This is a genomic window from Bacillus sp. CECT 9360 (genome assembly GCF_918741275.1).
GTDB lineage: Bacteria > Bacillota > Bacilli > Bacillales > DSM-1321 > Peribacillus.
Genome location: NZ_CAKKNA010000022.1, coordinates 1 through 55,442, shown reverse-complemented (window position 1 = coordinate 55,442; position 55,442 = coordinate 1). Strand labels below are relative to the sequence as shown.

Annotated in this window: 55 protein-coding genes, 1 rRNA gene, 2 pseudogenes and 1 riboswitch; of the genes and pseudogenes, 40 read left to right on the top strand and 18 right to left on the bottom strand. The window is 41.3% G+C overall.

Annotation, left to right across the window (positions count from 1 at the left end; translation table 11 throughout):
* Nucleotides 1-142: 142 nt before the first annotated feature.
* On the bottom strand, nt 143-394 hold the full coding sequence (locus LQ216_RS19555) for a hypothetical protein (protein ID WP_230131288.1): 252 nt from the start codon (nt 392-394) through the stop codon (nt 143-145).
* A gap of 1,473 nt (nt 395-1,867) precedes the next feature.
* Here LQ216_RS19555 and LQ216_RS19550 point away from each other — a divergent pair.
* Nucleotides 1,868-2,839, top strand: a pseudogene (locus tag LQ216_RS19550) (tRNA-dihydrouridine synthase); the annotation flags it as partial.
* Between the two features lie 83 nt (nt 2,840-2,922).
* Here LQ216_RS19550 and LQ216_RS20570 read toward each other — a convergent pair.
* Complete coding sequence (locus tag LQ216_RS20570) at nt 2,923-3,015, bottom strand: IS3 family transposase (RefSeq protein ID WP_354959415.1); 93 nt, start codon at nt 3,013-3,015, stop codon at nt 2,923-2,925.
* Nucleotides 3,016-3,323: 308 nt separating this feature from the next.
* Between LQ216_RS20570 and LQ216_RS19545 the strand changes: the two genes are divergently transcribed.
* From LQ216_RS19545 to LQ216_RS20565, 3 genes are all read left to right on the top strand, one after another.
* Nucleotides 3,324-3,476 carry a helix-turn-helix domain-containing protein gene (locus tag LQ216_RS19545; protein ID WP_230131291.1) on the top strand — a complete coding sequence of 51 codons (153 nt, stop codon included), beginning with the start codon at nt 3,324-3,326 and terminating at the stop codon, nt 3,474-3,476.
* Nucleotides 3,477-3,781: 305 nt separating this feature from the next.
* Nucleotides 3,782-4,141, top strand: a complete 360-nt coding sequence (locus LQ216_RS19540) for a hypothetical protein (protein ID WP_230131287.1) — start codon at nt 3,782-3,784, stop codon at nt 4,139-4,141.
* A 16-nt stretch (nt 4,142-4,157) separates the two neighbouring features.
* The gene (locus LQ216_RS20565; RefSeq protein ID WP_354959413.1) at nt 4,158-4,421 is read left to right on the top strand and encodes a lipase family protein; all 264 of its coding nucleotides are present in this window, start codon (nt 4,158-4,160) and stop codon (nt 4,419-4,421) included.
* Between the two features lie 34 nt (nt 4,422-4,455).
* On the opposite strand, the gene LQ216_RS19535 is transcribed toward LQ216_RS20565, so the two are convergent.
* The 4 genes from LQ216_RS19535 to LQ216_RS19520 all read right to left on the bottom strand — a co-directional run bounded on the left by LQ216_RS19535 (nt 4,456) and on the right by LQ216_RS19520 (nt 8,767).
* A complete protein-coding gene (locus LQ216_RS19535; RefSeq protein ID WP_230131286.1) occupies nt 4,456-5,598 on the bottom strand; it encodes a glycosyltransferase family 1 protein in 1,143 nt (380 codons plus the stop codon).
* A gap of 27 nt (nt 5,599-5,625) precedes the next feature.
* The gene (locus tag LQ216_RS19530) at nt 5,626-6,159 is read right to left on the bottom strand and encodes a phosphatase PAP2 family protein (RefSeq protein WP_230131290.1); all 534 of its coding nucleotides are present in this window, start codon (nt 6,157-6,159) and stop codon (nt 5,626-5,628) included.
* 29 nt (nt 6,160-6,188) lie between these two features.
* Nucleotides 6,189-7,517: a UDP-glucose/GDP-mannose dehydrogenase family protein gene (locus LQ216_RS19525; RefSeq protein WP_230131285.1), complete on the bottom strand. Its 1,329-nt coding sequence runs from the start codon at nt 7,515-7,517 to the stop codon at nt 6,189-6,191.
* Nucleotides 7,518-7,651: 134 nt separating this feature from the next.
* Entirely contained in the window at nt 7,652-8,767 is a 1,116-nt protein-coding gene (locus LQ216_RS19520) for a metallophosphoesterase (protein WP_230131284.1), read from the bottom strand.
* Between the two features lie 363 nt (nt 8,768-9,130).
* Between LQ216_RS19520 and LQ216_RS19515 the strand changes: the two genes are divergently transcribed.
* Nucleotides 9,131-9,433, top strand: coding sequence for a transporter suffix domain-containing protein (locus LQ216_RS19515; RefSeq protein WP_230131283.1), 303 nt, complete (start codon nt 9,131-9,133; stop codon nt 9,431-9,433).
* 47 nt (nt 9,434-9,480) lie between these two features.
* Complete coding sequence (locus LQ216_RS19510; protein WP_230131282.1) at nt 9,481-10,575, top strand: NAD(P)-dependent alcohol dehydrogenase; 1,095 nt, start codon at nt 9,481-9,483, stop codon at nt 10,573-10,575.
* A 167-nt stretch (nt 10,576-10,742) separates the two neighbouring features.
* Here the strand turns inward: LQ216_RS19510 and LQ216_RS19505 are convergent, their stop codons facing one another.
* Nucleotides 10,743-11,174 carry a VOC family protein gene (locus LQ216_RS19505; protein WP_230131280.1) on the bottom strand — a complete coding sequence of 144 codons (432 nt, stop codon included), beginning with the start codon at nt 11,172-11,174 and terminating at the stop codon, nt 10,743-10,745.
* 186 nt (nt 11,175-11,360) lie between these two features.
* Between LQ216_RS19505 and LQ216_RS19500 the strand changes: the two genes are divergently transcribed.
* The 13 genes from LQ216_RS19500 to LQ216_RS19440 all read left to right on the top strand — a co-directional run bounded on the left by LQ216_RS19500 (nt 11,361) and on the right by LQ216_RS19440 (nt 26,326).
* Nucleotides 11,361-13,037, top strand: a complete 1,677-nt coding sequence (locus LQ216_RS19500) for a hypothetical protein (RefSeq protein ID WP_230131279.1) — start codon at nt 11,361-11,363, stop codon at nt 13,035-13,037.
* A 325-nt stretch (nt 13,038-13,362) separates the two neighbouring features.
* Nucleotides 13,363-13,971: a protein kinase family protein gene (locus LQ216_RS19495; RefSeq protein ID WP_230131277.1), complete on the top strand. Its 609-nt coding sequence runs from the start codon at nt 13,363-13,365 to the stop codon at nt 13,969-13,971.
* Nucleotides 13,972-14,018: 47 nt separating this feature from the next.
* Nucleotides 14,019-14,465, top strand: coding sequence for a DUF6376 family protein (locus tag LQ216_RS19490; protein WP_230131275.1), 447 nt, complete (start codon nt 14,019-14,021; stop codon nt 14,463-14,465).
* 148 nt (nt 14,466-14,613) lie between these two features.
* Complete coding sequence (locus LQ216_RS19485) at nt 14,614-14,997, top strand: MerR family DNA-binding transcriptional regulator (protein WP_230131273.1); 384 nt, start codon at nt 14,614-14,616, stop codon at nt 14,995-14,997.
* Entirely contained in the window at nt 14,994-16,508 is a 1,515-nt protein-coding gene (locus tag LQ216_RS19480) for a long-chain-fatty-acid--CoA ligase (protein WP_230131271.1), read from the top strand. Before LQ216_RS19485 ends, LQ216_RS19480 begins: the two co-directional genes overlap by 4 nt.
* Nucleotides 16,509-16,512: 4 nt before the next feature.
* A complete protein-coding gene (locus LQ216_RS19475; protein WP_230131270.1) occupies nt 16,513-18,189 on the top strand; it encodes an acyl-CoA dehydrogenase family protein in 1,677 nt (558 codons plus the stop codon).
* 255 nt (nt 18,190-18,444) lie between these two features.
* On the top strand, nt 18,445-18,996 hold the full coding sequence (locus LQ216_RS19470) for a hypothetical protein (RefSeq protein WP_230131268.1): 552 nt from the start codon (nt 18,445-18,447) through the stop codon (nt 18,994-18,996).
* Nucleotides 18,997-19,085: 89 nt separating this feature from the next.
* Nucleotides 19,086-19,994 (top strand): HD domain-containing phosphohydrolase, encoded by a 909-nt coding sequence (locus LQ216_RS19465; RefSeq protein ID WP_230131266.1) that lies wholly within the window; start codon nt 19,086-19,088, stop codon nt 19,992-19,994.
* Between the two features lie 213 nt (nt 19,995-20,207).
* Nucleotides 20,208-20,975, top strand: a complete 768-nt coding sequence (locus LQ216_RS19460; RefSeq protein ID WP_230131264.1) for a 3-hydroxyacyl-CoA dehydrogenase — start codon at nt 20,208-20,210, stop codon at nt 20,973-20,975.
* Between the two features lie 38 nt (nt 20,976-21,013).
* Nucleotides 21,014-22,159: an acyl-CoA dehydrogenase family protein gene (locus LQ216_RS19455; RefSeq protein ID WP_230131262.1), complete on the top strand. Its 1,146-nt coding sequence runs from the start codon at nt 21,014-21,016 to the stop codon at nt 22,157-22,159.
* Nucleotides 22,160-22,385: 226 nt separating this feature from the next.
* Nucleotides 22,386-23,534: a thiolase family protein gene (locus LQ216_RS19450; RefSeq protein WP_230131260.1), complete on the top strand. Its 1,149-nt coding sequence runs from the start codon at nt 22,386-22,388 to the stop codon at nt 23,532-23,534.
* A gap of 30 nt (nt 23,535-23,564) precedes the next feature.
* A complete protein-coding gene (locus LQ216_RS19445; protein ID WP_230131258.1) occupies nt 23,565-25,124 on the top strand; it encodes a fatty acid--CoA ligase in 1,560 nt (519 codons plus the stop codon).
* A 683-nt stretch (nt 25,125-25,807) separates the two neighbouring features.
* Complete coding sequence (locus tag LQ216_RS19440; RefSeq protein WP_230131256.1) at nt 25,808-26,326, top strand: DoxX family protein; 519 nt, start codon at nt 25,808-25,810, stop codon at nt 26,324-26,326.
* A 61-nt stretch (nt 26,327-26,387) separates the two neighbouring features.
* Here the strand turns inward: LQ216_RS19440 and LQ216_RS19435 are convergent, their stop codons facing one another.
* From LQ216_RS19435 to LQ216_RS19425, 3 genes are all read right to left on the bottom strand, one after another.
* Entirely contained in the window at nt 26,388-26,564 is a 177-nt protein-coding gene (locus LQ216_RS19435) for a YfhD family protein (protein WP_230131254.1), read from the bottom strand.
* Nucleotides 26,565-26,672: 108 nt separating this feature from the next.
* Entirely contained in the window at nt 26,673-26,798 is a 126-nt protein-coding gene (locus LQ216_RS19430) for a YfhE family protein (protein ID WP_230131252.1), read from the bottom strand.
* An 81-nt stretch (nt 26,799-26,879) separates the two neighbouring features.
* Nucleotides 26,880-27,794, bottom strand: a complete 915-nt coding sequence (locus tag LQ216_RS19425; RefSeq protein ID WP_230131250.1) for a TIGR01777 family oxidoreductase — start codon at nt 27,792-27,794, stop codon at nt 26,880-26,882.
* Nucleotides 27,795-27,881: 87 nt separating this feature from the next.
* On the opposite strand from LQ216_RS19425, the gene recX reads away from it, so the two are divergent.
* Both recX and LQ216_RS19415 read left to right on the top strand, forming a co-directional pair.
* The gene (gene recX, locus LQ216_RS19420; RefSeq protein WP_230131249.1) at nt 27,882-28,682 is read left to right on the top strand and encodes a recombination regulator RecX; all 801 of its coding nucleotides are present in this window, start codon (nt 27,882-27,884) and stop codon (nt 28,680-28,682) included.
* A 59-nt stretch (nt 28,683-28,741) separates the two neighbouring features.
* Nucleotides 28,742-29,065, top strand: coding sequence for a YfhH family protein (locus LQ216_RS19415; protein ID WP_230131247.1), 324 nt, complete (start codon nt 28,742-28,744; stop codon nt 29,063-29,065).
* 102 nt (nt 29,066-29,167) lie between these two features.
* On the opposite strand, the gene LQ216_RS19410 is transcribed toward LQ216_RS19415, so the two are convergent.
* Nucleotides 29,168-29,332 carry a small, acid-soluble spore protein K gene (locus tag LQ216_RS19410; protein WP_230131245.1) on the bottom strand — a complete coding sequence of 55 codons (165 nt, stop codon included), beginning with the start codon at nt 29,330-29,332 and terminating at the stop codon, nt 29,168-29,170.
* Between the two features lie 108 nt (nt 29,333-29,440).
* Between LQ216_RS19410 and LQ216_RS19405 the strand changes: the two genes are divergently transcribed.
* A complete protein-coding gene (locus tag LQ216_RS19405; protein ID WP_230131243.1) occupies nt 29,441-29,707 on the top strand; it encodes a YfhJ family protein in 267 nt (88 codons plus the stop codon).
* Nucleotides 29,708-29,777: 70 nt separating this feature from the next.
* On the opposite strand, the gene LQ216_RS19400 is transcribed toward LQ216_RS19405, so the two are convergent.
* Nucleotides 29,778-30,758, bottom strand: coding sequence for a metal-dependent hydrolase (locus tag LQ216_RS19400; protein ID WP_230131241.1), 981 nt, complete (start codon nt 30,756-30,758; stop codon nt 29,778-29,780).
* Nucleotides 30,759-31,062: 304 nt separating this feature from the next.
* On the opposite strand from LQ216_RS19400, the gene mutY reads away from it, so the two are divergent.
* On the top strand, nt 31,063-32,178 hold the full coding sequence (gene mutY, locus LQ216_RS19395; protein ID WP_230131239.1) for an A/G-specific adenine glycosylase: 1,116 nt from the start codon (nt 31,063-31,065) through the stop codon (nt 32,176-32,178).
* A 228-nt stretch (nt 32,179-32,406) separates the two neighbouring features.
* Here mutY and LQ216_RS19390 read toward each other — a convergent pair whose 3' ends face one another.
* On the bottom strand, nt 32,407-32,631 hold the full coding sequence (locus LQ216_RS19390) for a hypothetical protein (protein WP_230131236.1): 225 nt from the start codon (nt 32,629-32,631) through the stop codon (nt 32,407-32,409).
* Nucleotides 32,632-32,718: 87 nt separating this feature from the next.
* Here LQ216_RS19390 and fabL point away from each other — a divergent pair, with 87 nt between their 5' ends.
* The 4 genes from fabL to LQ216_RS19370 all read left to right on the top strand — a co-directional run bounded on the left by fabL (nt 32,719) and on the right by LQ216_RS19370 (nt 36,795).
* Nucleotides 32,719-33,468 (top strand): enoyl-[acyl-carrier-protein] reductase FabL, encoded by a 750-nt coding sequence (fabL, locus tag LQ216_RS19385; RefSeq protein WP_230131234.1) that lies wholly within the window; start codon nt 32,719-32,721, stop codon nt 33,466-33,468.
* Between the two features lie 254 nt (nt 33,469-33,722).
* Nucleotides 33,723-33,977: a YgaB family protein gene (locus LQ216_RS19380; protein WP_230131233.1), complete on the top strand. Its 255-nt coding sequence runs from the start codon at nt 33,723-33,725 to the stop codon at nt 33,975-33,977.
* 448 nt (nt 33,978-34,425) lie between these two features.
* A complete protein-coding gene (locus tag LQ216_RS19375; RefSeq protein WP_117304717.1) occupies nt 34,426-34,953 on the top strand; it encodes a DUF402 domain-containing protein in 528 nt (175 codons plus the stop codon).
* 93 nt (nt 34,954-35,046) lie between these two features.
* Nucleotides 35,047-36,795 (top strand): ABC transporter ATP-binding protein, encoded by a 1,749-nt coding sequence (locus tag LQ216_RS19370; protein ID WP_290369294.1) that lies wholly within the window; start codon nt 35,047-35,049, stop codon nt 36,793-36,795.
* Nucleotides 36,796-36,900: 105 nt separating this feature from the next.
* Here the strand turns inward: LQ216_RS19370 and LQ216_RS19365 are convergent, their stop codons facing one another.
* The 3 genes from LQ216_RS19365 to LQ216_RS19355 all read right to left on the bottom strand — a co-directional run bounded on the left by LQ216_RS19365 (nt 36,901) and on the right by LQ216_RS19355 (nt 44,446).
* Nucleotides 36,901-38,001: an aromatic acid exporter family protein gene (locus tag LQ216_RS19365; protein WP_230131231.1), complete on the bottom strand. Its 1,101-nt coding sequence runs from the start codon at nt 37,999-38,001 to the stop codon at nt 36,901-36,903.
* A 306-nt stretch (nt 38,002-38,307) separates the two neighbouring features.
* Complete coding sequence (locus LQ216_RS19360) at nt 38,308-42,780, bottom strand: glutamate synthase-related protein (protein WP_230131229.1); 4,473 nt, start codon at nt 42,778-42,780, stop codon at nt 38,308-38,310.
* A 370-nt stretch (nt 42,781-43,150) separates the two neighbouring features.
* Nucleotides 43,151-44,446, bottom strand: coding sequence for a glutamate-1-semialdehyde 2,1-aminomutase (locus tag LQ216_RS19355; protein ID WP_230131227.1), 1,296 nt, complete (start codon nt 44,444-44,446; stop codon nt 43,151-43,153).
* 192 nt (nt 44,447-44,638) lie between these two features.
* Here LQ216_RS19355 and LQ216_RS19350 point away from each other — a divergent pair, with 192 nt between their 5' ends.
* The 5 genes from LQ216_RS19350 (at nt 44,639) to LQ216_RS19330 (ending at nt 48,190) form a co-directional block, all read left to right on the top strand.
* Nucleotides 44,639-45,658 (top strand): ATP-binding cassette domain-containing protein, encoded by a 1,020-nt coding sequence (locus tag LQ216_RS19350; RefSeq protein ID WP_230131226.1) that lies wholly within the window; start codon nt 44,639-44,641, stop codon nt 45,656-45,658.
* A 49-nt stretch (nt 45,659-45,707) separates the two neighbouring features.
* Complete coding sequence (locus LQ216_RS19345; RefSeq protein WP_230131224.1) at nt 45,708-46,499, top strand: ABC-2 family transporter protein; 792 nt, start codon at nt 45,708-45,710, stop codon at nt 46,497-46,499.
* 4 nt (nt 46,500-46,503) lie between these two features.
* Nucleotides 46,504-47,289: an ABC-2 family transporter protein gene (locus LQ216_RS19340; RefSeq protein WP_230131221.1), complete on the top strand. Its 786-nt coding sequence runs from the start codon at nt 46,504-46,506 to the stop codon at nt 47,287-47,289.
* A gap of 71 nt (nt 47,290-47,360) precedes the next feature.
* A riboswitch (guanidine-I (ykkC/yxkD leader) is annotated at nt 47,361-47,458 on the top strand.
* 75 nt (nt 47,459-47,533) lie between these two features.
* Nucleotides 47,534-47,875, top strand: coding sequence for a multidrug efflux SMR transporter (locus tag LQ216_RS19335; RefSeq protein WP_230131219.1), 342 nt, complete (start codon nt 47,534-47,536; stop codon nt 47,873-47,875).
* The gene (locus LQ216_RS19330; protein ID WP_230131218.1) at nt 47,876-48,190 is read left to right on the top strand and encodes a multidrug efflux SMR transporter; all 315 of its coding nucleotides are present in this window, start codon (nt 47,876-47,878) and stop codon (nt 48,188-48,190) included.
* Nucleotides 48,191-48,406: 216 nt separating this feature from the next.
* On the opposite strand, the gene tatA is transcribed toward LQ216_RS19330, so the two are convergent.
* The gene (gene tatA, locus LQ216_RS19325) at nt 48,407-48,619 is read right to left on the bottom strand and encodes a twin-arginine translocase TatA/TatE family subunit (protein ID WP_230131216.1); all 213 of its coding nucleotides are present in this window, start codon (nt 48,617-48,619) and stop codon (nt 48,407-48,409) included.
* A 199-nt stretch (nt 48,620-48,818) separates the two neighbouring features.
* On the opposite strand from tatA, the gene LQ216_RS19320 reads away from it, so the two are divergent.
* From LQ216_RS19320 to perR, 6 genes and pseudogenes are all read left to right on the top strand, one after another.
* Nucleotides 48,819-49,238, top strand: coding sequence for a potassium channel family protein (locus LQ216_RS19320; protein ID WP_230131215.1), 420 nt, complete (start codon nt 48,819-48,821; stop codon nt 49,236-49,238).
* A gap of 65 nt (nt 49,239-49,303) precedes the next feature.
* A complete protein-coding gene (gene bcp, locus LQ216_RS19315) occupies nt 49,304-49,771 on the top strand; it encodes a thioredoxin-dependent thiol peroxidase (protein WP_230131213.1) in 468 nt (155 codons plus the stop codon).
* A gap of 11 nt (nt 49,772-49,782) precedes the next feature.
* Nucleotides 49,783-50,892, top strand: coding sequence for an aminopeptidase (locus tag LQ216_RS19310; protein WP_230131211.1), 1,110 nt, complete (start codon nt 49,783-49,785; stop codon nt 50,890-50,892).
* 545 nt (nt 50,893-51,437) lie between these two features.
* Nucleotides 51,438-52,391: a D-2-hydroxyacid dehydrogenase gene (locus tag LQ216_RS19305; RefSeq protein WP_230131208.1), complete on the top strand. Its 954-nt coding sequence runs from the start codon at nt 51,438-51,440 to the stop codon at nt 52,389-52,391.
* A 3-nt stretch (nt 52,392-52,394) separates the two neighbouring features.
* Nucleotides 52,395-52,947, top strand: a pseudogene (locus tag LQ216_RS19300) (cob(I)yrinic acid a,c-diamide adenosyltransferase).
* Between the two features lie 132 nt (nt 52,948-53,079).
* Nucleotides 53,080-53,517: a peroxide-responsive transcriptional repressor PerR gene (perR, locus tag LQ216_RS19295; RefSeq protein WP_230131206.1), complete on the top strand. Its 438-nt coding sequence runs from the start codon at nt 53,080-53,082 to the stop codon at nt 53,515-53,517.
* Nucleotides 53,518-53,584: 67 nt separating this feature from the next.
* Here perR and LQ216_RS19290 read toward each other — a convergent pair whose 3' ends face one another.
* Nucleotides 53,585-53,932 (bottom strand): YgzB family protein, encoded by a 348-nt coding sequence (locus LQ216_RS19290; protein ID WP_230131204.1) that lies wholly within the window; start codon nt 53,930-53,932, stop codon nt 53,585-53,587.
* Between the two features lie 153 nt (nt 53,933-54,085).
* Between LQ216_RS19290 and LQ216_RS19285 the strand changes: the two genes are divergently transcribed.
* The gene (locus tag LQ216_RS19285; RefSeq protein WP_230131202.1) at nt 54,086-54,961 is read left to right on the top strand and encodes a nucleotidyltransferase-like protein; all 876 of its coding nucleotides are present in this window, start codon (nt 54,086-54,088) and stop codon (nt 54,959-54,961) included.
* Between the two features lie 261 nt (nt 54,962-55,222).
* Nucleotides 55,223-55,442, top strand: a 16S ribosomal RNA gene (locus LQ216_RS19280); the annotation flags it as partial.

The following is a 55,442-nucleotide window of genomic DNA, read 5'->3' as shown; positions in this document are numbered from 1 at the left end:
CAGCGAGTAGAAGTAATCAGATTAAATGGGGATAGTTATAGAATTAAACACAGAACTACCATTTTTGGAGAGAAAAGTGTTCAAAATTAATTAGCAAAAAGTGTTCAAAACAACTTGACGGTTACACACCTTCATAGTATTCTTAAATTTCAACTTCCTCAGCTGTATTTATTCGTTGGGCTATTGCTAACTCTTGTGCTATTCTTGCCTGTGATTCCGACATTTGATTGTATATTTCCTGTTTTGATGCTTCTTCTTCTAATTCTTTAATAGTTCCACTTTCTCTAAGAGACTGTGCTTTGATTATTAATGCTTCAGTACCTTTTTGAACCAAGTAACCAGTAGGATTTAGCCCGAATTTTAATGCTTCAATATATGGGTTGTTTTTGCTCAATTTAGTTCCCTCCTAATATGTATAAATTTGAAAACTATGTTAATATTACAAATTGCTCTCTTTCTTAGTTCTTGAAGACTTGATAATAAAATACTTTAATTATATCGGCTTAATTTTATGTAAATTTAAACATAATATAATTGATTATAAAGTTCAGTTATCGGATTTAAAGATTTTTAAGCTTGCAAAACATAGATTTTCCTGCCAATAGTATTCCTACAAAATTGAAATCATTTAGTACATGATAGTTCCAGTACAATTGAGGAGAAATCCCAAATTTTTAAATCTGTATATTCTTTGGGAATACTTACCTTGATTACCCTGTTCACAGATGAAGTAAATCAAATTGAGTAGTTTACTTAGAATTAACCGAAGCTTTTTATTTGGATTTCATTAAGCAGAGTCTTTTAAATATAGTCTTGTAATCTACATAACTAAAACTAATATGAGTTTGAAAAGTTTTTCCTTATCCCTAGTTATCCTTTTTCCTGCCCTACTATGTAACCCCCAAATAAAGCCGTGCTTTTTAAAATAAAGTCGAAGCAAAATTAAAATAAAGTTGTGCATAAGGTGTGGAAAAAGGTGTGTGAAAAAAGGAGAAATCCTTATTCAACAAGCCTTTAACCCAATTCTTATGCACGACTTTTTTTTATTCAAAAAATAAAGGTGTGGTAAAAAAGCGAATCAAAAAATGGAGAAAAAGAGGGGGGAGTGAACGACTTTATTTTAAATGGGAAAAAATGCGAACGTAAGAATGCGGGTTGGAGGAGGGTGTTTTGAACGACTTTATTTGGTGGTAACAGAATTTGTAACCCCCAAATAAACCCTTGCTTTTTAAAATAAAGTCGAAGCAAAATTAAAATAAAGTTGTGCATAAGGTGTGGAAAAACGCGTGAGAAATCCTTATTCCTCATGCCTTTACCCCTGTTCTTACGCACGACTTTTTTTTATTCAAAAAATAAAGGTGTGGTAAAAAAGCGAATCAAAAAATGGAGAAAAAGAGGGGGGAGTGAATGACTTTATTTTAAATGGAAAAAAATGTGAACGTAAGAATGCGGGTTGGAGGAGGGCATTGTGAACGACTTTATTTGGTGGTAACAGAATTGTAACCCTATAATAAACTCTTGCCAAACAAAATAAACTTATAATAATCCGACCCTGATTTTTGCGATTTCGGGGTCTTTTTCCTGTTAAACCCTTGTCAATCCAGTGTTTTTCCAATTTTCTTTTCAGTCTTTTTTAGCAAAAATTTATTTTAACTGGAACAATGGAATGCTGATTGATGGGGTGGATTTTAGCAGGAGATTAATTTGGTTGTACAGAGATTGTGAAGTGAAGTAAACATTTCCGATCAGTTTGATAAAAAGTGCTTAAGCATGGTATAAGTGTAAAAGAAGCAGGGACATTTTGCTTTTTAATTTTGGGATAAGGGTTTGGCCTCGGATCCCATAATGAAAGGGTTTGAATTTGAATATGATAGATAATTTTTGGCGTGATTTACCACGACCTTTTTTTATACTGGCACCAATGGAAGAAGTGACGGATGTTGTTTTTCGCCATGTAGTGAGTGAAGCAGCCAGACCTGATGTGTTTTTTACAGAGTTTACAAACAGTGAGAGTTATTGTCACCCAGAGGGGAACAAAAGTGTACGTGGGCGTTTGGCTTTTACAGAGGATGAACAGCCAATTGTAGCCCATATATGGGGGGATAAGCCTGAATATTTTCGGCAAATGAGTATTGGTATGGCGAAACTTGGGTTTAGGGGAGTGGATATCAATATGGGCTGTCCTGTACCTAATGTGACGCAACACGGAAAGGGAAGCGGTCTTATCCGTCGTCCAGAAGTTGCAGCAGATTTAATACAAGCAGCAAAAGCAGGAGGATTGCCCGTAAGTGTAAAGACAAGGCTTGGATTCACGGAGGTAGACGAATGGCACGACTGGCTGGCACACATATTGAAACAAGACATTGTGAATCTGTCCATTCATCTGCGTACAAGAGAGGAAATGAGCAAAGTGGATGCTCATTGGGAACTAATCCCGGAGATTAAGAAACTTCGTGACCAGGTGGCCCCAGATACACTCTTGACGATTAATGGGGATATCCCAGACCGTCAAACTGGCTTAAAGCTCGCTCATCAATACGGTATTGATGGGATTATGATTGGGCGTGGTATTTTCAATAATCCATTTGCCTTTGAAAAGCAGCCGAAAGATCATAGTAGTAAGGAATTGCTTGATCTCTTAAGGCTGCATCTGGATCTCCATGATAAATATTCAGCACTAGAGCTGCGTCCGTTCAAGGCTCTTCATCGCTTTTTTAAGATATATGTCCGTGGGTTTCGAGGGGCAAGTGAATTAAGAAATCAATTAATGAGCACAGAGTCAACAGATGAAGTGCGTGCATTGCTCGATAACTTTGGGTCAAAGAATCTTGATGGTATGGGGGACAGTAGAAGTGTCCCATTTCAAGATAAAAGCGAAGTAGGACGTTACACTGGTGTGCCTCCAAAAAGTTAGAGTTTATACTAAGCAGTTAATTGGCTGGTGTGAAGGCGGTATTGAACCCGACTGATTCCCGCCAATTTTTGCTTTATTTGTTTGTAATTATAGTAATCTATATTAGGGTATGAATTTGCAAATTAAAAGTACGCAAATGGGGAAGATCATTATTTTCTTCAATATTTAACCTTTAATGAAGCAGAAAGATAGCGTGAAATGTCAGTAGTGAGAAAAGAAATCAAAAAAATTCATCTGGAGATTTTAAGGTATTATAATGAGCCCTTGGAAACTTATAGCTTTGCTTCACTCGATTCTGAGAATGGTGGGTATTGGCTACTGGAACTGTGCTAAAAATAAATGGACAGGTTATATTACTAAATCAATTGAGTTAGATGAATTTATTGATAAATGGCTTACGGAATGAGTTCTGAGGGAATTAGCAATAAAATGCAATGTATCACGTCAAACTATTAATGCAATCGAAAATGACAAGTATGACCCTACTTTACAGTTAGCCTTTGAATTAGCCTTAAATCTAAATTCTACTGTGGATAAGCTATTCCTATATAAAGAAGGATAATGACTATAGCTCTTTTTCGTAAACAAGGAGTGACATGGAGTTTCTAACATACTTACTGTTATTTTGATCTGGATACTAATAGTGGGATGGTTCACTGGTGCAAAGTTATCCAACAAACTAGAATTATACGTATTCGCGGGAATTCGCTAGCGTAATTATCCAGGCTTTCAAAATCCAAAATAATTTAGAAAATGCAGCAACTAGATTCAAAGATTCTCTTGACCGGGCTCATAGTGACGCTTTAGATACTAGGGGTGATTGATAGCTGTAGGGCGGGAATAAATAAGCAGAAAAGGAGTTTTTAAATGGAGGAGAAAGTCAGGGACCATGTTTTTCATCGACTGAGCAAGGTAGCCTATTCAGACAATCCCCCTAAACAGCTAGATTTACATTTCGATGACGGGAAGCAATCGTGGAAAATCGAAAAGATACCAGGTGCCAAGACCCGTGACCACGTAACAAGTTTTGATTCATTTGTCTTCAAAAAAGAAAATGATATTGTCATTGCATTTCGTGGTTCTCAAGAGTTCAACGACTTTGTAACTGACGTACAGTATATTGTCGGAAAGAAAAATGTAAATGAAGAGTTACCAGCGTATCGTAATTTGGGTAAAGAAAAAAAGAGTATGTACCCAATCAATTCAGGCAGGCTGACAAGCTGGTAGCTAAAGCAAAAGAGAAATATCCAATGCCCGGATACATCTCACCGGTCATTCCCTGGGAGGGGCCTTAGCTTCCTATGCAGGGGCAGTCCATTCAGTGGAAGCAGTCACCTTCAGCTCACCAAGTGTAGTCAATTTGCTTCCAGAAGAGCTCCAAAAAATGCAGAGTACAGATTTAACATTCCTTACCGCTTTGGCGATACCTTCAAAAGAAAGGCATCGCCCGGCTCAGAGCCTATCATGCCCGCCACTCGATATAAAGCCTTTACATATAATAGAGTGAAACCCCATTTACATAAAAAGATTTAGACTCCCTGTTACGCGTATTTTTTCTCGCGAATCTTACGAATCACCCCAATATAAGAGCCTAACAAATTATCAAAAATAACATCCCATCTTTGAGTAAGGGCAAAATTCCTTCCTGATGTCCCCATCTGTTTAAGTAAATTTTCGTTAGTTAAAAGCTCAACAATGGCGTTCGTGAATTCATGGATATTGCCAGGCTCACATAAGCGTCCTGTTTTTCCTTCTTGAATAATATTTTTCACTCCTCCCGAATTGGCTCCGATAACAGGTGTCCCACTCGCCAATGCCTCAAGTACGACATTTCCGAACGTTTCAGTGGGCGAAGGAAAAACGAATAAATCGGATGAGGAGTAAACCTTCGCCAATTCTTCTCCTTTTAGATACCCGGTTAAGAGCATGTTTTTTGGAGCGTCATTTTGAATCTCTTCACGCAAAGGACCGTCCCCGATGATTAACCATTGTACCTTCTCGTTTATTTCGGCTGGAAGAGATTTAGCAACAGCCAGAAGTGTCTTCACATCCTTCTCGGGTGCTAACCGGCCTACGTAGGTAAGTAGGTACTTCTTTTTTATTCCATAATGCTCGCGAACACTTTCTTTATCATATTGGGGATGGAAAAGGCGGCAATCTACGCCTCTGCTCCAAATTTCGAGATTGGTGAAACCGCGGCGGTTTAGTTGAGATAATGTTTCATTGGAGGGAACAAAAATTTTTTGGAATGGACTATGAAACCAACTCATGTATTTCCAAAGAACTTTGGAGAGAAATTCGAGGCTGTAAAATTGCAAGTATTTATCGAAGTCCGTATGGTAAGAGCCAACTAGTGGTATGTTCAATTTTTTTGCAAAATAAGCGCCGGAAAGGCCAATGTTAAACGGCGTAGCCACATGTATCAGATCCGGAGCGAAACTCTCCAATTCTGACTTAATATGAAAGAGATTTGGAAAAGCCAATCGGCATTCAGGATATAAGAAAAAAGAGAGACTTTTAAAACGGTGGATATGGGTAGATACATACTCATTCGAGTGAGACTTAGGCGCAAAAATTTTGTAAGTTATCTTTTGTTCAGTTAAATAATCAGTAAATCGTTTCAGAGTTCTTGCAACCCCATTGATGTCCGGATCATAGGTATCTGTGAAAATGGCAATTTTCATACAAATCGCTCCCTCAAAATGGATTCATTAACCATTATTTAATAAATAAAAGCACAGACTACCAAACGTTGAACCAAGAATCATTCCGGCTATGACATCTGTGGGATAATGGAGTCCTAAATATATTCTGGATATGCCAACAAAGAGCGCTAATGGAATCAGTACGAATGAAAGGGTTGGTACGAGAATAATAAATGGAATAATGACAGAAAAAATGGCTGTCGTATGTCCTGATGGAAACGAATGATCCTGCAAGGGATTCGATGGAACTTTTGTTTTATCTATGATTAAGTAAGGCCTTTTTCGTGGATACAGCTTTTTGGCGATAGATACTGGTATATGGCTTATTGTTAAGGCAATCGCACTTGAAATGGCAGTCAATCTAGTTTGATTAGACGAAAAGATAATAAGTAAAAGCACTGTCACGATTGTGAATGTAGCTCCACCGATATGTGTGATATTTCGGAAAAAGAGATTTAAATATTTTTTATCAAAATGGCGGTTTACCCCCTGAAATAAACGGCATTCGAAGTCATAACAGGTTTGCAACAGTCTTGTCATCATCAAGTCTCCTTTACATTTCAAACTATTCAGCTGGTCTCCATGCTATATTTGTTTGTAATAGCAGCTCTTCCTACTGATACGTAAGTAATCGGGTACTTTTGTACCTCATGAAGCGGATAACAATTTCGCCCATCAATGATAACGGGTTCCTTCATATATGACCGATATAAATCAAGATGTATATGCTTAATTTGATCCCATTCTGTTGCAATGATCGCTAACTCGGCATTAGCCAGAGCGGCCCGAATATCCACTGTATACTCTATCGTGTTTCCTAAAACCTTTTGTGCATTGGGAATAGCTACAGGATCATAGGCTGTGACAACCGCGCCTTCATCGAGCAATTCCTTAATTATCGTTAAGGAGGCAGCCTCGCGAACATCATCTGTTTCTGGTTTAAATGCCAGTCCGAGCAATGCGACCTTTATTCCTTTTAAAGATCCTAGCGTTTCCTTCGCTTTCATGACGGGAAGAGATTGCTGGCGATTGTTCACGTTGATCACGGCCTTTAAGAGATCAAATGGGTGCTGAATATTCCCGGCCAGCTGAACAAGCGCTTTCGTATCTTTCGGAAAACAGGAGCCTCCATACCCAATTCCCGCTTGCAGAAAATCGCCGCCAATCCGTCGGTCTTTTCCAACGCCATAGGCTACCTCTTCAATATTTGCCCCGACTTTTTCACAAATTGTTGCAATCTCATTAATAAAGCTTATTTTCGTTGCAAGAAATGCATTGGAAACGTATTTAATCATTTCTGCACTTTTCCTATCTGTTTTCATGATAGGAATTTTCAGTGGAAGATAGATCTGTTCGATAATCGATGCTGCTTCAGGACTATCACTGCCTATCACGATGCGGTCTGCATGAAAGAAGTCAAAAATGGCAGAACCTTCTCGGAGAAATTCAGGGTTTGAGACCACTTCAGCATGGATGTCGGGAGGTTTATTGCAATGAATAATATCTTTGATGCCGTCATTTGTACCGACGGGAACAGTGCTTTTCGTGCATACAATAACATCTTTCTTGATATGTTGGGCAATAGTATAGGCGGCTGTTTGTATGTATTCCAGATTCGCTGCACCATCTTGTTGTTCCGGCGTTCCGACCGCTAAAAAAATGATGTCCGCATTTTTGTAGGCAATTTGTGGATCGGTTGTAAAATCCAGTCGTCCGCTACTTAGGTTATTTTGTAAGAGAGGTTCTAGTCCAGGCTCGTAAATTGGAGAACGGCCGGCTCGAAGCACTTTAATCTTTTCTTCTTGAATATCTATACATGTCACCTGATGACCCAACTCAGCTAAACAAACACCTGTAACCAATCCTACATATCCTGTTCCAGCTACGGTAATATTCATCCTATCCCTCCACTTAGACAAATAAAATTTGTTCTACTTCATTTTATTAAAATAATCTGAATTTCTTCTTAACCTGGAGTTAAAAGAATGTAAAATATTTGTATATTAAAAAAACACAAACATCGCTGTTTGTGTCAGTTCGAAAATGTAATATTAATCTCGACGATCTCGGCCTGGCTTCCCAACCGCAGCGGTGGACCCCAAAAGCCAAATCCGGAAGAAACAATGGAATGCATATCTTCTTTCTGTAGATATCCCCAGTCATTTTCATAAATAAATTTAGTGATTAAATGGTTAGGAGCCAATTGTCCGCGATGGGTATGGCCTGATACCACTAAATCAATTCCGTTTTTCTCAGCTGTTCCTAATTCGTAAGGCTGATGATCCAGCAAGAACAAAGCATTGTTTTGATTAACATTTGAAACCAATTCCTCTACAGGTTGACGATCTGTATCTGTCTTATCTTTTCTGCCGATAATGGAAATGCCGTTATCCAGTTCGACCACTTCATCCCGCAAAACATGAATATCGATATCTTCTAACTTCTCGACGAACTCAGGAATTTTCCCGCCATAATATTCATGATTTCCTAAAACCGCAAAAGTACCTAATGGAGCCTTAACTTGCGCAAGGTCACTATCGATTTTTTTATCAATAAAAGGTGTTGGATCGTCGTCTATGATATCTCCCACATATAGAACCATATCCGGCTCCAGTTGCTTGATTTCTTTGACCATCCGTTTTGCATGACTCTTCCCGGACATAATGCCAAAATGCATATCTGATGCCATGACAACACGAAGATCATCAGCTCCTTTTACCTGCTTGTCCACCTTAATGTCATAGCTGCGGACAACGGGTGTATAGGCATTATAGGTTCCGTACGCGAAAATCACGACAAAGCATAAGAGCAGGGTGTATCCCGCCAAGGTAACGATCGAGCTTTTAGCTAAAGAAGAGAATTTCTTCACTAAGAAAACCACAAGATTGGCGATCGGAAACAACAGGAGGGAATACTGTATAACTCCCATCCAATAGGAGCCTATGATATTTATGATTGCCACTTCTCCGGTAAAACGTCCAAGGACAAACGAATATCCCAAAAATAGCATGGCGAGTATAATTGGCCATTTTTTTTGAAACCCAAACGTGTTACGCAACCAAACCCTGATATTCCATCCGATGTAAAAAAGAAGAAGATTATATAGTAAAAACACAGCAATTATCATTAAAATATTACCAAGAGACACGTCGATCTACCTCATTTCTTTATCTCAAGTATTATAAGGAAAAACCGAAAGAATTAAAATTTTTTTGAACTTTTTTGAGAATAGTCACGTTCAATAAGCTTTATAAGGGTTAATGCACTTCGACAGCTACTTCTGTCTATTTAAGCGATAATAACGATGATTTAAGCGAAAATGGCAGTCATTTATGCGAAAACACCACTCATTTAAGCGAAAACAAGCGGCATTTAAGCGAAAACCCATGTGATTTAAGCGAAAGCCTAAATTCGCATCTTTATGTCATATAGAAAACTGTATTTCAATGAAACCTGAGCCGTTTTTGCTATAATGAATGAAATGAGTATTTAAACGAATTGGGAGGACGAAATGAATCAACCCTTACAAAAGAAAAAGAAACCGCTTCTGTATAGAATCGGGATCTGCTTGATTATCGGTTCCTTTTCACTTTGGCTTGCCCCGCTCATTGTTCCGTTCCTGAACATTACCGCATCACTAAAAATAACCCTTGTGACCGTAGCTTTAGTTGCCGCAGAGATTATTTTCTGGATTGGTGTAGCTATAGTCGGCAAGGAAGTCGCGAGTAAATATAGAGGATACTTTAATCCTCGTAACTGGAGAAGAAAACCAAATAATTCTTCCGAAAAGGGAAAGGATAATTACGAAGAGTAATAATCCGGATGGTGCCAAGCGCCTGCCCAATTACAGGAGGAATAAGTATGGAAACAAAAGCAGCAGTTACCTTCGGAAGTGGAGAACCGTTTGAAATCACCGATATTACTATCGATGATCCGCAAGCAGGCGAAGTGTTAGTTCGAATTGTTGGAACGGGAATTTGCCACACGGATATTCTTGCGCAAACTCAAGCGTATCCGGTCCCTTTGCCCGCCGTATTAGGGCATGAAGGTGCGGGTGTTGTCGAGAAGGTAGGTGTGGGAATAACGCACATCCAGCCGGGCGACCATGTTGTATTATCATACAGTTCATGTGGAACATGTGCGAATTGTTTAAGCGGAAAAGCATATGCTTGCGAAAACTTTTATGATCTGAATTTTGCCGGCAGAATGATAGACGGGTCGAGCCGATTGCATAAGGAGACCCAAGACCTATCTAACTTTTTTGGACAGTCAAGTTTCGCTTATTATGCCGTAGCATCAGCACGTAACGTGATCAAGGTTCCAACAGATGTACCGCTTGAAATGCTGGGCCCGCTTGGTTGTGGTGTTATGACAGGAAGTGGTTCTGTACTAAATAAGCTAAAACCTGAGCATGGCTCAAGCATTGTTATTTTCGGTTGCGGAACGGTTGGTTTAAGTGCGATCATGGGTGCAAATGTAGCTAACTGTGGGATTATCATTGCAGTCGACGTCCAGGAAAACCGGCTGGAATTAGCAAAGGAATTGGGTGCCACCCACACCATCAACGCAAAAGATGGAAATGTTTTGGAGGCAATTAAGGACATTACAGGGCGAGGTGTCAATTACGCGATCGAATCCAGCGGCCGGCCTGACAATACACGTTTAGCTGTTGATTCCCTCGCTGTGTTAGGAACAGCCGTACAAGTAGCCGGCGGGCCAGTGGGTTCTGAAGTAAGCATAGATATTAATACCATCCTATTTGAAAGAAACCTCAACGGCTTCTTAATGGGTGAAGGTGTCCCGCAGTTGTATATCCCTAAGCTGATTGAACTATACAAAAAAGGGAAGTTCCCTTTTGATAAGTTAATTAAATACTACTCATTAGATCAAATAAATGAAGCAATCGAGGATACAAAAAAAGGTACTACCATTAAACCGATTATCAAGTTTGGTTAACCAAAGTGTGTGGAGTACATGAAAGAATAAATCCGATTAACAATCCAGTTGATTTTATTCTAGATATTTCAAATAGCGATAACACCGTTCGAAACGCTCGAACGGTGTTAAAATTGAGGGTTGAAAATGGATATTAGCGATAATGTTGTTTCATAGCTGCCTCTCCATTAATCTTGAATATTTACAACCCAATCAACTATATCATCTATAGTTTTTTCTTTATCAATCTGCATCGAAAGTATTATAACATAACCATCAGGGTCTTTTAGGACAAGTTCACGAGCATTCCAAGGACGATCAATAGGTCCCTCCAAAATATTAGCATAGGCTTTATTCGCCTTGTCAGCAAAACTATCAACATCTTCAACTGTAAAGTTTAAAACAACACCTATCCCATTAGAATTCGTGTCATATTGTTCTGACACTAGCATCATGTCTTGATACTTTTGCCCCCGAATATGAGCCATTACAATTTCACCGGCCTGGTCAGGCAACACAAATATAGATTCAAAATTAAGAACATGTTTGTACCAGTTAAGTGAGCTTTCCATATTCCTTACTGCAAGTTTTACGAACAACGGCATAGCATAAAATTCCATCCCTCATCCTCCTTTTCATAAGATACTTTTAAAATAAACGATCACGTAGCGAGAGGGTCAAGGGTGTTATTTCAAGTAAATAAATTTTCATTATGATTTAGTTTCAAAAATACATAGAGAACAGCCTGCATTAACTATCAAGAAAAGGTGGTAGGTGTTGATCAGCTATGTAGGGAGGATCTTGCTATGAATCTATCAAATTTTGAAGAGTATATTGATGAAAAAATCATTGAACGTGGTCTGGATTATTTTTATGAAGGCCGTGTTGGGAAGATAGAGATTGTAGAAGGAGATATATATACTGCCCAGGTGGAAGGGTCTGAAGATTACAGCGTTGAAATCCAACTTGATAGTCAAAAACAAATTGTACAATCAAACTGTGAATGTCCGTTTGATTGGGGCGATTTCTGTAAGCATGAGATTGCGATGCTCTATGCGTTAAGAGAGGAGACTAGCAATTTTACACAAAAGCCTAAAAAGAAGTCTATAGCAAAAAAGAAAAATCTAAAGGACGTCCTCTCAGGTCAAAGCAAGGAGGAACTTATCAGCATCATTCTCGATTTGGCGAAGGATTATAAAGATATTGAAAATCGGATTACTCTTCAATACGCAGCAGATAAAGACGAGATTTCTATTGCTGATAAACTAATCAAAGATTATATCAAAAAAGCAACGCACAGAGGTTTCATAGAATGGAACCAAGTGGGTCTCGCCGTAAAGGGCGCGGAAATAACGCTTCAAAACGTACGAAGTAAACTGGATACCGGGAATATTGAAAGTGCAGTGTCATTATCCACTGCCGTTTTATCGAATGTTGTAGATATGCTGCAATATTGTGATGATTCGAGTGGAACAGTTGGAAGTGTTATACATGAAAGCATCTATTTAATTAATACAGCAGTAAGCAGAGGAAAAGACAATCTAAGTGATTTTGAACAACAACAGTTATTTTTCTTAATAATGAAAGAAGCTAATCATAAACGATACGAGGGCTGGACTGATTGGCGCTTTGATCTTTTGCAATCGTGCATAGAATTTTGTGCTAATCAAGAACTTCGTACAATACTTGAACTACAGCTTGACGTGATGATAGAGGAAATGAATAAGGACGAATGGAGCGGAAAATATTACGAAACACAAATAAAAAAGCTGCAGCTTGAGTTGATCGAACGATTTGATGGAAAGAATAAGGCCGATGCTTTTATAGAAAAGAATATTAAACACAGTGATTTTCGCAAGAAGGCTATTCTCATAGCGTTTGATAAAGCTGATTATCATAGAGTCATAAAACTCAGCTTAGATGGCGAAAAGACGAATCAGGACTATCCAGGATTAATTAATCAATGGAAGGAATACAGATATCAAGCCTATGAAAAGCTTGGTGAACGCGATCAGCAACGGCAATTGGCATTAGAGCTTCTATACGAAAATAAATCCCACTATTATTTGGAATTAAGAAAGCTCTATCAACCTGAAGAATGGGAAGATATTTTGGAAGTAATCCTCAATCAATTTGAACAACAAGCCTATCGCCCATCCGTTGTTTATGAAGAAATTCTAATTAAAGAGCAATTAACTAGCCGATTGCTTGAATATTGTAAAGGCCAAGTCCATTATATAACTCATTTTTACCAGCACCTTATCGAAGACTTTCCAAAAGAAGTCGACGAGCTTTTCGTGACTTATGTTAAAGGAGCCGCAAATAGCGCTTCGAATAGGCGGGAATATAAAAAAGCATGCAAAATAATTAAAAACTATAAGAAAGCCTGTGGCAGTACAAATACTGAGAGGCTAATCGATGAATTAAAAGAAAAGCATAAGAACCGACCGGCCTTTTTGGATGAACTTGAAAAGGTAAGGTAGTCTTTGCCGCTATAAAATCGAAAAAGATAGCTGGTCTAACAATAATGTACAGGCATACACTTAAAAGGACAAAGCACTTCTTTTGACCTTCACCTTTTTTCACCATATAATATAACTACAATAATTAAATAATCATCTTCCATTAAGGGGAGTAGCTATACAGCAAAGTCGTCAATACAGGACCTGAGTCCTCGGCTTTGTTGGCAACCTAGGTTGTTTGCGAGACCTTGCCGTTTATTTGGTAAAGTCTCTTATTCGTTTAACAGACGTTATAACCAGATATTCGGTTATAACGTCTTTTGTTTTCATGAAAGGAGGTCGTATTTTGAACAGATATAACAGACTTGCTGAAAGTGTAAAAATAAAATCGAAAAAAGATAAAGTAATACTAGTCGCATACGATGAATCTTTACAGTTTATTGGAGAAGGCAGAAGCGCGTTTGTTTTCCGAATCAAAGCTACCGATAAAGCCATTAAAGTGTTTTTCCCCAACCATATCCATATTGCCAAGGAAGAAGCTGAAATTTACAAAGAATTGCAGGGTATTTCATATTATCCTACTCTTTATGATGCCGGTTCGAATTATTTAGTCATCGATTATATAGAAGGGCATACGCTTTTCGAATGCTTGGCGCAAGGAATTCCGGTTACCACCGAAAAAATCAAGGAAGTGGATGAAGCGTTATTGCTAGCGAAGAAGAAGGGTTTAAATCCATCCGATATCCATTTACGAAACATCTTTATCACTTCCGCAAAAGAAATCAAAGTGATTGATGTGGCCAGATTCCGGCAAACGAAAAATTGTACTCAATGGAGCGACCTGAAGGATGCTTTTTATCGAGTCTATCTTAAACCTTTCTTCCCTAAAAAAATCCCGGCTTTCATTTTGAATCTGATAGCTGCCTTGTATAAGAGAAAGCTTATTCCTATGTAATCTTGAGTTGCGTTATTAATCATATAACTATAGAGAGGATGTTTCATATGAAAAGAATCTTTACGGTTTTTGCTATAGTATCAATGGTCGTGTTAAGCGGATGCTCCCTTCTCGGGGAAGTAAACAACTCTATCGACTATGCGAATGAAGCAAAGGACTATTTGGATAAGGCCAGCCAGTTTGCTGAAGATGTGCCACAGCTTGCCCAGGATGCCGTAACCAATCAGGAAGCGCGTGAAAACCTGGAAACCGAATTGAAAACGATGAAAGAGGAAATACAGACCTTTAATGAAACAAAAGCCCCTTCCATAGCAGAAGACATTCATACCCAAATTGAAGAATACAATGCAAAATTAAGTGAAGGCATCGATACCTATTTAAAGAATATTGAAAATGGCAACTATGACCTCGCCCAATTAGAAAACTCAGAGATCATGCAGACGATCAATGATTTAACGAGCCTTATGAACAAGATTGAAAACTTAGGCTCCTAATATAATCACCTCCTTGTATTCAATCTGGGAGGTGATTTTTTTATGGATTTTAAAATTAAAAACGAATGAAGCTGAAAACATCTTGAGGTTTACGTTAACGTCAATGCTATTATATAAATACTATCCCTCAGTAAAGAAGGTTTTTGGCATGTATACTATCTCTGATTTGTCACAAGAGTTTAACCTTACCACCCGGACAATCCGTTATTACGAAGAGCTTGGGCTTCTAAAACCGCAGCGGACCGAAAGCGGAAATCGTTTGTATACAAAAAAGCATTACGCCCAGCTGAAGCTGGTTTTGCGCGGTAAGCGGTTTGGGTTTTCACTAGAGGAAATCAAGGAAATGGTCTTGCTATTCGATTATGACCGTACCGGTGAGAGACAGCTTGAGCGGACGATTGAGTATGGGAGCCAGAAATTAGAGGAGGTGAATCAGCGCTTAAAAGAACTAAATGAAATGAGAGTAGAAATTGAAAATCTGTTAGGTGATTTTACAGAAAAACTTGATTCAATAAGGAGTGAGAAAGAATGAATATTTCTGAATTGTTATCCAGGAATGCAAGGAAATATCCACTTCAAGAAGCAGTTGTTACCGATACAGAACGCGTATCCTATCAAAAGTTGAATGAACTCGTAAATCGATTTGCATCATCGCTTCAATCACTTGGAATCAATGCTTCGGATAAAGTGGTTTTATTTATGCCTAATACCCTCGAATTCGTCATCAGCTATTTTGCTGTCCAGCGACTCGGGGCCATCATTGTGCCTATCAATGCCAAGCTGACACAGTCGGAATTGGAATACATCATCGATCACTGTGATGCCAAGGCACTCATCGTCCATGAACAATTATATGAAACCGCCCAGTCTTTTTCAACTCCATCGTTGCTTTGCATGAAAACAGGACCTGCATCTGACGGCTGGCGTTCTTTCCAATCATGTATCGACTCAGGAATAAATCTAGAAATCGAATGCCCTCTTACAGAGGAAGACGAATCTACTATTCTATATACTTCGGGCACAACTGGGAAACCAAAGGGCGTGCTCTTTACAAACCGGAATGTCTTAACTGTTGCGATCATGATGGGTGTCGAAATGTCGATGAAACCAGAAAGCAGAATGCTACATATGATGCCACTAAGCCATTCGGCCCCGCTCCATTTGTTCCTCGTTGCCGGAACCTATGTTGGAGCAACTCATGTCCTTGCACCGATGTTTACTCCCGAACGACTGCTGCAACTCGTACATAACGAAAAAACAACCCACTTCTTTGGTGCGCCTGTTGCTTACTTATTCACGGCTAAACAGCCGAATCTATCATCCTATGATTTATCCTCAATGAAATACTGGGTTTACGGAGGTGCGCCACTTTCAAAAGGGGAAGTGCAGTTCATCCAAACCAGTTTCCAAACAAAGAATCTCTATTGTGTATATGGGTTAACAGAGTCAGGACCGAGCGGAACACTGCTGCTACCTGAGGACCATGAAGAAAAATCCGGCAGCATAGGCAAACGCGGGGCTCTGGGAACAGAGCTGCGGATAGTCGACAGCGATGGGAAAGATTGCGCCTCGAATGAAATAGGTGAAATCCTATTATACGGAGAAGGCAACATGAAAGGCTATTACAAGAATCTGGTGGAGACGGAAGAAGCTTACCTTGACGGATGGATCCGTACCGGAGATCTTGGAAAAAAAGACGAAGACGGATTTATCTGGGTAGTCGACCGTAAAAAGGATTTAATAATCTCCGGAGGCGTGAACGTCTATCCAAAAGAGATCGAAGAAGAATTAATTAAACACCCGGCAATCTCTGAAGTAGCCGTCATAGGTGTTCCCCACCCGGAATGGGGGGAAACCGTTAAGGCATTTATTGTGACAACAGAGAACGGGAATGAACTCGAAGCCGAATGTAAAAAATTTCTGGCTGGAAAGCTTGCTGATTTTAAAATTCCGAAGCTTTATGAAAAAGTCGATGCCCTGCCGCGGAATGCAACGGGTAAAATTTTGAAACAAGTGTTGAGAAAAACCCAACAGGAGGTGTAAATAGATGAATTTTTATAAAGAGGATGAACAACTGCAAGAACTTCTAAAGGAGCTATTGGACGCTGAATTTTTCGAGTATGCAGACAGGGAGCTAACAAAATTCGGCGGAAAATGCGCAGGTGAAATTGATGAGCGGGCACGATTTACGGACAGGGAAGGGCAGCCAAAGCTAATCAAATATGATGCTTACGGGGAGGATGTTTCCGAGGTTTGGGTAAACGCGGGGTATCGGAAAACGGTTGAAGAAACCTACAATACCGGAATTGTCGGCTATGTACACAAAGAGATTCCCGAACTGAATAAAAAGGGAAATTATATATACTCCTATGCACAGGGCTATTTGTTATCCCAGACCGAACCTGGTTTTTATTGTCCTGTTACATTGACGATGGCTACTGCCTATCTGCTCGATCAGTATGCAGATGATGAATTGAAAAAACGTTTCCTTCCTTTCGTCGCTTCAACAGGAGAAAGGCCACTTTATGAAGGGGCGACTTTCTTGACAGAGCGGCAGGGCGGCTCAGATGTAGGTGCCAATGAAACGAAGGCCGTTTTCAATGGATCCCATTATGAGTTATTTGGAGAAAAGTACTTTGCTTCTAATGCCGGGATGTGTGGAGTGGCAATGGTTTTGGCGAGAAGAGAGGGTGCACCTCCAGGAACGAAGGGGTTAACATTGTTTGCCGTTCCGTGGAGAAAAGAGGATGGCAAGCTGAATGGAATAAAAATCCGACGCTTAAAGGATAAGCTGGGAGTCCGTGCCGTGCCGTCAGCGGAGGTAGAGTTTGAAGGGGCAGAGGCGTATGTTGTAGGCGATCCATCAAAGGGTTTCTATTATATGATGGAAGCTCTTAATCTTTCGCGTGTTTGCAATACGGTGGCATCACTGGGCATTATGCGACGGGCTTTGCAGGAAGCAAAAAATTATGCAACAAACCGCAATGCATTCGGCAGCAGGCTGACCGATTTTCCAATGGTGAAGGATACACTGACAAGGCTTGCGGTCAAGCATGAAATTGAAACACGCACTGTATTTACGTACCTGCCGCTATTTGACGAGGTCATGAAGAAAAATGAACGGATACCCAAGGAAGATGAAGTGTTAAATCGCCTCTACATTGCGCTTTTGAAAAAAGAAACAGCGGAGCAGGCGATTGCCTTTTCACATGAAGCAATTGAAATGCACGGAGGCAACGGCTTTATTGAAGATTTCGTGACTCCCCGTTTACTTCGAGATGCACAGGTACTGACAGTATGGGAAGGAACTGCAAATATTCTGGGCCTCGAAGTATTAAGGCTCATTCAAAAATTTAATGCCCATGAATTATTTTTACATGAGATGACAAAACGCCTTAAGGCAGTAGGGCATCTTTCAGAAGCCTGCGCTACTCCCGTTGAAGATGGCTTACATGAACTAAAGGTATTGCTATCCTTCCTAAGTAAAGCATCTGCGGATCATCAAAGCTTTCATTCGAAGAAAGTGGCTAAATTAATGAGCGATATTCTGGAAAGCGTCGTCGCTCTTGAATATGCGGCAAAGGGTGACAGTCGGGCACGAAAGGTGATGGAGGTATTCATAGAAAACACTTGGGGCGGACCGCACACCTTTAATGAAAAGATGCGTACCGTCGAATATTTTGATGCAATAGTCGAAAGCAACAAAACTATGAATATAAAATAATTTTATAGACTATTTTGGAAATAAAAAGTCTTCCCTTTCACCAGAAAATGACATTAATATCTGATGAAAGGGTTTTTTACTGGTAATCTCTTAAAAAAATGTAGAATAAAAGGTAAAGACATAATATAATGGTAAAAAATACAATAAATAGGCCACTATTATTTATGCAGATGTCAGTTAATTTATACATACATGATTTCTTTCACGAGGTTCTGATGTATAAAGATAGTTTAGCCAAAAAATGGGGGAGAAAAAATGAGAAAAAGTTTTGTTTTATTGTTTTCCATCTTACTAACACTGACATTTGGTTCCGGGGCATTCGCAGCAGAAAGCAAGGATGCCAGCAAAGGACTAAGGCTTATTGAATTAACTAATAAAGCGATTGACTTAGCCATTGATAAGGCTGTAGCAAAAGGAGAAAAGCTGCAGAATGACTATCACGCAGATATTAAATCGGTTGAGGGCGCAGAAGTGATCATCTCATTAAGAGAAGAACAATCCCTCCTGGAAACAGATACAGCTAAAGCTGCTGAAACAGAAGAAAGATTAGCAGCCATCGAGGCAGAGATTCTTTTGATAGAGAACAAATTGAAACAGGAATCTGACTATTTTGCTAAACGTACTGCGCAATACAATGCTGAATTAGATTTACTTATTAACAATCTAGTGAATGTGACCAATGAAATGACAGCCCGTACGATTAACACTGTTGCTAAAATGGGTATCAACGCTGTTTGTGAATGGGAATATGTAAAGATTGGTCATAAATGGGTTTGGGTTGATCCTGTCGCAGTTGTGGGTGCATAACAACTTAACTTACCTTAAACTTAACTTGGGTAATAAACGTATTCTTATTAATTGAATCCGTTTTTATTTACCAATAAGGAGATAAAAAAGTGGAAGGTTTAATGATTTCAAAAAAGGGTGCTAACTTAGAAATAGTACACCAATATTCTAACGAGTTAAGTTTGTTATCACGTGATAATGGTGTGGATATAATGCTGCAAACAGTTTATAAGGATAAACTGTTTTATGTGTATCCCAGTGAAAATCCCGAGGTCTTAGAATTTTTTTATATCTTAAGCGGTGAGATGGAATGTGATCAGGATGGTGATAAAGTAACTCTCGGCGCACATGATTACATTACTTTTAAAGGGATAAAAGAGTCCGTCCATTTTGTGGCCAAGACCGACGTTACTTATCTTTGGATAATTACCGAGCCGACCTTTAAACAGGTTAGTGAAGACTATCGAAACTTAACAGAAATTGCAAAAAAAGTTGAAAAGAAAGATCATTATACATTTAATCATAGCGAAAGGGTTACTACCTTTTCAGTCAAGATTGCTAAATATCTAAAACTTCCTGCAGAGACAATGCGAAAACTACACCAAGCGGCTATTTTGCATGACATCGGCAAAATCAATATTCCAGTTGAAGTTTTAAACAAGCCGGGAAAGCTTACAAAGAAAGAATTTGACTTAGTAAAAAAGCATGCTGGTGATGGTGCCGACATGGCCAGAAAAACGAGCTACAAGCATTTGGCAGACATCATCGAACAGCATCATGAAAGATTAGACGGTTCCGGATATCCTCATGGGCTTAAAGGGGATGACATTCTCCTGGAAGCAAAAATAATCGCGGTGAGCGATTCTTTCGACGCCATGACAGAGGACCGCGCCTATCGTAAGGCATTCACTGCACAATACGCGATGGATGAATTGAAGGGGTTAGCGGGAAAACAATATGATAAAAAAGTTGTTCATGCACTTGAGAGCATTCTTAAAGAAGAAGGAATAATAAAATAAAAGCCTCATCAATACATGAAATAAACTGCAGAACCGCAAAACGGGTTCTGTTTTTTATTATATTTTTAACAGAAGTTCTTCAACGTATCTATCAAAAATATAATCAGCATTGAAGTATTTAGCGCTGTTAATTTCTGTTATAATAATTATATTCTGAAAGTTTAGAAATTGAAGTCTATCTAGAAAAAGAGAGAAAGCCATAGGAGGGTTAACATGGAAATTTCAAAAGCAATTGCCGTCGTTACAGGAGGAGCTTCTGGTTTAGGGGAAGCCACTGTCAAAAACCTCGTTGCCGGGGGGGCCAAAGCACTTATCCTGGATACTTCTGCAGAAAAAGGTAAGCGCTTGCAAAATGAATTAGGAGAATCCACATTATTTGTACAGACTGATGTTACAAACGAGGATGACGTCAACAATGCATTAGATCAGGCGATTCAATCATTTGGTTTCGTTAACACGGTTGTGAATTGCGCGGGGATTGCTATCGCAAAGAAAGTATTAAGCAAAAAAGGGCCGCATGAATTGGAGGCTTTCTCGAAAGTCATTTCAATAAACTTGATTGGTAGTTTTAATGTAATTCGTCTCGCGAGTGAAAGAATGATACATAATCAAGAAAATGAAGCTGGTGAAAGAGGGGTCATTATCAATACGGCGTCTGTGGCAGCTTATGAGGGACAAATCGGTCAGGCGGCATACAGTGCTTCTAAGGGAGGAATTGTTGGAATGACGTTGCCGATTGCCAGAGAACTGGCTTTCAGCGGAATCAGAGTTATGTCCATCGCGCCGGGATTATTTCATACACCAATGTTCGATACCTTGCCTGAAGAAGCAAGAATATCGCTTGGGAAAACAGTCCCATTCCCATCAAGGCTTGGATTCCCTGAAGAGTATGCCAAATTGGTAGAAAGCATTATTGAAAATCCGATGCTGAATGGAGAAACGATCCGCTTGGATGGGGCGATCAGGATGCAGCCTAAATAAACCGGTCCGTACATTCATTAATGGAAGGAGAGTCAGCAATGAAACATCTATATTTAAATGAAGACCATGAAATATTTCGAAAGTCACTTAGGAAATTCCTCGAAAAAGAAGCATATCCTTATTATGAGCAATGGGAAAAAGAGCGGATGATTCCGCGCTCGTTCTGGGAAAAGCTTGGCGAGCAAGGGTTTTTATGCCCGGATCTTGATGAACAATACGGCGGCATTGGAGTCGATTGGGGATTTTCAGCCGTCATTAATGAAGAGCTGGAACGTGTAGGTTCAGGCCTTGTTGGTGTAGGGCTTCACAGTGATATTGTCGTTCCTTACATAAGCGCCTATGGTACGGAGGAGCAAAAACAAAGGTGGCTGCCTAAGTGTGTTACCGGCGAAACCATTACCGCGATTGCTATGACAGAGCCTGGTACAGGTTCAGACCTCGCCAATATCAAGACAACCGCAATCCTTGATGGAGACCATTATATTTTAAACGGGCAAAAAACCTTCATCACAAATGGAATTCATTCTGACTTAATAGTAGTCGCATGTAAAACCGATCTCAATGCCCAACCAAAGCATAAGGGTGTAAGCTTGCTAGTTGTCGAAAGGGATACACCTGGGTTTTCGAGGGGGCGAAAGCTGGATAAAGTCGGCTTGCATTGTCAGGACACAGCCGAATTGATATTCGAGGACTGCCGTGTGCCGAAAGAAAATTTACTTGGCGAAGCAGGGAAAGGTTTTTCATATCTGATGGATAAGCTCCAGCAGGAACGGTTGGTTGTCGCGATTGCCGCACAGGTAGCCGCTGAGGATATGCTGAAAATGACACTCGATTATATAAAAACAAGAGAGGCATTCGGCAAGCCGATTGGAAAATTCCAAAATACCCAGTTCAAAATCGCCGAGATGGCAACCGAAATCGAAATGGGAAGGGCATTTCTCGACCAGTTAGTAGCGAGCCATATCGCCGGTGAAAGTATCGTGACAAAGGTTTCGATGGCCAAATGGAAGCTGACTGAAATGGCAAAGCAGATTGCGGCGGAATGCATGCAACTGCATGGCGGCTACGGCTATATGGAAGAATACAAGATTGCGAGAAGGTATCGCGATATTCCGGTAGCAAGCATTTATGCGGGCACAAATGAAATTATGAAAACAATCATTGCGAAAAACATGGGATTATAATTTCAAATAATCGAGCACAAATTCAAATAATCGAGCACAAATTCAAATAATCGAGCACAAATCCGGATAATCGAGCACAAATCCAGATAATCGAGCACAAACTCAGATAATCGAGCACAAACTCAGATAATCGAGCACAAACTCAGGTAATTAAGCACAAATTCAAATAATCAAGCACAAATCCGGATAATCAAGCACAAATTTTTTCAATAGAGAGGGAGATTCTATGCGTGAGGTAGTCATTGTTGAAGGAATCCGTACACCGGTTGGGAGAAAGAACGGGGTGTTAAAAGACATCCGTCCTGATGATATGGCCGCGGAAGTTTTAAAGGAATTAGTGAACCGGACCGGTATCAAGCCCGAAATCATTGATGACGTCATTCTAGGCTGCGTCAGCCAGGTGGGTGAGCAGGCTGGTGACATTGCGAGGGTAGCTGCTTTAATAGCCGGATATCCGATTGAGGTTCCGGGTACAACGGTTGATCGTCAATGCGGTTCAAGTCAGCAAGCCGTGCATTTCGCAGCTCAGGCGATTCTTTCAGGAGATATGGATGTAGTGGTCGCCGGCGGAGTAGAAAACATGACCCGTGTTCCGATCGGTTCCAGCTATCAGGGAGCAGGCTTGAGCGAGAAATTAACAGGCCGCTATGAAATGATCCATCAGGGTCTTTCGGCTGAACGAATTGCCGAGAAATACGGCATCACCCGCGAAGAGTGTGACCAATTTGCTTTGGAAAGCCACCAAAAAGCTTTGTGCGCTCAGGAAGAGGGGCGTTTCGAACGTGAAATTATTCCGATAACAGGTAACCTGGATGGGGAAACGGTTGAAATCCGTCAAGACTCCGGTCCGCGTAAGGAGACTTCCCTGGAAGTGCTGGGTGGGCTTAAAACGGTATTTAAAGAAGATGGTCTGATCCATGCCGGAAATTCAAGTCAAATCAGCGATGGTGCAGCAGCCCTATTATTGATGGAACGAAGCAAGGCAGAGAAGCTTGGCTTAAAGCCGCGTTTTCGGGTGCATACGAGAGTGGTGGTCGGTTCTGATCCAACCTTGATGCTTACAGGGCCGATTCCGGCTACGAAAAAAGCGCTTGAGAAATCAGGTCTGTCCATTGATGATATTGACATTTTTGAGGTGAATGAGGCGTTTGCTCCAGTTGCCCTTGCCTGGTTGAAAGAGACCGGAGCAGACCGGGAAAAGCTGAATCCAAATGGCGGTGCGATTGCGCTTGGCCATCCACTGGGAGGAAGCGGTGCCAGGTTGATGGTAACCATGATGCACGAACTGGAGCGAACAGGTGGACGCTACGGTCTGCAAACAATGTGTGAGGGCCACGGAATGGCCAATGCCACGATCATTGAACGTATACAGTAATCAGGACCATTGAAGGAGGGAACCCCGAACATGTCAACAACAATTGGAAAGATTTTTGATCTGACGGTAAAAAAATTCCCTAACAAAGAAGCGCTTTATGATGAGCGAAGAAATGTCCGCTATACGTATCAGGAATGGAATGAGAGAGTAACATCTCTTGCAAATGCCCTGTTGGCTGATGGCGTTAAAAAGGGCGACCGCGTTTCCACATATTTATACAACAATGAAGAGCTTGCCACTGCTTTTTTTGCTTGTGCGAAGATCGGTGTCGTATTCAACCCGATCAACTTTCGCCTGATGGCAGAAGAGCTCTCCTATATTTTAAGTGATGCCGAGCCTAGTGTCGTTCTTTTCGAACAAGCTCTCGAATCTACAGTAGCTGATGTAGAAAGCCGCTTTCCTGAGATCGCCTTTTGGTTTATAGATAATGATACGCCTTCTTATGCGGCCAATTATCATGAAAAAACAGCTGCCGCACCTCTGCAAGAATTGACAGATGACATTAAAGAAACCGATCTTTATGCGATCATGTATACGAGCGGGACAACGGGCAGGCCAAAGGGTGTTCTGCATTTACACCGGGACATGGTTGAGCAAAGCATGATTTTGATTAATGGCTGCAAAAACAATAGTACTGATGTCGGATTGATTACCGCTCCGATGTTCCATTGCGCTGAACTGCATTGTGCTTTTCTCCCGCGTGTTCATGTCGGTGCAAAAAACGTCATTCTTCACCAGTTTAACCCGAGAAAAGTATTGGAATTAATTGAAGAAGAAGAGATTACTAAGTTTTTTGCAGCTCCGACCATGTGGAATATGCTCCTGCAAGAAAATCTGGAGGAATACAACCTTAAGAGTCTTACACTCGGTTTATACGGGGCAGCCCCCATGGCACCTGTTTTAGTGAAAGCATGTAAGGAAAAAGTGGGTATTGACCTGGTTCAGGCATACGGAATGACTGAAATGGGACCGGCGATAACGATTCTTTCCGAAAAGGATCAAATCAGAAAGGCAGGCTCAGCAGGCCAGGCTTGTCTGAACCATGAAATCATCATCGCTCGGCCGAGGGAGGATGGACCATCAGATCCGGATGATGTAATGCCTTCAGGGGAAAACGGAGAAATTCTCGTAAAGGGACCTTGTTTGATGAGTGGCTATTTCGGGCGTGAAGAAGCAAGTGAAAATGCCCTTTATAAAGGTTGGTACCATTCAGGCGATATTGGTTATCTTGATGAAGATGGATACCTTTGGGTGAAGGATCGTGTAGATGATATGATTATCAGCGGCGGAGAAAATGTTTATCCTAGAGAGGTGGAAGATACTCTTTATGAGCATGCAGGAGTTTTGGATTGTGCTGTCCTCGGTCAGCCCGACGACCATTGGGGCGAAACCGTCACTGCTTTCATTGTGGCTAAAGATGCATCTTTAACTGAAGCAGAACTTGAAGAGTGGTGTAAAAACAGCAAGACACTTGCAAATTATAAACGTCCGAGAAAGTATATTTTCTGTAATGAGCTACCAAGAAATGCAAGCGGCAAGATTCAAAAATTCATTCTGCGAAAGCAGTTGGAAGACATGTTTTCTGTGTAAATCAGGAATAACAATCCGGTCGAAAGCAGCCATCATGGAAGAGGGGCTGCTTTTTTGCTTATCTTGTTCCACAAGGCTGGTCCTATCGTAATATTCCGGTAGGGACAATAATAATCATCCGGGGTATTTGATTTAAACGAAAAATCTTATGATTCAAACGAAAGTCGAGTCGATTCAAACGAAAATCCAGGTGATTTAAACGAAAACTGAATCCATTTAAACGAAAGTCAATTTAGCCATCCCCCCCTCAAGAATTCAAATCTTCTAATTCGTGAATATCTTGAAAATTAATCTATCCACAATTGTAACCAATGAATAAGAAGGATAAAAGCCACTTATCCACATAATCCACATAGTTATCCATATTCTCTTGTGGATAAAGAGAAATAATAAATAGCTAAATGACGAGCCTTTCACAAAATAATCCACATTATTCACATGCCTGTGGATAATGTGTGAATAGAAAAAACTAAGGAATTATTTAAAATGTGAAAATATTGTGAAAAGGATTGCATATTAAACAATGGGGGAGTATTATAAAAGTGTAGAAAAGATAGTGAAAAAATTCACAAACTATCTTACTTCTATAAACCAGCTGGCTGTAAAATTAATCTAATAAAAATTTTTAAGAACATTTGTGAATAATTTCACAAGAAGCAATCATATTTTAGGAGATGAGTGAAATGGGAGCAACTTGGAAAAACGGTCCGATTATTAATGGATTTTGGGCATTATTAAGAATTTGGTTAGGTATTCAATGGCTAGAGGCAGGATGGCATAAAGTGATGGACGGATTTGATGCCGGAGGCTTTATGCGGGGGGCCATCGCACAAGCTGGCGGAGAACATCCGGCAGTCGCAGGCTGGTATGCCGCATTCCTGGAAAATGTAGCTTTGCCGAACGCTGGAGTATTCAGCTTTCTTGTAGCATGGGGAGAGGTCCTGATCGGTATTGGGTTAATCCTAGGTGCAGCCACTATTCCAGCTCTTCTAGCAGGAGCATTCATGAACCTTAACTTCATGTTAGCAGGAACCACCAGCACAAACCCGGTTCTTTATACAGTAGCAATCCTCCTTCTTTTTGCAGGAGCAGGCGCTTATCAATACGGCGTAGACAGATATGCCATTCCTTACATCAGAGAACATGTTGGCAAAGGGAAAAAAGATACTGGCAAGATTGATCGTAAAGCAGCAACACATTAAGAATATAAAATTTTAAAACAGGGAGAGCAGTTTTCTCCCTGTTTTTTCGTTACTTATTTTTTCAACTTCTTGCACGACGGTCAGCTGAATCAGAACGGGCCATTGCTTCTAAATCTTCATGGTCGGCAAGGTCAGCGGAGAATTCGACGTCAAGACCATCTCTTTTTAAATCCTTCGGCACTTGTGGAAGTTTCTGCTTATTCTTATCCCGGTTGTGGTGAATATTATTTCTACCCATGTCAGCCGCCCCCTAAGAAATTATAAGAATGACTCGTGAAGGGTGAGTCATTACAATCTTATTTTTCACGGAAGAAGTCACATTATGTATGGGAAAATAGACGGCACATTAGATTTTTCCTCTTTTCATGGTATACCCGGCTGCACGGTCAGCTTTTTTGAATTCACGCGCATAAAGGACTGCCTGCGTGCTCGTCAGCGTGCTTCTCATTTTCTCCCGTTTCCTATTATCCATTGTTCGTCAGCTCCTTAAATCAGTATATCCCCATTTTTTCCTTACCGGCTAATTCCATACCTTAGCAAAAAAATAAACCGGTTATTCCCGGTTTACTAACAGATCTTCGAGTGCAGGGGATAATTCAGGATAGCTAAATTCAAAATGATGAATTAGCAGCTTTTCGGGAATAACCTTTTGTCCTTCCAAAATTAACACGCTCATTTCGCCAAGTAACGTACTAAGCATAAATGCCGGCACCGGGAACCAGTGGGGTCTATGCAGCACTTTTCCGACAGTCCGTCCAAATAAGTCCATATGTACCGGGTTAGGTGAGGTAAAGTTCACTGGTCCCTGTATGTCTTGATGATTCATACAAAAGATTACGGCGCGAGCGACATCTTTGATATGAATCCATGACATCCATTGAATACCGCTGCCGATTTTACCGCCCCCAAAAAGCTTATAGGGCAGGGCGATGCTTGACAAAGCACCTTCTTTTTCCCCAAGGATGACACCGAACCGGGTTAACACTATTCTTTCCGTAAAGGAAATCGCCTTCATCGCCTCTTTTTCCCAAAGTGCTACCGTCCGGGACAAGAAATCATCTCCGTTGGAAGCGGTCTCCTCGGTGTATGTGTTCACTTCAGAAGTTCCATAATAACCAATTGCGCTTGCGTTTATTACGGTTTTAGGTTTCTTCTGTAGCCGTGAAAGGATACGCACCATTTCTTTTGAGGATTGCATCCGGCTTTCGACTATTCTTCGCTTGCGATCATCCGTCCAACGTCCGCTGTTCAATGATTCTCCGGCCAGATTAATGAAAACATCGATTCCTTCCAATTCTTTTTCCGGATGTGCTCCGTCGCTAAGCCAACGTACATTGCGGACAGCATCATCCGGTATGTGCTTATCGGGATTTCTTGTCAGGATATATACTTCGTGCTTTTCTTTGAGAAGTTCACCAGTTAAAGCAGCACCGACAAATCCACTGCCCCCGGCAATCGCGATTTTCATGAAAATCCCTCCTTCATAAAAGTATTTCGGTTTTTTATCCAGATAACCTTCTTTTAGATGTGTTACATTATTAACAGGGGTGATTTTATGCCGCAGATTACAAAAATAACGACTCAAAAAAAACGAAAAGATCGCTATAATATTTACTTAGACGAAGAATATGCCTTTAGTGTCGATGAAGAAGTCCTCCTCAAGTTCCAGCTGAAAAAGGGGACAGACATCGACGAATTCAATCTTGCAGATATCCAATATTATGATGAAATACAAAAAGCCTTTACGCTTGCGTTAAACTATTTGTCACATCGGATGCGATCGGAATCTGAGATTCGGACTTATTTAAAGAAAAAAGAGATGGTAGAGCCGGTTATCCAGGAGACCGTTCATAAGCTGTACAATTATAACTACCTGGACGATTCGGCATTTGCCGAAGCCTTCGTAAGAACGCAAATCAATAGTGGAAATAAAGGACCAATCATCATTCGACAAGAATTGAAGGAAAAAGGAGTCAGTGAAAAAAACATCGTTCAGGCCTTACTCCAGTATTCTTTTGATATTCAGGAAGAGCACACCCGAAAGATGGCCGAAAAATCGATTGCAAAAGAGAAGAATATCTCTGAAAGAGCCTTAAAGCAAAAACTGGAACAAACCCTGCTACGCAAAGGGTTTTCTATGGATGTCATCAAAGAGGCATTACTAAACGTAAGCTTTGAAAAAGACAGTGATGAAGAATGGGAATCCCTTTGCCATCAAGCTGAAAAGGTAAGGCGCCGGCTGCAAAAATACACAGGCTACGAGTATGAACAACGTATGAAGCAAACCCTATTCCAAAAAGGATTCCCCATTGAGTTGATTGACAGGTATTTATCAAACCGTGATGAGCCTATGTAAGAGATTCAATGATGATTTGTTATGGGGTTATTATTTTTTAGAAAATAGAGGTGCTATAAATGAATGATATAAGATACAGCAAAATGACACAATATGAATTGAATCAGGAAATCGCCTCGCTTAAAGAAAAGGCGCGAAAAGCGGAACAGCTTGGAATGGTCAATGAATTTGCCGTGCTAGAACGGAAGGCTGTCATGGCGAAAGCCTATTTATTGAACCCTGATGATTTTAAATCAGGTGAAATTTATCACATTGAGGGGGGGGACCCAGGCTCCTATTTCAAAGTGGATTATTTAAACGGAGTGTTTGCTTGGGGCTTCCGTATGAATGGCGATGGCAAAGAAGAGGCGCTTCCGATTTCAATGCTCACGGAAGTTAAATAACAAAGAAAGAGCCTCTCGCTACAGAAACGAATGATTCCTGTAGTGAGTCGGCTTTCTCTAAGGTTACTGTATCTTTCCACAACAATTAAAGCAGGCACGAGTCTAAAGTGTATCGGAGGTTCGCTGGTTTGATGCCCGCATTCTTTCCTGAGGATGGGTGTTTATTGATCCGTCTGTCCGTTTCGAAGCATACTCGGCTTTAGCACGGGGTTCTCCCTCGAATTTATTGCCGTTTTGATTTGGGAAGTTTCTCGCTTTATTCCTCATTATTTCCCTCCTGAAACCGATATACGAGCGCGCGTTTTCGCGCATTACTAGTATGGGTAAAATATGATGTGCCGCATTCATCTAAAAAATGGCAAAGGAGTGATTATCATGAATGAACATCATGAAAGGCTGACAGATTTGTTATTAGAAAAAAACAATACGATTACTTTTGAAACGGCCCGTAACTGGATTGAGCTTTTGTGGGAGGATTTTGAAGCAACCTATGCGAAAGCAGGGCATGAGTATGCCGGCCCGGAAATGACAGCGCGCGTCGTGAAACAATGGATTGAAAATTATGGAGAGAAGCTGCATGAGTTTATGGAAAATAATTCGAAATATAAACATCTGTTAAATAAAAAAGAGGATCTCCATTGAAAAAAGCTGGCTCCGATGATTACCCCGATTAAAGTAGGGAATCAGGAGCCAGCTATTTTATTTTCAGAAATTATCCCGGTAATATATCTAACTTTTTACGAAGTTTTGCTTCACTGAAAATCCAGCCGGTATAGGAATTTGTGATTTTTAAGTCACGATCGAGCTGCACGACAGCGACAAATGGATAGTAACCATTGCTTCTGTACCTCAGGTCTATAAAGCGAACCTCGTAAGAGTCGTCTGACATGTCGATTTCCCAGCGATAAACCGGGGAAAAAGAAAGGAAAGCGGCCAGATTTTTGTCATGCTTTGCGGCGTCAAGAACAGGGCTTACCGGCAGTGGTACGCGTTCAAATTTATCAAGGATGGTCACATATCCATTACTGGCTCTAGCGACGTAAAAGTGTTTTTCTGTAATGACGGCAACCTTCCAGTTATGGTACTTCATCGTAGGTGACATGATAATTTTTCTAGCCTCGGGTATTTGCACCTTAACAGACTCCTTGATAATGTTCTGCTCTCTGAAACGGGCAATGTAGTAAATAAGCAAAATGCCATACATGGATAAAAATGTATACCCTGGCGGAAAACCGAAGCCCCATAAAAGCAATCCTGCAACATGGATACCGAAAATAAACGGATCAAAGGTATTAATGACTCCTAATGCTACCCATCTGGACGAAATCGGACGAATGGCCTGAGTTCCATACGCATTAAATATGTCCACGAAAACATGCAAAAATACAGCAAGAAACGTCCAAATCCAAAGGTGGAATAAATCGGAAGCCGGAAACAACACGTAGATCGTACCGGTAATTAAAAGCGGCCATAAAAGAATTGCCGGCAATGAATGTGTTAGTCCCCGATGATTCCTTATATAAACTGCGTTATTTCTTAATTTTAAAACCGTATCTATGTCGGGAGCCTGGGAACCAATAATCGTACCCGCCATAACTGCTGTTGCGGTAACAGTACTGTCTGCTACAACGGGATCTAAAGTTGCGAGTCCTCCAAGTGCTATTCCCATGACAAGGTGAGTACCAGTATCCAAAAAGCTTAAACCTCCTTTGGAATCTCCTTCTCAGTTGTGTAAGTCAATATAAAAGAGACATATGACTTAATCATAAACCAAGGTTGTGGATCGACCAAAAATAAATTACTTTACTTATATTGTCACGTATTACAATATTGATGATGGAATAGATCATTTACTTTATGATTCTCGACAAAGGTGGTATAGATATTTTTCCTAAAAAGATTGGATTTCAACCATTGTCCCATTAGTTTATCGAGAATTTGTACTTATAATCCTATTCCCTTCTTTGATACGATTTTAACATCCGGAGGAACAAAACGTGAAAAAATATGAAATTCAAAATTTGCCTAAACTTCATATAAAAAATTTCCGGAACGATTTAATTTCCTGGTTTGAAAAGGAACAAAGAGACCTTCCGTGGCGAAAAGACCAGGACCCTTATAAGGTGTGGGTCTCTGAAATTATGCTGCAGCAAACAAGGGTGGATACGGTCATCCCATATTTCAACAGGTTCATTGACTGGTTCCCAACCCTTGATGAATTCGCGGAAGCCGATGAAGAGAGAGTTCTTAAAGCTTGGGAAGGATTAGGATATTACTCAAGAGTGCGAAACCTCCACAGCGCCGTAAAAGAAGTCCGCGAAAAATATAATGGAATTGTACCAAATTCGCCAGTTGAAATCTCAAGCTTAAAGGGTGTCGGTCCATATACGGCTGGTGCAATTTTAAGCATTGCTTACGGAAAACCGGAGCCAGCCGTAGATGGAAACGTCATGCGGGTATTATCAAGGATTCTTTTAATCGAAGAGGATATCGCGAAGCCGAAAACCCGAAAAATCTTTGAAGATGCGGTAAGAGAACTGATCGACCACGATAATCCATCGTTTTTCAACCAGGCTCTCATGGAGCTTGGGGCATTAATCTGCACTCCGGGCGTGCCCTCTTGTTTATTATGTCCTGTTCGTGAGCATTGTGTTGCTTTTCAGGAAGGCATGCAAGCGAAGTTACCGGTTAAAAACCAAACGAAAAAAAGCAGGAATGTTCAGCTTGTAGCGGCCATCCTTACAAATGAAAAGGGAGAGTTCTTAATTCATAAACGTCCGGCTACGGGACTTCTTGCTAATCTATGGGAATTTCCCAACTTTGAAATTCATAATCAGCTTTTGACAAAGCGTGAATTTTTTCAAGAACAATTTGAAGGGGAATTTGGAGTGAAACCTGATATAGACGAATTTATCGTTAAGATTGATCATGTTTTTTCTCATCTGGTCTGGGATGTCGATACATTTTCGGGGAAGCTGGAAGCGGTAATCTCGGAAGATGTGATGTCCAGCAACAAATTAAAATGGGTTGGCATGAAAGAAATGGAGGCCTATGCATTTCCTGTATCGCATCAGAAAATGTTTGCGGCATATAAATCCATGAAGGAAATATAAACAGTCAATTTTCGTATCTGCCGCAGGATAAAAACTGCGGCCCGATGAAATGGATCAGAATTTATGGCAAATACAGAGGTTTATGGTGGTTATTGAAGTTTACGAGCGATTACAGAAAATTACGAGCGATTTTTGAAATTTGCGGGCGATTATCGAAAATTACGAGCGATAACTGAAATATACGGGCCACTATCAAAATTCATTAGCACGATGCTATAACGAACAGAATCAGTCGTAGCTTACTTCACTTCCATGTGTATAATCCGCTTCATGCCGGTTCAGTCCGCCGCGGTTTTCAATTTCTTTAACAATTTCGCGATGGATGGTCTGTCCTTCTTGGTTCAAATAAGGTACCATTTGTTGCAGGGAGTGATGGAAATAGGCAAGTTCGCTTTCTTCCCATTCAGATCTAGCAACCATTGAAAGTTCCGTCATATCACGGCCTACATACATAAATAAACACTCCTTTTCTTTTCGCTTTATTTTTCATTAGAAGAACGTACTTTATTCATGTATTTCAAATGAAAGGATGACTGACACATGTCACAGAAAGTAGCTTTAGTTACCGGCTCAAGCCGTGGAATTGGTCGACAGACGGCTTTGCGCCTTGCAAAAGAGGGATTTGACCTCGTGATTAATTATGCCCGCAGTAAATCAAAAGCTCTCGAAGTTGCTGAAGAGATCGAGGCTCTCGGCAGAAAGGTGCTTATTGTAAAAGCCAATGTCGGGGATGTTTCCAAAATAAAAGCGATGTTTGAACAAATCGAAGAATTTTATGGAAGATTGGACGTCTTTGTTAATAATGCGGCATCAGGTGTTCTGCGCCCTGCCATGGAATTGCAGGAAACACATTGGAATTGGACAATGGATATCAACAGTAAAGCCTTTTTGTTCTGTGCTCAGGAAGCAGCCAAACTAATGGAAAAGAATGGCGGAGGGAAGATGGTGAGCATCAGCTCATTGGGCTCAATCCGCGTCCTGGAAAATTATACGGCTGTCGGAGTATCGAAAGCGGCATTAGAAGCACTGACAAGATATCTGGCCGTTGAGTTAGCATCGAAGAATATTTGCGTGAATGCCGTTTCGGGAGGGGCCATTGATACAGAAGCATTAACCCATTTTCCAAACCGCGAGGAGCTATTGGCTGATGCTGCGCAAGCCACACCGGCAGGCAGAATTGTTGAAATGGAAGATATGGTGAATACGATTATGTTTTTGATCTCGGAACAATCAAGTATGATCCGAGGCCAGACCATCATCGTTGATGGCGGACGTTCCTTGCTTGTATAAAGGCCAATTCGACTGAGTTCAACAAGTAAGACAATAAAACCGAGACAAGCTGAGCAAAACAAAAATGTACCACATATACCACGAAAAGCACCCTACAAGGGGTGTTTTTTTTGTTTCTTGGAGTCATTGATTTCCTCAAGCAACTCATTCGACAAAACTTCTTCCTGCTCAACAATATAAGTCAAAGGATTAATCCTGTTTAACAAGAATACATAGACCAAGAGGGAAAATACCAATTGGCGAGGTGCGAATAGATGGAGGAGTTTGATCGGCTCATAAGTGAACAGTTGAAAACAATGGAAAAGCTTTTGTTCTTGCAGTCAGAAATTGAAAGATGCCAAGAGATTGAACAACAGCTGCGGACCTTACAGGAACAGACGGAGTTAGAGTCGATCAACGAAGAAATCGTTAGAATGAAAAAAGAGTTGTCCATGATTCAAGATACGTTTGAACAGCAAACCGATGAAGTAATCCGGTATTACCAAGAAGGTCAAGCAGCGTTTCTGTAACCGGGAGGCTATGTTATATATCTCTCGGCACATGTTCCTACGAGACCAGAGAGAAAGTACGTTTTCTCATAGTCTCATAGGAACCTGAGCTACCTTGCAGCTTCACTAAAAAAGCGTTTGAACCATAGTTTCAAACGAATGAGCCAAAAGTTGCTTTTTCAACAAGAGAGTTTAACATAGTCAATTCAAATGAGAATGATTCAACGATCAGGGTTAATCTGGTCAGTGATACTCGAGAAGTCTGAACGTATGCATCCTTATCCTTCCAGGATAGGGATCATACAAGTACAGGCTTTTTGGTGATTTTCACTGTCAGGTTGACCCTTTTGTTTTAAATTTAGGGATAGGCTATAATAAAGAAATAAGAAAAAGGCGAGCTTTATTCATTTGACACGTATTGGAAATTGATTTTTTTATAGCCGTCGTACAGAGAAAGTAGGGAGAAAATATGGGGATTCCCACTGAAGGAGGAAAAATCCAAATTCACAGCTATAAACACAACGGGCATATCCACCGAGTCTGGGAAGAAACCACCGTTTTAAAAGGGACACAGAATCTTGTCATCGCGGCAAATGATCGGACCATGGTAACCGAATCGGATGGGAGGACTTGGATAACCAGGGAACCGGCGATCTGTTATTTTCATTCAAAATATTGGTTCAATGTAATCGGAATGTTGCGGGAAGACGGAGTTTACTATTATTGCAATATTAGCTCTCCGTTTATCTGTGATAATAATGCACTGAAATATATTGATTATGACCTGGATATTAAGGTGTTTCCCGATATGACTTTTAATTTATTGGATGAGGATGAATATGAACGGCATCGGAGAGAAATGAATTACCCCGAAGTCATTGATAAAATTCTATACCGGAATGTCGATTATTTAATTTATATGATCCGCCAGCGGAAAGGGCCTTTTTCCGCGGAATTTATCGACTCGTGGTACGAACGCTATTTAACCTATCGTTAATAGTTGAGAAGAGAGGCCTGTTGTCACACCAACAGGTTTTTATTCTGCTTTTAAATCTTTTAAAATAATCCATTAAAAAAACGGGGGATTTATGTGGACAGCGTAAGAAGATATATGCAGTTTGTCAAACCGTATAAATGGCAAATCATCGGGACGATCTGTATCGGCTTGCTTAAATTTACCATTCCACTGTTAATTCCAATCTTAATTAAATATGTACTGGACGATATTGTGAATAACGAGACTATTTCAAAGGCAGTGAAAACGGAGAATCTTTTTTGGGTAATGGGTATTATGCTCATCATATTTGCCGTGCTAAGACCGCCCATTGAATATTACCGCCAGTATTTTGCGCAATGGACTGGAACAAAAATCATCTATGACATTCGTAATCAGCTTTTTACACATATCCAAAAGCTCAGCTTTAAGTACTATTCCAACACCAGAGTCGGCGAAGTCATCTCAAGGGTCATTAACGATGTTGAGCAAACGAAGAATTTTGTAATTACAGGATTGATGAACCTTTGGCTCGATATCGCGACGATTATTATTGCGATCGTGATTATGCTTACGATGGATGTTACTTTAACAATTGTTTCGTTAGTCTTGCTGCCATTTTATGCGTTTTCGATAAAACATTTCTTCGGTAAATTACGGTCGATCACGAGGGTTCGTTCCCAGGCGCTTGCGGATGTTCAGAGTCATCTTCATGAACGAGTGCAAGGGATGCCTGTCATTAAAAGCTTTGCGATTGAGGATTATGAGCAGGAGCGGTTTGATAAACAAAATAAAAATTTTCTTAATAAGGCACTAGAGCATACGAGCTGGAACGCGAAATCTTTTGCCGTTGTGAATACAATTACGGACATCGCCCCATTACTTGTCATCGGATATGCCGGTTATCTGGCCATTCACACCGATCTTTCTGTCGGAACGATGGTCGCCTTCATCGGCTATATAGATCGGCTATATAATCCATTACGAAGGCTGGTGAACTCATCGACGACGATGACCCAGACGATTGCCTCGATGGACAGGGTATTCGAATTCATTGATGAAAAATACGATATCGACGATAAACCGAATGCGAAGGAACTTACACATGTTGACGGAAACGTCCGCTTTGAGAATGTGACGTTTGCTTACGATGAGAAAGAAAATGCTGTTTTGAAAAATGTCAACTTGGATATTGAACAAGGCGAAACGATTGCGCTTGTCGGCATGAGCGGCGGCGGCAAATCCTCTCTTGTCAGCTTGCTTCCCCGTTTCTATGATGTAAATGAGGGGCGAATTTTACTAGATGGCACAGATATCCGGGAATTTAAGGTGCGCAGCTTGCGTGATAAAATCGGAATGGTGCTCCAGGACAATATTTTATTCAGTGAATCAGTCATTGCGAATATTTTAATGGGAAATCCAGAGGCTTCGAAGGAAGAAGTAATCGAAGCTGCTAAGGCAGCCAATGCCCATGAGTTCATTATGAATCTCCCGGAAGGCTACGAGACAAAAGTAGGAGAGCGGGGCGTCAAGCTTTCTGGAGGCCAAAAACAGCGTGTGGCGATAGCACGAGTGTTTTTAAAAAACCCGCCAATCCTTGTAATGGATGAGGCCACCTCTGCCCTTGACCTCGAGAGTGAGCATCTTATCCAGGAAGCCCTTGAAAAACTGGCCAGAGACAGAACGACCTTCATTGTAGCCCACCGTCTGTCAACGATCACCCATGCTGACAGGATCGTTCTGATCGAGCATGGAGAGATCGCTGAAATGGGGACGCATGAACAACTGATGCAAGAACAGGGGCATTATTATAAGCTATTCCAGGTTCAGCAGCTTGATTCATGATTGTTAACATAATAGATTATAATCTTTAAAGAAAACTAAAACTCGCCGATTGGCGAAGATTAGGCGAAGATATTTAAAAGGCAGTCCCAAATTCGGGACTGCCTTTTAAATATCTTCAATATTATCTTTGACCGACACTTCATTTTCATCTTTATGGAAGGATTGAAAGCTATTAATCAGCTTTTCAAGATGCTCTAATTGTTCATCATACTCGATGATTGCTGAGATTAACGGGAGCAGGCGTGTTGGCACATTTTCCTCGTCTTCATCATTGGTATGTTCCATTTTTTTGAGTTGTGTGAAGAAAAAGGACAGGAACTCCTTGCGGCTCAAAGATTGACCATTGTATTCATCTATGCAGCTGACGATTTTGATTTTCCCGATATACTTTAACAATATCTGTTCATGCTGGTGGATTAAAGAATCGAGTTGCAGCTGAATTTGTATTTGGAAGTCTTCAGGCATTAAATTGATCTCATTTTCAAATTTATGAATCCGATTTAATGTTTCATAGGCTTTTTTAGTTGTTGTGATCATTTGCCTGTAAACGACCAGTTTTCGTGATTTAGAAAGACTTTCTTTCTTAAAATAATCACGTTCTTCCTTATACATGGAATACGTCTGTTCGAGCTTTAAAAGGGTATCCTTGATCCGGCTGATATCCTTTTTCAGCAAGGTATGCTCTGAAGCATGCCTTGTACTTATACGGATCCATTTGAAAATATCTTCAGTTATGTTGTTAATTCGATTATATAGCTTGGTTTCATATTTTGGCGGAATAAAAACAAGATTCACGATAAACGATGAGAGAATCCCAAGCAAAATAGTAGAAAAGCGGATCATCGAGAACTGCAGGAAATCTCCTTGCTGGCTTTCCATGATGGCGATAACCGTCACAATGGAAAGTATGAGACTTTTTTCCGTTTTTAGCTTCAAGTTAATTGTAATGACAATGACCACAGCCAAACCGATAATAAAAATATGATTGCCAAACAACAGGACGAACACAACAGCTATAATCGCTCCAACCAGATTGCCTTGTATTTGTTCCATGACTGATAGATAGGAGCGGTAAATGGTCGGCTGAATGGCAAATATCGCGGCAATTCCGGCAAATACCGGAGCGGGCAGCTCTAGAAGTTGTGCCAAATAAAGAGCAAGAACAATCGCGATTCCCGTTTTGATTATGCGGGCACCAAGCTTCATAAGTAGAACTCTTCCTTTCTTTGACAGATAGGAGGTATTCAACGTTCCTATCTGCATAAGCAACTAGGCCATCGCAGCCTTAGGCCAGAGAACCCGACGAGTTGCTGACTTTTATATGCTTACAATATGCCATATACAAATGAATGTATATCTTAATTTACACTAATAGAAACAAAAGTAAATAATTATGAAATATACAGGGTTTAGAGGAAAGTTACAAGGGGTAAATGAAAAGATTCAAGAAATTGTAAAAAAAAAGCTGGCACTCTATGTGAGAGTGCCAGTTTTTTTCGGATTAAACAAATATCATTCTGTTGATACAGATGGATCAGCTTGCTCTTTAACAGGAACGACCTGTACAAAGTGCTGTTCAGGGTTTGCAAGCAGTTTTTCTAATGCAACAGCTTCGTCATTTTGGCCCTGTTCCTTCAGCAAGGATACATATGTGCCCAGAAGGTCTGTAATGTCTTGTAATCCGGATGCGGAAAGCTTATCAATGGAAACCTTGGCTCCCTTTGCAATCCGTCTTTGGATGGCGTCTTTCGTTAAACCGGCTTCAGGATGATGGCGTAAATAGACTACTCCGCCTGTCATCCCTGCACAAATCCATGGTCCTGGATCTCCTAGAACCAATCCTCGTCCGTTTGTCATATACTCAAAGGCAAACCCTTTAATGTTTGAATGAACCGCAAGATTTCCAGATTCTTTTTCAGAGATTGGCTGTTTTAACTGGCCGCCGATAATCATATCCGCACCGGAAAGTCTGATTCCGGCACGTGCGTCAGCATCTCCCTGCGCGACAAGCAAGCCGTGCTGTGCGCCGTAACCGAATCCTTTACCAACTGAACCATTATAGAACTTTCCATCCTTGCCCGGCGATTTAAAGATTAAAAGATTGCCGCCGATGGATGTTTTACCAGCTCCATCTTGGGCGCCGCCATTTACACTGATTTGAATGCCTTCACTGTTATACGCGCCAAGGCCGTTACCTGGAATGGATCCGTCCTTGTATGTCAGCAAAACTTGCGGAAGGGCTTTATAGGAACCGTCCAATCTTCCGCGAACACGGTGGCATGATACCCGGCTTCCCAGTACACGCTGTTCGGAAGTGACGGCGCTATATGCCCGTGATTCATGGAGTTCATCAACCCGTGAATCTAAATATTCAGCTCCGACAGCAACCTGCATCGCGCCTTCCTTGACGGAAGCAGCCGCTTCTTTATGGGGGAATTGGCTAATTTCAAGTGTTTTTAATAGGTAAGTCAGGTCGAGCAATTCTTTACCTTTTGCTTGGACGAGTAAATCTGAACGTCCAACAATTTCCTGAAGGTTCTTGACGCCAAGAGAGGCAGTCAGAGCTTTAAGTTCGCTTCCAAACGCTGTGAACATATTCATTAATCCTTGTACAGACGGATTAAACTGGCGCGGAACGAAACGGCGCAACCCATGTTCTTTTGCCTGGGCTTCTGATTCGATCTGGGTAGCGATACCAACATGGCATGTATCCAGGTGGCAGCCGCGGCAGGCTGTACAACCTACAGCAATCATAGAAAGGGTACCGAAACCGACCCGGTTGGCCCCAAGAAGCATTACTTTCAGTACGTCCATGGAGCTTTTTAGGCCGCCGTCTGCCCAGATTTCCACGTTATGGCGGATGCCTGCTTCAAGCAGGGCATTATGGGCTGCTTTAACTCCTATTTCCACAGGAAGCCCCACGTGCTGAAGAGCATGGATACGTGCAGCACCTGTACCGCCGTCAAACCCTGACAAGGTGATAATGTCGGCACCTGCTTTGGCAATACCAACCGCAATCGTTCCGATGTTGGGAACAACCGGGACTTTTACAGCGACTCTTGCTTTATCGTTTGCCGTTTTCAGTTCATGAATCATTTGCGCCAGATCTTCAATGGAGTAAATATCATGGTTGTTCGATGGCGAGATTAAATCCGATCCGATTGTAGCATTACGAGCTTCTGCAATCTTCGCCGTTACCTTGGATCCTGGAAGGTGGCCACCTTCTCCGGGTTTTGCTCCCTGGCCGATTTTGATTTCCAACAGGTTAGAAGAGTTGAGCAACTCTGCATTTACACCAAATCGTCCTGATGCAATCTGCTGACCACGGGAGTTCGGATACTTGCCAAGCATATCCTTAATTTCTCCGCCTTCTCCGTTCATACTGATCATATTCAGCTGATCAGCTGCTTCAGCATAAGCGCGGAACGCCGTTTCATTTTGCGATCCAAACGACATGGAGGCAATGACAAATGGCAGGCTATGGTCGCCAATGGAAATATCAACATCCTGTGTTGGCAGAGGCGTTTCTGCTGTTTTCAGGCTTGTTAAATGCCTGATCGTCGTTGGATTCGCTTCTTCCTGTTCCGAAATCTTTTCACCGTAGGCCGTATAGTCACCGGTTGCGGCTACTTCCCCAATCGCTTTCCAAATCCTTGGGAACAGATGGAATGTCTTTCCGATTCTTTCGGCTTCGTTGTTATAATCCAAGACACGTTGTTTAGCATCTTCTTTCAATACTTCGAAGTTCTGGGCAAGCTCATTAGACCCGAAGAAGTTCACGACATTTAGATATTTTCCAACTTCCTCATGAAGGCCAATGCTTGAGAATAGGCGGCCATAGCCTCTAAGCTCATGGATGCCGATTGTGGAGATAACTTTCTCAAGGCCCTTCGTTAATGCACTATATAAATTGACTGTTGGACCATTTGTATCGGTCGATAATGACAAGAACATATAATATGGGCTGATAAGATTCGCCCCAAGACCGTACGCGACGATGATATCATGCAAAGAGCGAATCGCAGCTGATCTTAAGAGCAGGGAACAATCGCGTCTTTTTCCTGTAGTGACAAGTGCCTGATCAACAGCTGAAACAACTAAATGTGGATCCAGCCAAAGATTGCCGTTTTGGTGAGCTGTGGCATCGTCTAGGACAATCAGCGTTTTACCATTATCCACGGCTGAAACAGCTTCAGCGGCAAGTCTGTCTAAGGCTTCCTGCACGCCTTCTTCTTCGGTAAAGGTCGTTGAAATGAAATGAGCAAGTTGAATATCCTGGAAATGCTTAATGAACTGGTCGTAGCTTGGCTGTAATACAGTGCTCGCACATTCATAGCCTATTTTGCCTTCAATCAAAAGCGGGGTCAAAAGTTCAACAACTTTGCCTGCCTTTTCCCGATCGAATAGTGAAGGACGCTTACCGATAATCGTCCGCGTAGAGAAATGTTCTGCTTCCCGGTCGCGGTCAATTGCCGGGTTGGTTACGACTGCAACGCTTTCCTTAATATAGTCAGCGAGATTTTTTCTTTCCGGGTTTAAGGCTGCCAAAGGTGCGTCATGGCCCAATGAACGGATAGGCTCCGCGCCTTTTTCAGCCATTTGTTCTACAAGCTGAACGTGATCACGCTCCCAGCCGAATGCTTTATATTGTCCGTTGTGAATTCCTGAAGGCTGGGTGTTAGAGACCACCTTTTCGAATACAGGAGGATTCAGGCGCACATGGTCATTAGAAAGGATAAAGCGCTGATTGTATCTTTCATAGACTTCTTCCTGATAGTCTTTGTAATTATATAGTTTGATAGAATCTCCATCCCATTTCAAGCCGACTTTTTCCCCTGGTCCAAGCGGCTTCGGGTCTCCGGTAAATTCAGAGGAAGGAATAATCCCGGGCTCTGAAGAGAATAAATAGGAAGTTTCTGTTTCAATATTCCAAAGAGGGCGCAAGCCTAATGCGTCTACCGAAAAGACAGCTTCATCCCCAAAACGAGAAATGATCCCGGCCGGACCTTGTGCGAAATGTCCCCATGCTTCCCGTAAATACGTGTATAAGTTTTGCAGATGCTCCGGGTACACTTTCATTTCATTGACGATTGGCGGGAATAATAGATCGATAGCTTCAAATAAAGAGTAACCGTGCCTGGCGATAAACGTTTCAATCGTTCGGCTTAAATCCTGTGAGTCACTGCCATCCTTTACAAGCGGGACACCTACCATTTTAGCTTCATCACGGAGCTTGCTGATCGTGTTGATTTCCCCGTTATGCCCTAATACACTGAAAGGCTGTACACGGAAAAAGCTAGACAAGGTGTTGGTTGAATAACGGTTATGCCCGAGTGTCATTGTGGATGCAACGAGCGGATCAGCCAGATCAGGGTAGTAATGCGGAAGAATGTCTCCGGCACCCATTACTTTATAAACAGCATGATACTGGCTAAGAGAAGCTACGTGAATATGATCGTTTTCTTCAATTTCATGTGTCAATTCAAAAAGTGCTTTTGACAATGCTTGTTGGTCAGCGAAATCAGAGGTGCAGGCAAATTGCCAAAAAACAGGATTTTCCTGAATGGCGATAGGGCCGAGTGCAGCGGAATTGTAGGCTTTGTCCGTTTCGAAAAGCAGGGAAAGGCCGTGCTTTTGCAATTTCGCTTTTATCTCTTTCTTAAGCGTTTCCGTTTCAGCTTTTCTGCTCAAGAAAAGATGGCCTACGATAAAGGAATCCTTATCAACCTCGGATGCATCAACGCCCTCAGCTGTAAGCTTTTGCTTCCAAAGTGCTCTGGGAATGTCGATATGGATGCCAACGCCATCGCCTTCTCCATTAATAAAACCAGCGCGGTGATTCATTTTTACAAGCGCATCAATAACGGCGAAGATATTTTCTCTCGTTGGGACTTTCTTCTTTTCGATGCTGGATACAATCCCACATGCGTCATGCTCCTGTTTATAAAATTCCTTAAATAAACTCGGGGTCCATTGTTGTGTCATTTTTTTCGGCGCAAAATAAGGGTAGACCTTATTGGCTGCCTTCACCTCCTATATGATTTTTCGTTTTTTTGAAACGTTGCGACGAGGGAAAAAACGTAATAACAGTACACTCAGAGGTTCAACCTTCTGATATTGTGAGAAAAAAGAGAAGAATAGACGGTATCTAAAATTTAGAATAGTAACACAATATTATCATTTAAATATTCAGAAATCAATTATTTATACAGTAAGATGGATGGAAATATAGATGAAGTGAAATAAATGAACACGTATAAATCTAGTTGGAAACGCTTTCAAATAAGGACTATAAAAATATCTGAGACGGTTGGATGTCTCAGATATGAATATTATTTGTATACTTATACGGTTATTAATTGATTTTCATTGATTTGAATGCATGTTCAATCGCTTTTAAAGTATGAAAAATATCTTCTTCCGTATGCGCAATCGTCAAGAACCAGGCTTCATATTTGGACGGAGCGAGATTAATGCCCTGATGAAGCATTAGCTTGAAAAATTGAGCAAACATGTCACCATCTGTATTTTCTGCCTGCTCATAGTTTTCCACTTTTTCCGTTGTGAAGTAAATCGTCAAAGCGCCTTTCAACCGGTTGATTGTAATTGGGATGTGGTTTTGTTTCGCGGCTTTTGTAATTCCTTCTTCAAGGATAGCGCCTAGCCTATCCATTTCTTCATAGATACCTTCTTGTTTCAGGACCTCTAAACAAGCTATCCCCGACAAAATGGATGCCGGGTTACCGGCCATTGTACCAGCCTGGTAAGCAGGGCCAAGCGGAGCAACTGTTTCCATGATTTCTTTTTTACCGCCATAGGCACCAATTGGCAGACCGCCGCCAATGATTTTTCCAAGAGCTGTTAAGTCAGGCTGAATGCCAAGCAAGTCCTGAGCCCCGCCATACATAAAACGGAAAGCGGTAATGACCTCGTCGAAAATAACAAGAGCTCCTGCTTTGTGCGTCAGGTCTAGTACGGATTCCAAAAATCCGGGGTTAGGCTCCACGATACCGAAGTTACCTACAATTGGTTCGACAAGAACGGCAGCAATTTGATCTCCCCACTTATCCAGAGCCTCTTTAAAAGGCTCGATGTCATTGAAAGGAACGGTAATGACTTCCTGGGCAATGCTCTTAGGTACTCCTGCGGAATCAGGCGTGCCTAAAGTGGCAGGTCCCGACCCTGCCGCGACAAGAACCAAGTCGGAGTGTCCGTGGTAGCAGCCGGCAAACTTGATGACTTTATCCCTTCCCGTATACGCGCGGGCTACCCGGATGGTTGTCATCACGGCTTCGGTACCGGAGTTCACAAAGCGAACCTTTTCCATAAAGGGCATCGCTTCCTTTAGCATTTTTGCAAAATTCACTTCATGTGCTGTAGGTGTGCCATAAAGAACCCCGGTTTCCGCAGCTTGCTTGATTGCTTCCGTTATATGGGGGTGGGCATGACCAGTGATGATTGGTCCGTAAGCTGCTAAATAATCAATATATTTATTTCCGTCAACATCCCAGAAATAAGCTCCATTCGCGCGCTCCATCACCACGGGCGAACCACCGCCGACGGCTTTGTAGGAACGGGAAGGGGAATTGACACCCCCGACAATATGCTTCTCCGCTTCCTTATGTAAATTCTCTGAATTGGTAAATTTCATTTTGCATGGCCTCCTAATTTACTGCAAAGTTACCATCCATTATTCTAGCACTTTTCATCTGAAAAAGCTGAGCGCGGGCATCTGGGATTTCTATTAAAAGGGGAACGTGCTCTAGACGTATTAATTGTTTTAATAAGCGCAATTGGATAAAATAATTCTTTAGGGCAAGCAGAAATTTGGAGGAGTATAGCGATGAGCAATGCAATCGAAGTTAAACAGCTACGCAAAGAATTTAAGATGTTTTCCAGCCGCTCCGGATTAAAAGGAGCTTTTCGCGATTTGCTGACAAGAAACTATAAAGTGATTCCTGCTGTCAATGACATAAATTTCACAGTAAAGCAAGGAGAAATGGTTGCCTATATCGGTGAGAATGGAGCCGGTAAGTCGACGACCATCAAAATGCTGACAGGCATCCTGACGCCGACATCAGGCGAGGTGCGTGTTAATGGAATGGACCCTCACCGGGAACGGGAGAAATTCACGAGAACAATCGGTGTGGTCTTCGGGCAGCGCTCACAGCTTTGGTGGGATATCGCCGTCCAGGAATCATTCCGGCTGCTGAAGAAGGTTTACAAAGTCCCCGATGCACAATATGAGGAGCACATGAAACTTATCATTGAAACGCTTGATATTGGACCGTTGCTAGATAAACCGGTCCGTAAGCTTTCTCTTGGACAGCGGATGAGATGTGAGCTTGCCGCGGCATTGATCCATAATCCGCCACTGCTTTTTTTAGACGAGCCGACAATTGGTCTTGATGTCCTGGTGAAAATGAAAATCCGTAAGTTCCTTAAGGAAATTAATGAAAAATACAATACAACGATTCTGCTTACAACACATGATTTAGCTGACATTGAAGCAGTTTGTGAAAGGGTCGTCATGCTTGATGAAGGAAAGATCATTTATGACGGCGGACTGCTGGACCTGAAAAATAACTGGGCGGAAGAAAAAGAGATTCATTTTCAATTCTTAGAAGAAGTTTCAATGGCTGAACTGGAATCGTTGCCGCTTTTATTTGAAACAAGCTGGGAATATGAGGAGAAGAGTCAGACCTATATCGCATTTATTAAGGAAGAAAAAGATAATATTTCTCAGCTGATTTCCTCTGTTGTTTCTCATTTCAAAATTAAAGATGTCAAAATTCATGAGACGTCTATAGAGGAAATCGTCCGGAATATTTATGAAGAGGGTATGGTTTCCACAGGACGCTGACAATCTTTATAAGAATGCCTATTTAGATTGGAAGTAAGGAGAGAGAGCCTTGGATAAATATTTTGAGATGATCCGTATCCGATTTCTAATGATGCTCGCTTACCGGACGGATTATTACACAGGAATCATCATTTACAGCATAAATATCGGGGCCTATTATTTTCTATGGAATGCGATTTACGGGGATAAAGGTTCCATTGAAGGGTTAACAAGCATGCAGATGACTACATATGTAGCGATAGCTTGGATGGCCCGCGCGTTTTATTTTAATAATATCGACCGTGAAATCGCAGCTGAGATTAAAGAAGGCAAGGTCGCGATTGAATTGATCAGGCCTTATAATTACCTGGGCATGAAAACGATGCAAGGGCTAGGCGAAGGTATTTTCCGTTTCTTTTTCTTTTCGATCCCGGGCATGGTGATCGTTTCCTTTATGTTCCCTTTGGAACTTCCGCATGATCCTGCCCTGTGGGGTTATTTTGGGATATCTTTGCTGTTTAGCTTCATCATCAATACCCAGATCAACCTTCTAACGGGCATTACGGCATTTTTCTTCTATAACAATACAGGGTTGATCAGAGCGAAACGGGTTGTGATCGACCTGTTTTCGGGATTGCTGTTGCCAATCAGTTTTTATCCATTCTGGGCGCAGGAGATCATGAAATATCTTCCGTTTCAGGGGATCAGCTATATCCCGAGCATGATTTTCACGAATGGGTTCAGGCACGGAGAGATTCTTCAGGCTTTGCTGCAGCAATCACTCTGGGTACTGATATTAATGGTACCCATCCAAGTTCTTTGGATAGTGGCTAAAAAACAGCTGATTATTCAGGGAGGTTGAGGCTGTGTTTTATGTTTCGATGTTTTTTCAATACGTAAGCCAGTATATGAAAACCAGGCTGCAATACCGTGCTGATCTGGTCGTTGAAATTTTGTCCGATCTTCTGAATCAGGCTGTCAATTTAATTTTTATCCTGGTGGTTTTCGGACATACGCAATTGTTGAGCGGCTGGAGCAGGGACGAAATCATTTTTATTTATGGCTTTTTCTTAGTGCCTTACGCGATATTTTCTGCTTTTTTTAACATATGGGATTTCAATGACCGCTATATCGTCAAAGGAGAAATGGATCGAATTCTAACACGACCGATCCACAGCTTGTATCAAATCATTATTGAGCGAATTGAACTGGAATCATTATTTGGTGTGATTACGGGTCTGGTGGTTATTTTCTATGCAGGTACTTCACTCGGTTTAGAGATTGCCTGGTACGATCCGATTTTATTCATCCTATTTGCGATTGGCGGGGCGCTTGCTTATGCGGCGGTTTTCATCGCCATCGCAAGCATCGGTTTTTGGTCGGATGCGAAAAACTCGATCATGCCGATGATGTACAATATCGGAAACTATGGACGTTATCCGGTTGATATTTATAATAAGGTCATTCGATTTGTGCTCACATGGGTTCTACCATTTGCGTTCGTCGGCGTCTATCCGGCAGCGTATTTCCTAGGAAAGAAAGAATGGTACACCTTTTCCTTTGCCACACCTGTTATCGGATTAGTGTTCTTCAGTATTTCGGTACTGATTTGGAACCAGGGCGTGAAACGGTATAGAGGGGCAGGCAATTAATACAGATGAGCACTCTTGCCAATATTTCATGATGTTGTATAATGGGCATGGAAAATAAGTGAATAATTATATCTAAAGTTTTCTAGGGTTCCGCGGCAATAAGCCGGCCTGGTCCGAGAGAAAACGGCAGCTATTTGCTGTTACACGGAGGGATAAAAGCCTGGGAGAAATACTGATTCATAGTATTCTCCCAGGCTGTTTTCATGTTTACCCTCTTAGGAGATGGATGAAGGAGTGAAGCACCATGAATAGGGATTGGATAAAAGTTGTGATAGCAGCTTTCTTTGAAGTGCTTTGGGTGATTGGGCTTAAGCACGCTGATGGTTTTTGGTCTTGGACGGGAACGGTCATTTCAATCATCATTAGTTTTTATGTGATGATTATGGCTGGCAGAAGACTGCCTGTTGGGACGGTGTATGCTGTTTTTGTCGGTTTGGGGACCGCTGGAACGGCCCTTTCTGAAATCCTAATCTTTGGCGAACCATTTAAGCTTTCGAAGATATTGTTAACACTGCTGCTTTTGGCGGGAGTAATCGGATTGAAGACGGTCACGAAAGATAACAACGCGCTAGGAGTTGGGTCTTAGGTGGCATGGGTAGCATTAGTTCTTGCGGGTGTTTGTGAAATGTTTGGTGTCGCTATGATCAATAAATTGCATAAAGATAAAAGCTGGCAATCGCTCGTCCTTTTGGTCACTGGATTCGGCTCGAGTTTCATCTTTCTCTCCATGGCCATGAAAACTCTGCCGATGGGTACTGCATATGCGGTATGGACGGGAATTGGGGCTTCTGGCGGAGCCATTTTAGGGATGGTTCTTTATGGAGAGTCAAAGGATTGGAAGAGGATTCTCTTCATTGTGATGATCCTATCGGCTGCAATTGGGTTGAAGCTTGTGGGGTAGCGGTTGAAGAGCTTTCTTTTCTGCTGATATGGGTTTCGTTCGAGCGGATATTATCGAGTTTTTGGATTTATCATCAACTTTGGACAATTTATTATCGAGTTTTCGGTTATATTATCAACTTATCTCATATATCGATTTTTCAACAATATTCGACACGAATTATTGCCACAGATAAAAAGCAGCGGCCGACCTAAAGTTGGGTCAGCCGCTGCTTTTTCACATCTTTTCTTCACTATCTCTTTTCGCTTGGTCTATATCCTTTTTTACATCACCGGCCACATCGTTCGTTACATTGGAAGCTGCCTTTTTGAACTCGCGAAGGGAACTTCCTACAGCGCGTCCAATTTCCGGCAGTTTGTTCGGGCCAAATACGATAAGGGCTACAATGAGTATTAAGATTAAACCAGGGACACCGATATTTGAAAGCACGGTCTCATCTCCTATTTAGTTCAAAAGTTATATTTTCATTATAGTCTTATTTCCTTTTAAAATAAATGATATTATCCACCTTACATAACCTGTAACTTAAAATCTCTACATAAAACTGCAAATATAAATTTTTCACATATAACGTAACGGACAGGAGTAAAAATAGAAGTATACAAGCCTCTGGGAAAGAAGGGGAAGCATGACGTTTTATCTTCTGATGACATTGATTGTATTTTGCATGGTCATGAGCATTCGGGCTATTTTTATAGAAGAAAAAAGCGATAAGAAACTTTCCATGGAGAATCTGATATGGATTGCCAATATATACGCAACGATCCTGATCGGTTTCGCTATGATTTATTTATTATTCGAGTTAAATCATTATGCGGTAATCCTTGATGATGGGCTGCGCGTGACAGAAGATTTCTTTCAGCAGCTGGAGACATCCTTCTACTTTAGTGCAATGACGATGTTTTCGGTTGGCTATGGCGATGTAAGTCCGGTCGGGATAGGCAGGATTATCGCGGCTATCGAGGCATTTATCGGATACAGTCTGCCGGCAGCCTTCTTAATCAGGGCTGTGATCGACTTTGAACCGTATGACCGCAAGGATGTATGATAGTTGTGTTTGTCCAGATTATTGGGTACGCTTACCATAAGAAATTGTTATGGAGGTGGGCATAAATGACCACGGTAATCGGAAAAAAAGCGCCCGAATTTACATTGCCCGCAAGCAATGGCGAAAAGGTCTCGCTTGCGGATCTTACAGAAAAACATGTAGTTCTTTATTTTTATCCAAAGGATATGACGCCAGGCTGTACAACCGAAGCGTGTGATTTCAGAGATCAACACGAAAAGTTTGCAGAGCTTGATGCTGTGATTATCGGGATCAGCCCGGACCCGGCCGAAAGCCATGCCAAATTCATTGATAAGCACGGTTTGCCGTTTTTGCTTTTAGCTGATGAGAAACATGAAGTCGCCGAGCTTTATGATGTTTGGAAGCTGAAGAAAAATTTCGGCAAGGAATACATGGGCATCGAGCGGTCTACTTTTTTGATCAATAAAGAAGGCGTGCTTGTCAAAGAGTGGCGCAAGGTAAAGGTAAAAGGCCATGTCGAGGAGGCACTGCAGTTTCTTAAAGAACAACGATAATGGGGGACAAGATGAAGGACGCGAGATTGAAAAAGTTAGCAAACCTGTTGGTCAACCATTCGGTGAAGCTGCAGGCGAAAGAGAGAGTTCTAATCCGTGGGCATGTTAACGCAAAGCCGCTGCTAAAAGAGCTGGTGGATGAGGTCTATCAACTGGGTGCCTACCCATACATCGAATTAATCGATGACGAAATCAACCGTCATTTGTTAATGGGCTATGAAAAGGAACAGCTTCAAACCTATGCGGATTGGATGATGAAGGAATATAAAGATGTGGATGCCGTTATTTATGTTACCGGAGAGGAAAATGATGCCGAGTTTGCAGAAGTACCTTCTGAAAAACATCGCATTTGGGGAGAAGTCATGAATCCGTCCACATTTTTCTACGTCAACAATCGTCGTTGGGTACTGCTGAATTATCCAACAAAAGGATTGGCTCAAAAGGCAGGCATGAGTTTAAGCCGTTTTGAGGATTTTTTATTGGACGTCTGTACTGTTGATTACGAGAAGATGGGCAAAGCGATGCAGCCGCTGAAGGAATTAATGGAGCGGAGTGATAAGGTTCGGCTTGTTTCTCCCGGAACGGATTTAACATTTTCGATTAAAGGCATTCCAGCTGTCGTTTGTGCAGGTGAAAACAATATCCCGGACGGCGAGGTTTTTACGGCACCGGTAAAAGACAGTGTTAACGGAACGATTTCCTTTAACACCCCTTGTTCATATCAGGGAACAACCTTTCGTGATGTTTCATTAACCTTCAAGGATGGTAAGCTGGTGGATGCAAAAGCGGATCAAACGGAGAAAATCAATCAAATTTTCTCGTCTGACGAAGGTGCCCGCTATATCGGCGAATTTGCCATTGGTGTCAATCCGATGATTAAAGAACCGATGGGCGATATTTTATTTGATGAAAAAATCTGCGGAAGCCTTCATTTTACACCGGGCGAGGCCTACGAGGAAGCAGATAACGGAAACCGCTCTGCGATCCATTGGGATATGGTGCTGATCCAACGCCCGGAATATGGCGGTGGAGAGATTTATTTTGATGGTGTATTAATCAGGAAAGACGGCCTTTTCATCCTGTCTGAATTAAGAGGGCTGAACCCTGACGCATTAAAATAGGTATCAGTGGATTTTCATGAGAGAAGGCTATTGTCCAACGCAATCGGGATATATCCGAATATACTCTAAGTAAGGGAATACCTCCTCAATGTTATTCTTTCGCGGGCCTAGTGCCCGTGTTTTTTTTTGCCGGAAAGAAGACAAAAACACACCAATCCTCGGTTTTATTGCAACTGCGATTAAGTCCTCAATTATAAAGGCGGCCAATTGGTAAAATTTCATTAATAAACCTGCAAAGTTCTTTAAAAATGTGGTGAAACATCTGGATTACATTTGAATTTTAAAATTGAAGTGTTATATATTCGGGGGATTCCCAGACTAAATAATTTCTGCTCGATTATTCAGATTTGTGCTCGATAATCGGAGTTTGTGCTCGATTCTCTGGATTTGTGCTCGATAAACAGAATTTGTGCTCGTTCATCACAAATTTCTGCTCGTTAAGCGGATTGAGGGATGCTAAAAAAGGTGCAGCATCTTCAATAAAATGATTCAAACCCCCAAAGCTGGTAAAATGAATATTAAGATAAAATTTCGGAGGGCATAAGATGCAAATACTTTCGACACTGATTCCACCAGAGTATCTTCAAACTGACATGAATAAAAAATTTCCCTCACATGAGTTCCATTATCAAAAAGGAATTGCAACAGAGGAGGATCATAAACTGAAAGAAGCCGAAATCATCATTACGTATGGCGAAGATCTGACGGATGAGCATATCAAGAAGGCCGAAAACCTGAAATGGATTATGGTCATGTCCGCAGGTCTCGAGAAAATGCCGTTTGAGGCAATCGACGAGAAAAACATACTGGTCACGAATGCGCGGGGAATTCATAAAATCCCCATGGCAGAATACACAATCGGCATGCTTCTGCAATATGAAAAACAATTGAAGCTGCTTCTGGAAAATGAATCGCAGGAAAAATGGGATCGAAGGATAAAGGTGGGGGAGTTAAACAGCAAGACGATCCTTATTATCGGCACCGGGGCGATTGGAACTGAGGTGGCCCGTCTTGCGAAGGCATTTCAGATGAAAACGCTTGGGGTAAACAGAAGCGGTAAAAGCGTCGAATATATCGATTCCATCCATAGTCTGAACGAGCTGCCAGAAGTGCTGCCGCAAGCCGACTATATTGTGTCTGTCCTACCGAGCACGGAGGAAACACAGAACCTGCTTAAGAAGGAACACTTTAAGGCAATGAAGGACAGCGCTGTATTCATGAATATCGGACGCGGTGACCTTTATAATGAGGAAATATTGCAAGAAGCACTTACCAACCATAAGATCAAACATGCTGTGTTGGACGTTTTCGGGCAAGAGCCTCTTCCTGAAGGACATCCATTTTGGGGTCTTGACAACGTCACGGTAACACCGCATATCTCGAGCATAACAAAGAACTATCTTCCGAGATCTTTTGAGATTTTTGAGCACAATTTTGAGGAATATCTAAAGGGTGGGAACGAGTATATTAATGTAATCGATCCGAAAAGGGGATATTAGTAAATGAAAATTTATACAAAAACGGGTGATAAGGGGACAACCTCATAGTATACGGACAGCGCGTTTCGAAGACAGACAAGCGGGTGAGGCATATGGAACATGTGATGAAGCCAATTCAATGATCGGCCTGGCCTTAAGCCATCTAAATAACGAAAGCTTTTCCGGTAAAGAGAGTATCCTGGAAGTGTTCCATAAGGTCCAGACGGCATTATTCCATGTTGGTGCCGAACTGGCAACTCCGGGTGGCAAGGAAGTTAAGTGGAAACTGGAGAAGAGGGATGTCGCCTTCATGGAGGCGACATTGATGCATGGGTACCCTGCCTCACTACCGCCATTGACCAACTTTGTCCTTCCGGGAGGACATCCGGCAGGAGCCGCTTTTCATGCTGCAAGGACAATTGTCCGCAGAGCTGAAAGATGCGCCCTTACCCTTGAAGAAAGTACGGAACCTCTAGTGTTGGCTTATTTGAATCGTTTATCGGACCTGTTATTCGTAACGGCCAGGCTTGTAAATCATCAATTAGGCAGGCAAGAACCGACACTTCATCAGGAATAGGATTAAGTTTCCAGTGAGTTTATTCTATTAAGATAGTAGAATTATTGACAAAGTATATTAATGGAAGGTACACTATTTATAAATATTCTAATGTAAGAATATATTTATTCTAAGGAAAAGAGGTGCATGACGGTGTCTCAACTACAGCTTAAAGAAGCGTTGGATTCATTAAAGGATACCGGAGTCAGAATTACTCCCCAACGTCATGCTATACTTGAATACTTAATAAACTCAATGACCCACCCAACTGCCGACGATATTTACAAGGCATTGGAAGGGAAATTTCCAAACATGAGTGTGGCAACCGTTTATAATAATCTGAGAGTATTCCGTGAGGTTGGCTTAGTCAAAGAACTCACATACGGAGATTCTTCAAGCAGATTTGATTTCGTTACGACCAATCATTATCACGTGATTTGCGAGAACTGCGGAAAGATTGTTGATTTTCATTATCCAGGATTGGATGAGGTAGAACATCTAGCCTCGCATGTTACTGGCTTTACAGTCAGTCACCATCGTATGGAGATTTACGGCAATTGTCCGGACTGCTCAGCTAAAGAAGCGCATTAAAAAAAGTTCCGCCGCTAATGGTTGGAACTTTTTTTCTTTTTATATTCACTTCCGCAATGAATTTGAATTAAATTCCTCTACGGTTATACTTTTCGTCAAATTCCTTGCCTTCAAGATTCTTATCAAGTGTTAATGGTTCGTTGCAATGCATACATATATCGACACGTCCCAAAATTTTAGTGGCTTTGCCGCAGTTCGGGCATTTCACTTGAACGGTCTTCGTAGAAAGCATGCCAATCCAAAAATAGATGACTGTGCTTGCCACGATGCATAAAAGCCCTAAGATCATGAAGATTGTCATAATGATTGGGGAGTTTCTGAAAAATATCCCTCCATACATGACAATGAACCCGATGAAAATCAGACTTAAAGCAAATGTGCGTATCTTATTTATTTTGCTAGAATATTTCGCCATAGTTGTCCCTCCCGAGATTTAACTATATCATACCATATTGGTGAAGATGAATATTTAAAAACATAACATAATAGATCAACTAACCGTTAAAAGCAGGGACATTCATAACGATTGTCGAAGTACATAAATATTAAGGTTTTGGAGGAGTTTATAATGGAAGATATCCTTCGTCCGATCTATCAAGAACGGGCCAGCATGCAATCAACACTTGGGATTTTATCATTTGAAAAAAGAATAAACGCAAGTTCGATTACAGATACGTTTGATTACGTTCTGTTTGTCATTGTCAATAAAGCAGAAGAATCCGTTTTTGTGAAACATTATACATATAACGGCCAAAAGGCTGCTCTGCATATCGTAGAGGAAGATCAATTAAAGGACTGGCTTTTGTTGGGAACCAATCGAAAGGTCGTAGAGTGGATTCAAAATGGGAAAATTTTATTTGATAAGAATGAATATGTCTCCAATTTAAAAAAGGAGTTAAGGGAGTTTCCGTTTTACGGACGTAAGGTCAAAATGGGGATTGAATTTGCAAAGTTAATCAGAAGGTATATGGATGGGAAAGCTTTTTTTGAGAATGGACATTTTCTTGATGCATACAACAATATCGTTCACTCCTTGCATCATCTGGCACGGCTAGAAATTATCGATCAAGGGTTTTATCCAGAAGTAACGCTCTGGAACCAGGTGAGACATATGGAACCGGAAATCTTTAAGCTATATGAGGAACTGGTAAGCAGTGAAGAACCATTGGAAAAACGGCTCGAGCTTCTATTCTTGGCCAGTGAATTTCTGATTTATTCGAGAACCAACCTGGGATCTCAACATTTGCTGGAGATTATGAAAACGAATGAAGGTTCATGGAGGATAGCGGAGTTGATGGAGCATCCAGAGCTTACTCACTATTCCGTCGATCTGAGTGTCTTATTAGAATATCTTATAGATAAGAATGTTATTGAAGAGATTAAAGTAGAAACTAAGGGCCATGAGGTTTATCATCGATATTATCGTGCGGTAAAATTATTTTAAAAAAGTTATTGACCTATTGCTCGGTTAGGTGTTATATTAATAAACGTCGCTGCGGGACGAGAGTTATCGTAGCTTCGAAATAACTTAAAAAATTATCTCAAACAAGTTATTGACATAGCAAGCTAGAAATGCTATGATATTAAAGTCGCTTCCGAGAGAAACGACAACGAAATTGCTCTTTGAAAACTGAACAAAACAAAGCGCCAACGTTAATTTTAATAGTGAGCACACACTATAAAAGCAAATGAGCTTTTCAAACATTCTTCGGAGAGTTTGATCCTGGCTCAGGACGAACGCTGGCGGCGTGCCTAATACATGCAAGTCGAGCGAATTTCAGGGAGCTTGCTCTCTGAAGTTAGCGGCGGACGGGTGAGTAACACGTGGGCAACCTGCCTGTAAGACTGGGATAACTTCGGGAAACCGGAGCTAATACCGGATAGATTCTTTCTTCACATGAAGAGAGAAGGAAAGACGGTTTACG

Coding starts and splice junctions, on each gene's coding strand:
- LQ216_RS19540 (WP_230131287.1), top strand. CDS start 3,782: ATGGAGGAGAAAGTCAGGGACCATGTTTTTCATCGACTGAGCAAGGTA.
- LQ216_RS19535 (WP_230131286.1), bottom strand. CDS start 5,598: ATGAAAATTGCCATTTTCACAGATACCTATGATCCGGACATCAATGGG.
- LQ216_RS19530 (WP_230131290.1), bottom strand. CDS start 6,159: ATGACAAGACTGTTGCAAACCTGTTATGACTTCGAATGCCGTTTATTT.
- LQ216_RS19525 (WP_230131285.1), bottom strand. CDS start 7,517: ATGAATATTACCGTAGCTGGAACAGGATATGTAGGATTGGTTACAGGT.
- LQ216_RS19515 (WP_230131283.1), top strand. CDS start 9,131: ATGAATCAACCCTTACAAAAGAAAAAGAAACCGCTTCTGTATAGAATC.
- LQ216_RS19510 (WP_230131282.1), top strand. CDS start 9,481: ATGGAAACAAAAGCAGCAGTTACCTTCGGAAGTGGAGAACCGTTTGAA.
- LQ216_RS19505 (WP_230131280.1), bottom strand. CDS start 11,174: ATGGAATTTTATGCTATGCCGTTGTTCGTAAAACTTGCAGTAAGGAAT.
- LQ216_RS19500 (WP_230131279.1), top strand. CDS start 11,361: ATGAATCTATCAAATTTTGAAGAGTATATTGATGAAAAAATCATTGAA.
- LQ216_RS19490 (WP_230131275.1), top strand. CDS start 14,019: ATGAAAAGAATCTTTACGGTTTTTGCTATAGTATCAATGGTCGTGTTA.
- LQ216_RS19485 (WP_230131273.1), top strand. CDS start 14,614: ATGTATACTATCTCTGATTTGTCACAAGAGTTTAACCTTACCACCCGG.
- LQ216_RS19480 (WP_230131271.1), top strand. CDS start 14,994: ATGAATATTTCTGAATTGTTATCCAGGAATGCAAGGAAATATCCACTT.
- LQ216_RS19475 (WP_230131270.1), top strand. CDS start 16,513: ATGAATTTTTATAAAGAGGATGAACAACTGCAAGAACTTCTAAAGGAG.
- LQ216_RS19470 (WP_230131268.1), top strand. CDS start 18,445: ATGAGAAAAAGTTTTGTTTTATTGTTTTCCATCTTACTAACACTGACA.
- LQ216_RS19460 (WP_230131264.1), top strand. CDS start 20,208: ATGGAAATTTCAAAAGCAATTGCCGTCGTTACAGGAGGAGCTTCTGGT.
- LQ216_RS19455 (WP_230131262.1), top strand. CDS start 21,014: ATGAAACATCTATATTTAAATGAAGACCATGAAATATTTCGAAAGTCA.
- LQ216_RS19450 (WP_230131260.1), top strand. CDS start 22,386: ATGCGTGAGGTAGTCATTGTTGAAGGAATCCGTACACCGGTTGGGAGA.
- LQ216_RS19445 (WP_230131258.1), top strand. CDS start 23,565: ATGTCAACAACAATTGGAAAGATTTTTGATCTGACGGTAAAAAAATTC.
- LQ216_RS19440 (WP_230131256.1), top strand. CDS start 25,808: ATGGGAGCAACTTGGAAAAACGGTCCGATTATTAATGGATTTTGGGCA.
- LQ216_RS19435 (WP_230131254.1), bottom strand. CDS start 26,564: ATGGGTAGAAATAATATTCACCACAACCGGGATAAGAATAAGCAGAAA.
- LQ216_RS19430 (WP_230131252.1), bottom strand. CDS start 26,798: ATGGATAATAGGAAACGGGAGAAAATGAGAAGCACGCTGACGAGCACG.
- LQ216_RS19425 (WP_230131250.1), bottom strand. CDS start 27,794: ATGAAAATCGCGATTGCCGGGGGCAGTGGATTTGTCGGTGCTGCTTTA.
- recX (WP_230131249.1), top strand. CDS start 27,882: ATGCCGCAGATTACAAAAATAACGACTCAAAAAAAACGAAAAGATCGC.
- LQ216_RS19415 (WP_230131247.1), top strand. CDS start 28,742: ATGAATGATATAAGATACAGCAAAATGACACAATATGAATTGAATCAG.
- LQ216_RS19410 (WP_230131245.1), bottom strand. CDS start 29,332: ATGAGGAATAAAGCGAGAAACTTCCCAAATCAAAACGGCAATAAATTC.
- LQ216_RS19405 (WP_230131243.1), top strand. CDS start 29,441: ATGAATGAACATCATGAAAGGCTGACAGATTTGTTATTAGAAAAAAAC.
- LQ216_RS19390 (WP_230131236.1), bottom strand. CDS start 32,631: ATGTATGTAGGCCGTGATATGACGGAACTTTCAATGGTTGCTAGATCT.
- fabL (WP_230131234.1), top strand. CDS start 32,719: ATGTCACAGAAAGTAGCTTTAGTTACCGGCTCAAGCCGTGGAATTGGT.
- LQ216_RS19380 (WP_230131233.1), top strand. CDS start 33,723: ATGGAGGAGTTTGATCGGCTCATAAGTGAACAGTTGAAAACAATGGAA.
- LQ216_RS19375 (WP_117304717.1), top strand. CDS start 34,426: ATGGGGATTCCCACTGAAGGAGGAAAAATCCAAATTCACAGCTATAAA.
- LQ216_RS19365 (WP_230131231.1), bottom strand. CDS start 38,001: ATGAAGCTTGGTGCCCGCATAATCAAAACGGGAATCGCGATTGTTCTT.
- LQ216_RS19360 (WP_230131229.1), bottom strand. CDS start 42,780: ATGACACAACAATGGACCCCGAGTTTATTTAAGGAATTTTATAAACAG.
- LQ216_RS19355 (WP_230131227.1), bottom strand. CDS start 44,446: ATGAAATTTACCAATTCAGAGAATTTACATAAGGAAGCGGAGAAGCAT.
- LQ216_RS19350 (WP_230131226.1), top strand. CDS start 44,639: ATGAGCAATGCAATCGAAGTTAAACAGCTACGCAAAGAATTTAAGATG.
- LQ216_RS19335 (WP_230131219.1), top strand. CDS start 47,534: ATGAATAGGGATTGGATAAAAGTTGTGATAGCAGCTTTCTTTGAAGTG.
- LQ216_RS19320 (WP_230131215.1), top strand. CDS start 48,819: ATGACGTTTTATCTTCTGATGACATTGATTGTATTTTGCATGGTCATG.
- bcp (WP_230131213.1), top strand. CDS start 49,304: ATGACCACGGTAATCGGAAAAAAAGCGCCCGAATTTACATTGCCCGCA.
- LQ216_RS19310 (WP_230131211.1), top strand. CDS start 49,783: ATGAAGGACGCGAGATTGAAAAAGTTAGCAAACCTGTTGGTCAACCAT.
- LQ216_RS19305 (WP_230131208.1), top strand. CDS start 51,438: ATGCAAATACTTTCGACACTGATTCCACCAGAGTATCTTCAAACTGAC.
- LQ216_RS19290 (WP_230131204.1), bottom strand. CDS start 53,932: ATGGCGAAATATTCTAGCAAAATAAATAAGATACGCACATTTGCTTTA.
- LQ216_RS19285 (WP_230131202.1), top strand. CDS start 54,086: ATGGAAGATATCCTTCGTCCGATCTATCAAGAACGGGCCAGCATGCAA.